Source organism: Streptomyces sp. NPDC001889, assembly GCF_053594535.1.
In genome coordinates this window covers 54,899-100,320 of record NZ_JBSFER010000025.1, presented here as the reverse complement: position 1 = coordinate 100,320, position 45,422 = coordinate 54,899, and the positions used below count along the sequence as shown (strand labels likewise).

The window sequence follows — 45,422 nt, the reverse complement described above, 5'->3', positions numbered from 1 at the left end:
GCCTCGTCGGGAGGCCTGGGCACACCCGGTCCCGTCGGGAGGCCTGGGCACATCCAGCCTCGTCGGGAGGCCTGGGCACACCCGGTCCCGTCGGGAGGCCTGGGCACATCCAGCCTCGTCGGGAGGCCTGGGCACACCCGGTCCCGTCGGGAAGCCTGGGCACACCCGGTCCCGGTGGAAGGAGCCTGGGCACATCCAGCCTCGCCGGGAAGCCTGAGCACACCCAGCCTCGCCGGCGTTTGAGGCGCGGGGGTTCGGGGGCTGGCCCCCGACCGTGGCCCGCAGGATGCGGGGTCCTGTGGCGCGGGGTCCGTCCTCAAACGCCGGACGGGCTTGGTTGGTCGGTTTGTGCGGGGTCCTGTGGCACAGGGTCCGTCCTCAAACGCCGGACGGGCTGAAATGGCTCGGGCCTCCTGTGGCACAGGGTCCGTCCTCAAACGCCGGACGGGCTGAAAGGCTCGGGCCTCCTGTGGCGCGGGGGCCGTCCTCAAGCTTCCCCGGAGCTGCCTCTGGGAGGTGCCCCCGGACGGGCTGAGGGTGCTCGGGCCGCCCGGGGTGCGCGGGGCGGAGGGGGGCGGGCTTCGCGGAGGGCGTACCCCCGGTCGCGGCGGGGGCGCCGGACACTTACAGTTCTCATCACAGCCCCCGCCCCAGGGCCACCCCCCGAGGCGGTGTCTCCCCGCAACCCGACCGGCTCGCCCGCCCTGACCTCCGGCGCGTCGTGGGATGCCGGGCCCCGGCCGCCGATCTAGGGTGGCGGACCATGGCCCCGGCGGCTCCACGGAGTCCCCGCCTGGTGAACGGAGCGTCACCACGATGTGGTAGTGGCGCTTTTCGTGTGACTCAGGAGGGTGCCGGATTGGCGTTCCCGCCGTTGGTGGGGGCAGGATGCGTAACCGGGCGAGAGGGTCTGATGCAGACCCTGGTCCGGGGACTGTCAGAGGGCCCTGGCAGCATCGGCTTCGATCTCACGCCTCACAGGCAAGTAGAAACACGGGAGTAAGAACATGAACCGCAGTGAGCTGGTGGCCGCGCTGGCCGACCGCGCCGAGGTGACTCGCAAGGACGCCGACGCCGTGCTGGCCGCCCTCGCCGAGACCGTCGGCGAGATTGTCGCCAAGGGCGACGAGAAGGTCACCATCCCCGGCTTCCTGACCTTCGAGCGCACCCACCGTGCGGCTCGTACCGCGCGTAACCCGCAGACCGGTGACCCGATCCAGATTCCGGCCGGTTACAGCGTGAAGGTTTCGGCGGGCTCGAAGCTGAAGGAAGCGGCCAAGGGCAAGTAAGCCTTCCGGCTTACCCGCACGACCGCTGAACACGACAAGGGCGGCCACCCTGCCAGGGTGGCCGCCCTTGCTGCGTCCCGTGCTCCGGGGCGGGCCCGGGAGCCCTGCCCGGCCCTCCCGGCCGCCCCAGGGCCCCCGGGAGCCCCCAGGGGCCCCACAGGGCCCTGTGGGCTAGACCAGCGCCCCGCCGGGCAGTTCCACCTTCGCGCCCAGCTCCACGAGCTTCTCCATGAAGTTCTCGTAGCCCCGGTTGATCAGGTCGATCCCGTGCACGCGCGACGTGCCCTGCGCCGCCAGCGCCGCGATCAGATACGAGAAGCCGCCGCGCAGGTCGGGGATGACCAGATCCGCGCCCTGGAGCTTCGTCGGCCCCGACACCACCGCCGAGTGGAGGAAGTTCCGCTGCCCGAAGCGGCAGTCCGAACCGCCCAGGCACTCGCGGTAGAGCTGAATGTGCGCACCCATCTGGTTGAGTGCCGAGGTGAAGCCGAGCCGGGACTCGTAGACCGTCTCGTGGACGATGGAGAGCCCCGCCGCCTGGGTGAGCGCCACGACCAGCGGCTGCTGCCAGTCGGTCTGGAAACCGGGGTGCACGTCCGTCTCCAGGGCGATCGCGTTGAGCGAGCCCCCGGGGTGCCAGAAGCGGATGCCCTCGTCGTCGATCTCGAAGGCACCGCCGACCCGGCGGTAGGTGTTCAGGAAGGTCATCATCGAGCGCTGCTGGGCGCCCCGCACATAGATGTTGCCCTCGGTCGCCAGCGCCGCCGAGGCCCAGGACGCGGCCTCCAGACGGTCCGGCAGCGCCCGGTGGGTGTAGCCGCCGAGCCGGTCGACACCGGTGATCCGGATCGTCCGGTCGGTGTCCACGGAGATGATGGCGCCCATCTTCTGGAGCACACAGATGAGATCCTCGATCTCGGGCTCCACCGCCGCGTTCGACAGCTCGGTGACGCCCTCCGCGAGCACCGCCGTCAGCAGCACCTGCTCCGTGGAGCCGACCGAGGGGTACGGCAGCTGGATCTTGCAGCCGCGCAGCCGCTGCGGGGCCTCCAGATACTGGCCGTCGTCCCGCTTCTCTATCCGCGCGCCGAACTTGCGCAGCACGTCGAAGTGGAAGTCGATCGGCCGGCCGCCGATGTCACAGCCGCCCAGACCGGGGATGAAGGCGTGGCCGAGCCGGTGCAGCAGCGGGCCGCAGAAGAGGATCGGGATGCGCGAGGACCCCGCGTGGGCGTCGATGTCGGCGACATTGGCGCTCTCGACATGCGTCGGGTCGAGCACCAGTTCGCCGGGCTCCTCGCCCGGACGGACGGTCACCCCGTGCAGCTGGAGCAGCCCGCGCACCACCCGTACGTCCCTGATGTCGGGCACGTTGCGCATTCTGCTCGGCTCGCTGCCGAGGAGAGCGGCGACCATCGCCTTCGGCACCAGGTTCTTGGCGCCTCGGACGCGGATCTCGCCCTCCAGCGGGGTCCCGCCGTGGACAAGCAGTACATCGTCTGTGCCGGTCATGAATCTCGCGTTCCGGAGGGGGTCCCCCTCGGTGGAGCAGGGGGACGTCGGGCAGAGGGTCAGAGAAAAGGGTAAGGGGCCACAGTCCCTGTGCCGTAAGGGCGGGGAGGCTGTGTGACGTCATGAGTTCGCTACAGCACGCTCGGTTGGGGGCGGGATGCGGAGTGTAATGTTCCGGATGTTCCCGGGCCGGTCCCCGCGCCCCCGGTGAGCTGCGCGGCGGCGCGGTCCTCAGGTCGGGCCCCGAGAACGGCGAAGATGCGGGATCATGTCTCGCATGACCGAGGTGTCCTCGCTCACAGGGCGGCTGCTCGTCGCCACTCCGGCCCTCGCGGACCCGAATTTCGACCGCGCGGTCGTGCTGTTGCTCGACCACGACGACGAGGGCTCCCTCGGCGTGGTCCTCAACCGGCCCACCCCGGTGGACGTCGGCGACATCCTGCTGCCCTGGGCCCCGCTCGCCGGCGAGCCCGGAGTGGTCTTCCAGGGCGGCCCGGTCTCCCTCGACTCCGCGCTCGGCGTCGCCGTCATCCCCGGCGACGAGGGCCCGCTCGGCTGGCGCCGGGTGTACGGGGCGATCGGCCTGGTCGATCTGGAGACCCCGCCCGAACTGCTCGGCGCGGCCCTCGGGTCGCTGCGCATCTTCGCCGGGTACGCGGGCTGGGGCCCGGGCCAGTTGGAGAGCGAACTGGAGGACGGCGCGTGGTACGTCGTGGAGTCCGAGCCGGGCGACGTCTCCTCGCCCCGGCCCGAGACGCTCTGGCGCGCGGTGCTGCGCCGCCAGCGCAGCGAACTGGCGATGTTCGCCACCTATCCGGACGATCCCTCGCTCAACTGACCGCGCGGACCCGGGTGCGGCCCGGGGGCGTCCGGCACGGGTACCCTTGGAGCTCATGAGCACTCTTGAGCCCGATCGCGGGACTGGGACGGGAACCCTCGTAGAGCCGACGCCGCAGGTGTCGCACGGCGATGGCGATCACGAGCGCTTCGCCCATTACGTCCAGAAGGACAAGATCATGGCGAGCGCCCTCGACGGCACTCCCGTGGTCGCGCTGTGCGGGAAGGTCTGGGTGCCGGGGCGCGACCCCAAGAAGTACCCGGTCTGTCCCATGTGCAAGGAGATCTACGAGTCCATGGGCCCCGGCGGGGACAAGGACAAGGGCGGCAAGGACAAGAAGTAGCGCCGACCGGGGCGGCGTCCGCGAGGGCGGCGCCCGCCGGCCCGCCGCGCGGGCAGGCCCCGGCATCACGGTGATACGGCCCCGGGGGCACGCGAGAAGCGTGCCCCCGGGGCCGTTTCCGTGTCCGCCCGCTCACCGGTTGTTCCCCTTCCCCCGCCCCGGGGCGCTTCGCGTTGCACAGGATGCGTCCGCCGGTCACAGAGTGGTTGAGACCTCTTGTCCCTTTGTGTGACCCGCTCTAGCCTCCTCGTGTTGTGCAGCACGAAACGTACGTTGCAGATGCTGCAACGCTCACCGTAGGGGACCGCTCATGAAGCTCAGCTCCCGTCTCGCCGCCCCCACCGCGGCTCTGGTGCTCGCGGGTCTCACCGCCACCGCCTGCGCCCCCCAGACCTCCGACAACAGCTCATCGAAGGACGAGAAGTCCGGGACCCTGCGCGTCTGGCTCTTCCAGGAGGTCAACAACGACCCCAAGAAGAAGGTCGTGGACGGTGCCGTCGCGGCGTTCACCAAGGAGAACAAGGACACCAAGGTCGAGGTCGAGTACATACCCGTCGAGACCCGCGCCCAGCGCATCAAGGCCGCCTTCAACGACCCGAAGAGCGCCCCCGATGTGATCGAGTACGGCAACACCGACACCGCCGGGTACGTCAAGGACGGCGGACTCGCCGACATCAGCGAGGAGTTCAAGGCCTGGGACGAGGCCAAGGACAGCGACCCGACCGCCACCCAGTCGGTCACCGTCAACGACAAGGTCTACGGCGCCCCCCTCTTCGTCGGTGTGCGGGCGCTGTACTACCGCACCGACGTCTTCAAGGAGCTGGGCATCCAGCCGCCGAAGACCCAGGAAGAGCTGATCTCCACCGCGAAGAAGATCCGCAAGGAGAAGCCGGACCTGTACGGCATGGCCGTCGGCGGCGCGTACACCTACGGCGCGATGCCGTTCATCTGGGCCAACGGCGGCGAGCTGGCCGAGGGCAGCGGCGGCTCCTACAAGTCGGCCATCGACAGCGACGCCTCCCAGAAGGGCATCAAGGCGTACACCTCCCTCTTCGGTGACGACAACTGTCCGGCGGCCAAGTGTGCGGCCATGACCGGCAACGCGGTCGTCACCGCCTTCGCCTCCGGCAAGGCCGCCATGGCGATCGGCGGCGACTTCAGCCACCAGGCCGTCGAGGCGGGCTCGGTCAAGGGCAAGTACGCCGTGGTGCCGCTGCCCGGCGCGAAGGAGGGCGAGATCGCGCCGGCCTTCGCGGGCGGCAACAACATCGGGGTGCTCAAGAGCAGCTCGCACCGCACCCTCGCCGTCGATCTGATGAAGGAGCTGGCCGGCAAGGAGTCCCAGCGCAAGTTCTTCGACGCCATGGGCTTCCTGCCGACCTACACCGATGTGCGCGGCGAGGTCGCGAAGGCCGAGCCCTTCGTCGAGCCGTTCGTGAAGACGCTCGGCGCGGGCGCCAAGTTCGTCCCCGCGTCCTCCGGGTGGGGCCAGATCGACGCCTCCCTCGTTCTGCCGACGATGTTCCAGGAGATCATCAGCGGCAAGAAGGACGTGGCCGCCGCCTCGGGCGACGCCGCCAAGAAGATGGACACCGCGTTCAACGACGCGGGCTGACCGATATGACGCACCACGCCACAGCAGCCGGCCCGGCCGCGGTCTCCCCGAAGACCGCGCCGGCCCCGGCCGAACGGAAACCCCCGAGGATCAGGCGCCACGGCCGCAAGGGCAGCGGCTGGACCCCCTGGCTCTATCTGCTGCCCGCGCTCGTCGTCCTGGCCGCGCTGCTGGTCTACCCGATCTACCAGCTCGGTCTGATCTCCTTCCTCGAATACACCCAGGCCCAGGTCAGCGGTGGCGAGCCCACCACCTTCAAGGGTTTCGGCAACTACCGGGAACTCTTCGCCGACAGCCAGTTCTGGCAGGTCCTGCTCTCCACGGTGCTCTTCGCCGCCGCCTGTGTGGTCACCACCCTGGCCGTGGGATGCGCGCTCGCCGTGCTGCTCACCCGCGTCCGCGCACTGCCCCGGCTCGTCCTGATGATGGCCGCGCTCGGCGCCTGGGCCACCCCCGCGATCACCGGCTCCACCGTCTGGGTCTTCCTCTTCGACCCGGACTACGGCCCGGTCAACCGCGTGCTCGGCCTCGGCGACTTCTCCTGGACCTATGAGCGCTACAGCGCCTTCGCGCTGGTGCTCTTCGAGGTCGTCTGGTGCTCGTTCCCGTTCGTCATGGTGACCGTGTACGCGGGCATCAAGGCCATCCCCACCGAAGTGCTGGAGGCGGCCTCGCTGGACGGCGCCTCCCAGTGGCGGATCTGGCGCTCGATCACGGCGCCGATGCTCCGGCCCATTCTGGTTGTCGTCACCATTCAGTCCATCATCTGGGACTTCAAGGTCTTCACGCAGATCTATGTGATGACCAATGGCGGCGGTATCGCGGGCCAGAATCTCGTGCTCAATGTGTACGCGTACCAGAAAGCCTTCGCGTCCTCGCAGTACAGCCTGGGCTCGGCGATCGGCGTCGTCATGCTGCTGATTCTGCTGGTCGTCACCCTTGTCTATCTGCGCCTTCTGCGACGCCAGGGAGAAGAACTGTGAGCCGTACGAGCATGCTCCGCATCCGCCGTCCCTGGCGGCTCGCCGCCGAGGCGTTCGCGCTCGTCGTCGCGGTGGTCGTGGCCTTCCCGCTGTACTGGATGGTGCTCTCCGCCTTCAAACCGGCGGGCGAGATCCAGTCGACCGACGCGCTCCCCTGGACGCTCAATCCGTCGCTGGACTCCTTCCGCCGCGTCTTCGAGCAGCAGGAATTCGGACGCTATTTCCTCAACAGCCTCTTCGTCGCGACCGTCGTGGTCATCGCCTCCGCGCTGATCGCCTTCCTCGCCGCGACGGCGGTCACCCGCTTCAAGTTCAAATTCCGCACCACCCTGCTGATCATGTTCCTGGTGGCGCAGATGGTGCCGATCGAGGCGCTGACCATCCCGCTGTTCTTCCTGATGCGCGACGCGGGCCAGCTCAATACCCTCTGGTCGCTGATCCTGCCGCACATCGCCTTCTCCCTCCCGTTCGCGATCTGGATGCTCCGGGGCTTTGTGAAGGCGGTGCCCGAGGCGCTGGAGGAGGCCGCCTACATCGACGGCGCCAGCCGCACCCGATTCCTCTGGCAGATCCTCTTCCCGCTGGTCTTCCCGGGCCTGGTCGCCACCAGTGTCTTCTCGTTCATCTCGACCTGGAACGATTTCCTCTTCGCCAAGTCCTTCATCATCAGCGACACCTCGCAGTCGACCCTGCCCATGGCGCTGCTGGTCTTCTTCAAACCCGACGAGAACGACTGGGGCGGCATCATGGCGGGCTCCACCATCATGACCGTGCCCGTGCTGATCTTCTTCGTCCTCGTCCAGCGGAGGCTGGTCTCCGGTCTCGGCGGCGCCGTGAAGGACTGATGGACCCCCGGTGTGAAGGACCGGCAACGCCGTGTGGAGCGGCGGCAAGGGCCTGGCCACAGGCACAGAAAGCGATCAAGGATGGACGTCATGACGCTTGAGAACATTCCCGTGGATCTGATTCCGGCTCCCCGCGCCGCCGAAGTCACCGCCGGCGGCAGCTTCACCCCCGACGCCCGCACCACCCTGTTCGCGGGACCGGGCACGGGCACCACCGAGCGCTGGCTGCGCTCGGTGGTGGGACCCGCGCTCGGGCTGCCGCTGCCGCCGGGGGAGACCGAGAACGCGGAGAACTCCCTCACCCTCCTCGTCGACCCCAGCCTGGAGGCCGAGGCCTACCGGCTCCAGGTCGTGCAGAACCGGGGCGTCGAGATCCGCGGCGGCAGCGCCGCCGGGGTGTTCTGGGGCGCGCAGACCCTGCGTCAGCTGCTGGGCCCCGCGGCCTTCCGCCGGGCGGCCGTGGACCCCGAGGCGCTGCACAGCGTCGCCCCCCAGATCATCGAGGACCGGCCCCGTTTCTCCTGGCGCGGAATGATGCTCGACGTGGCGCGCCACTTCACCCACAAGACCGACATCCTGCGCTATCTCGATCTGCTGGCCGCCCATAAACTCAATGTCTTCCACTTCCACCTCACCGACGACCAGGGCTGGCGCGTCGAGATCAAGCGCCACCCCCGGCTGACCGAGGTCGGAGCCTGGCGCTCGCGCACGAAATGGGGCCACCGGTTCTCCGAACTCTGGGACGAGCGGCCCTACGGCGGCTACTACACCCAGGACGACATCCGGGAAATCGTCGCCTACGCGGCCGAGCGGCATATCACCGTCGTCCCCGAGATCGATGTGCCGGGCCACTCGCAGGCGGCGATCGCCGCCTACCCGGAACTCGGCAACACCGATGTCATCGACACCTCAGCCCTCTCCCCCTGGGACACCTGGGGCATCAATCCCAATGTCCTCGCGCCCACCGAGAACACCCTGCGGTTCTACGAGGGCGTCCTGGAGGAGATTCTGGAACTCTTCCCCGCCGATATCTCGCCCTTCATCCACATCGGCGGCGACGAGTGCCCCAAGGACCAGTGGAAGGCGTCCGCCACCGCCCAGGCCCGCATCGCCGAGCTGGGCGTCGGGGACGAGGACGGCCTCCAGGCCTGGCTGATCCGCCACTTCGACAGCTGGCTGACCGCCCGGGGCCGCCGGCTCATCGGCTGGGACGAGATCCTGGAGGGCGGCATCGCGCCCGGCGCCACCGTCTCCTCCTGGCGCGGCTACGCCGGCGGGATCGCGGCGGCCGAGGCGGGCCACGACGTCGTGATGTGCCCCGAGCAGCAGGTGTATCTGGACTTCCGTCAGGACGGCGGCCCCGACGAGCCGATGCCGATCGGCTGGGTCCGCACCCTGGAGGACGTCTACCGGTTCGAGCCGGTGCCGCCGAGCCTCGGCCCCGAGGCCCGCGCGCACATCATCGGCACCCAGGCCAATGTCTGGACCGAGGTGATGCAGGAGCGCGCCCGCATCGACTACCAGGTCTTCCCGCGCCTCGCCGCCTTCGCCGAGGTCGCCTGGTCCGAGCTGCCCGCCCCCGAGGAGCGCGACTACGCGGCGTTCGAGCGGCGGATGGGCAGCCACTACCGGCGGCTCGACGCCCTCGGTGTCGACTACCGGCCGCCCGGCGGCCCGTTGCCGTGGCAGAAGCGCCCCGGGGTGACCGGGTTCCCGCGCGAGGGGACGCCCCCGAACGTGTGAGTCGGCGCCAACCCCGGTGTCCGCCGCCCCGGACTCTGGGACCGTTGAACGGCCATGAGGAACAAGTCGTACAACAGCGTTGAAGACCGGCAATCCGTATGTGGTGCCGAAGATATGACAAAAGTGGACGCCGCTGTCGGAAGGGCGCATCCCTCGCGGATGCGTCCTTCGCGGACCCTCTCGCCGGTCGGCCCGGAAGATGTGCCAGAGTTGCCACGTCCGGCCTGTGAGCACGTACGGTACGGCAACACGGGCGGGAACGCCGGACACCGGGAAGGGGCAGCTGGGTGACCACACACGCACCGCAGACAACGCGGTCGGTGACGCTGCCGACCACACTCGACGAGGCCGTCGCGGCGCTGACCGCCATGCCCGCGGCCGTGCCGGTCGCCGGGGGAACGGACCTCATGGCGGCCGTCAACCGGGGCCAGCTCAGGCCCGCCGGACTGGTGGGCCTCGGCCGGATCAGCGAGATCCGCGGCTGGCGCTACCAGGACGGCCACGCCCTCCTCGGCGCCGGGCTCACCCACGCCCGGATGGGCCGTCCCGACTTCGCCGCCCTCATGCCCGCGCTCGCGGCGTCCGCGCGCGCCGCCGGACCCCCGCAGATCCGCAACGCGGGCACCCTCGGCGGCAATATCGCCACCGCCGCCCCGACCGGCGACAGCCTGCCCGTGCTCGCCGCGCTGGAGGCGGAGCTGGTCATCGCCGGCCCCGGCGGCGTCCGCCGCGAACTGCCCGTCTCCCATCTGCTGACGGGCCGCGAGCTGCTCGCGCCGGCCGAACTCATCGGCTATGTGCGGGTACCGCTGCTGCACGCCCCCCAGGTCTTCCTGAAGGCGACAGGACGCACCGGACCCGGCCGCGCCACCGCGTCCGTCGCCGTCGTCCTCGACCCCGTGCGGCGCGGGGTGCGCTGCGCGGTGGGCGCCATCGCGCCCATGCCGCTGCGGCCCATGGACGCCGAGCGCTGGATCGCCTCGCTCATCGACTGGGACGGCCGGCGCGGGCTCGCGGCCGAAGCGCTCACCGCCTTCGGGGAGTACGTCGCCACCGCGTGCATCCCCGACCCGCCACCGCCGGCCGACGGCGAGGAGCAGGCCGTCCACCCGCCCGCCGTACTGCATCTGCGGCGCACCGTCGCCGCGCTGGCCCGACGTGCACTGGGGAGGGCGCTGTCATGAGCAACAGCAGCGACAACAGCGGCAACAGCGGCAACAACGCCCACGGCGACAGCGGGGCGCACCCGCACCAGCACGCCCAGCGGCAGGGGCACCCCGCCGAGCACGGCGGCTGGCAGCCGACGCCCCACGGCGAGTACGACTACGAGGCCACGGCCTTCGTGCACATCCCGCCGGAGGACATGCCGGGCGCCTCCCCGCTGGAGGCCCCCGGGCACGGCTATGTGCCGCCGATGATCCTGCCGCTCACCCCGGCGGCCGACCCGCAGGTCCCGGAGGCCTGGCAGGACCACCGGTCCCACCAGGCCGCCGAGGACCACGGTCACCAGGTCTGGCCGGAGCCGGGCGGCCACCCCGCGCCGTACGCCGCCGACCCCGGGCAGCGCGGTCCCGGGGGCCCGGAGGTCCACGGCGAGGGGCATCCCGGCGCCGATCCGCACGCCACCGGGCAGTGGGCGTTCCAGGACGCCCCGCACTCCGCGCCGGGCGCGGACGTCACCGGGCAGTGGACCATTCCCGTCGCCCGCGGGGATCTCCCCGAGGAGACGGGGGAGTTCACCGCCTCCATGCTCCACTCCCAGTGGAACTCGGCGCCCGCGACCCTGCCCGGCGGCGCCACCGCGCCCTGGGCCGCCGAGCCCCCCTCCACCCTCCCGGGCGGCGCTCCCGCGCCCTGGGCCACCGGCCCCGAGGACCGGGCGTTCCCGCCCGCGCCCCCGGCACCCGGGGAGGGCCGGGCCGCCGGGCCGGACGCCCACGCCCCCGGCCGGCCGGACGCCCACGCCCCCGGCGGGCCCGGCCCCCGGGACACCGAACCGCCCCGGGAGCAGGCCGCCGCCGCGCCCACGGCCCACGCGCCCGCCACCCACGCGCCCGAGGCCCCCGCCCCGGCGGCGCCGGACGCACGGGAACCGGCCCCGGACACCACCGCGACCGGCACCCACGCCCCCGCCGGGCCCGCCGCCCCCCCGGCCGGGGAACACCCCGCCGACCACGGGAGCGGTGCGCCGACCGCCGTCCCCCCGGCACCCGAAGACCTCCCGGAGCCCCACCCGGCGGGGCTCCTCGCCGCCGGGGAACCGGACCAGGCCGCCCCGGCCGACCCGGCGACCGCCCCGGGGCCGTCCGGCACTGCGGTCTCCGAGGACCACGCCTTCGGCGCCGACCCCGAGGCCCAGGCCGGCCCGGCCCCGGCCGACGGGTCCGTCCCGCCGTCCGCCACTCCGGCGGCCGGGGGCCACGGCTTCGCCGCCGACCCCCCCGGGACAGGTGCGCCCCGGGCCCACGGCTCCCCGGTGACCGGCGAGGAGACCGCCGGAGAGCCGCCGGCTCCCGAGGCCGCGGGAACGGAACGGGCCGAAGCGACCGAAGGAGCCGAGGGGGCCCCGCGGTCTCCCGGGGCACTCGCGCCCGACACCCCCGGCCCCGGCGCCCCGGAACCCCGTGAGGACCCGGTCGCGGACGCGGCTCCCGCGCCGGACACCGACGTGGCCGGCGCGCCCGGCACCGGCGAGCCGCCCTCCGCCGCCCCGGCCACGGAGCCGGAAGGGGCCGCCCCCGCGCCCCCTCCCGTCCCCGATTCCGCCGCGGCCCTCGCCGCCGCCGCGCAGGAGCACCCGCCCACCTCCTACGTCCTGCGGGTCAACGGCACCGACCGCCCCGTCACCGACGCCTGGATCGGCGAGTCCCTGCTCTACGTCCTGCGCGAGCGCCTCGGCCTCGCCGGCGCCAAGGACGGCTGCTCCCAGGGCGAGTGCGGCGCCTGCAACGTCCAGGTGGACGGCCGGCTGGTCGCCTCCTGTCTGGTGCCCGCGGCGACCGCCGCCGGCTGCGAGGTCCGTACGGTCGAGGGGCTCGCCACCGACGGCGAACCCTCCGACGTCCAGCGGGCCCTGGCCGCCTGCGGCGCCGTCCAGTGCGGCTTCTGCATCCCCGGCATGGCCATGACCGTCCATGACCTGCTGGAGGGCAACCACCGCCCCACCGAACTGGAGACCCGCCAGGCCCTCTGCGGCAACCTCTGCCGCTGCTCGGGCTACCGCGGAGTCCTCGACGCCGTACGGGAGGTGGTGGCGGGCCGGGAGGCCTCCGCCGCCGCCGCCGCGGAGGCGGGCGAGGCCGCGCAGGCCGCCCACCCGGCGGCGGATGCCCGCATTCCGCACCAGGCGCCCCCCGGCGCCGGTAGTGTGCAGCCCCACCCGCATGACGGAGGCATGGCGTGACCAACGACGCGGCCCCCTTCCCCCGGCCGGAGCAGCCCGCCCACGGCCTCGGGACCTCGCTCCTCCCGGCCGACGCCCGGGCGAAGACCGAGGGCACCTTCCCGTACGCCTCCGACCTCTGGGCCGAGGGCCTGCTGTGGGCGGCGATCCTGCGCTCGCCGCACCCCCACGCCCGGATCACCGGCATCGACACCTCGGCGGCCCTGGAGATGCCCGGGGTCCGCGCGGTCGTCACCCATGAGGACATCCCCGGGGACACCTCGTACGGGCGACGCATCGCCGACCGGCCCGTCTTCGCCTCCGAACTGGTGCGCCACCACGGCGAGGCCATCGCCGCCGTCGCCGCCGACCACCCCGACACCGCCCGGCTCGCCGCCGCCGCCATCGCCGTCGAGTACGAGGTGCTGGAGCCGGTCACCGACCCGGAGAAGGCGTTCGCCGCCGAGCCTCTGCACCCCGATGGCAATCTGATCCGGCACATCCCGCTGCGCTACGGCGACCCGGACATCGCCGGGGAGATCGTCGTCGAGGGCCTCTACCGCATCGGCCGCCAGGACCCCGCGCCGATCGGCGCCGAGGCCGGTCTCGCCGTACCGCGCCCGGACGGCGGGGTCGAGCTGTACGTCGCCTCCACCGACCCGCACACCGACCGCGATCTCGCGGCCAACTGCTTCGGCCTGGAGCCGGACCGGGTGAAGATCGTGGTCACCGGTGTCCCCGGCGCGACCGGCGACCGCGAGGACCCCGGCTTCCAGCTCCCGCTGGGGCTGCTGGCGCTGCGCACCGGCTGCCCGGTCAAGCTGACCGCCACCCGCGAGGAGTCCTTCCTCGGCCACGCCCACCGCCACCCGACGCTGCTGCGCTACCGCCACCACGCCGACGCGGACGGCCGGCTGGTGAAGGTGGAGGCACAACTCCTGCTGGACGCGGGCGCCTACGCCGACTCGTCCTCCGAGTCCCTCGCGGCGGCCGTCGCCTTCGCCTGCGGCCCCTATGTCGTCCCGCACGCCTTCATCGAGGGCTGGGCGGTCCGCACCAACAACCCCCCGTCGGGCCATGTGCGCGGCGAGGGCGCGATGCAGGTGTGCGCCGCCTACGAGGCCCAGATGGACAAGCTCTCCGTCAAGCTCGGACTCGACCCCACCGAGCTGCGGCTCCGCAATGTGCTCGCGACCGGTGACATCCTCCCCACCGGCCAGACCGTGACCTGCCCGGCCCCGGTCGCCGAACTGCTCCAGGCCGTACGGGACTTCCCGCTGCCGCCGCTGCCCAAGGACACGCCCGAGGACGACTGGCTCCTCCCCGGCGGCCCGGAGGGCGCGGGCGAGCCGGGCGCGGTGCGCCGGGGCGTGGGGTACGCCCTGGGCATGGTGCACATGCTCGGCGCCGAGGGCACCGACGAGGTCTCCACCGCCACCGTCAAGATCCACGACGGTATCGCCACCGTCATCTGCGCGGCCGTCGAGACCGGCCAGGGCTTCACCACCCTCGCCCGCCAGATCGTCCAGGAGACCCTGGGCGTCGACGAGGTCCATGTCGCCGCCGTCGACACCGACCAGCCCCCCGCGGGCCCCGCCGCCCACGGCCGGCACACCTGGGTCTCGGGCGGCGCGGTCGAACGGGCCGCGAAGATGGTCCGTACGCAACTGCTCCAGCCGCTGGCCCACCAGTTCGGCATGTCGACCGAGCTGCTCCAGATCGCCGACGGCAAGATCACCTCGTATGACGGCGTCCTCTCCACCACGGTGATGGAGGCGATGGAGGGCAAGGAGCTGTGGGCCACGGCCCAGTGCCGTCCGCACCCCACCGAGCCGCTCGACGAGACCGGCCAGGGCGACGCCTTCGTCGGCATGGCCTTCTGCGCGGTGCGCGCGGTGGTCGATGTGGACATCGAGCTGGGCTCGGTCCGGGTGGTCGAGATGGCGGTCGCCCAGGACGTGGGCCGGGTGCTCAACCCGGCGCAGCTCGCCAGCCGGATCGAGGCGGGGATCACCCTCGGGGTCGGCACGGCCCTCACCGAGAACCTGCGCTCGGCCCGGGGGGTGATCCGCCACCCCGACCTCACCGGATACGCCCTGCCGACCTCGCTCGACGCGCCCGACATCCGCATTGTGAAGCTGGTGGAGGAGCGGGACGTGGTGGCGCCGTTCGGCGCGAAGGCGGCGAGCGCGGCCCCCGTGGTCACCTCCCCGGCGGCGGTGGCGGCGGCCGTCCGCGCCGCCACGGGCCGCCCGGTCAACCGCCTTCCGATCCGCCCCCAGGCCGCCGTCGCCCACGGCTAGGGAGTTTCTTTCGGGTCGGGTCGGGCCGGATCGGTGAGCGGGGTCCGGTGCGGTGGATCGCGAGCCCGGCACGATCCGAAAGAGACGACCCAGGGCTTCGGGAGGCCGCCGGCGAGGGCGGTGCGCGCTCGCCTGGAGGGCGGCCCGCCCGCCCGCCGTGTACACCGGCACCGCACCGAGCGGGAAGACATCGGACGAGGCCCGCCCGGCGGCCCAGGGCCTGTTCGGGCGCGCCGGAACCGGGGGGCGCCGGGGTCCGGCCGGTGGGGGTGAGGGTGAGTCGGCTCGGGCGGCGGCCATCGCCGTGTTCGCCGCCCCCGGGCTGCTCACGGCCGCCCGCGCCACGGGCGGCGGCGGGTCGGGCCCCGCCTCCCGTACGGGAAGGAGCCAGGGCCCGGAGAGGTGCCGGGCCGCGTCCGCCCGCCTCGGCGGCGAACCGCCCGGGGCCGGCGCCGCCGGAGGGGTCGCGAGCGGGACCGTGCGGGCGCCGTCGCCGCCGCGCGGGCGGGAGATCCGGGGCCGTCCGGGGCGAGCCGCCAATGATCTCGTACACCCCGATCCGGCCCTGTGCCGGTGTGTGCTCCCGCCCCGGTGTGTGCCGCGGTGGTGCCATCCCCGTGTCCCCGTGTCCCCGTGTCCCCGTGTCCCGTGTGGTTCCTGAGTGCCCTGAGCCGTCTGGGGCAGGGATGGCGGGGCCGAGGGGTCCGGGGATAGCGTCGGATCATGAGCGAGCAGTTGAACTCGGCCGTCGTCCTCATCACCGGGATCATGGCCTCCGGCAAGTCCACGGTCGCCCAGGCACTGGCGGAGCGGCTCCCCAGGGCGGCGCATGTCCGGGGTGATGTCTTCCGCCGTATGACGGTCTCCGGCCGGGTCGAGATGGGCTCACCCGACGAGGCCGAGGCCCTCGCCCAACTCCGCCTCCGCCACCGCCTCTCCGCCCGCACGGCCGACACCTACGCGGAGTCCGGCTGGACGGCGGTGGTGCAGGACATCGTGATCGGCGCCGACCTCCCCGCCTGTCTCACCCTCATCCACACCCGGCCCCTGTACGTGGTGGTTCTGGCCCCCACCCCCGCCGCGGTCACGGCCCGCGAGTCCGCCCGCCCCAAAACGGGCTACGGCCCGCCCTGGACGGTCGAGGCCCTGGACACGGCCCTCCGCCGCGACACCCCGCGCCTGGGCCTCTGGCTGGACACGAGCGACCAGACGCCTCAGGAGACGGTGGACGCGATTCTGGGGGACCTGGGAGGAGCCCGCGTCTGAGCGGGGCGGGGCGGGCGCGGGAGAGCCGCGCCTGCTGTGTCTTTCCGGGGGTGCCCCCGGGACCTCCGGTCGGAGGCCCCGGTACGGGTGTCGATGAGAGGCCGTGATCGGAATCGAACCGACCTAACTCGCTTTGCAGGCGAGTCCCTCAACCACTCGGGCACACGGCCGTGTGCTGGAACTGATCCGACCGTAGGCCGCCGCGGGCGGTGGGCTCAAGCGATCTCCGCATCCCGCAATACGACTGCCACACGGCGTTCACAGACGTACGACCAAGGGACCACCTCCGGTAGCGACCTGCGACAGGGTTCACATTCGGCCATGCCCCTTACTCTTGGGCCATGACCGCCCTGGAACCCCGTGACGCCGAGGTCACGCCGCCGACAGCTGTGAACACCGCCGAGCCCGACGCCGCACGCGGCGAGGAACGGGCTCAGGACAGCGGGATTCTCGGGCGGACCCACCGGGCGCTCAGTATCGGGATCATCGCCGTCGTGCTGCTGATCGCCTTCGAGGCGACCGCGGTCGGCACCGCGATGCCCGTCGCCGCGCGGGAGCTGAACGGGATCGGGCTGTACGCCTTCGCCTTCTCCTCCTACTTCACCACCAGCCTCTTCGCCATGGTCCTCTCCGGGCAGTGGGCCGACCGCGACGGGCCGCTCCGGCCGCTCGCCGCCGGGATCTCGGCGTTCGCGGTCGGGCTGCTGCTCTCCGGGACCGCCGGCACCATGTGGCTCTTCATCCTCGGACGGGCCGTGCAGGGGCTCGGCGGCGGGCTGGTGATCGTCGCGCTGTACGTGGTCATCGGCCGCGCCTACCCGGAGCGGCTCCGGCCCGCCATCCTCGCCGCCTTCGCCGCGAGCTGGGTGATCCCCTCGGTCGTCGGACCGCTCGCCTCCGGGACCGTCACCGAGCAGCTCGGCTGGCGCTGGGTCTTCGTCGGCATCCCCGTCCTCGTCGTCTTCCCGCTCGCCCTCGCCCTGCCCGCGATACGGCGGACGGCCTCCGGTCCCGCCGACAAGGCCGCGCCCCGCCCGCCCTTCGACGCCCGCAGGATCAGGCTCGCCCTCGGTATCTCGCTGGGGGTGGGGCTGCTCCAGTACGCGGCCCAGGACCTGGAGTGGATCTCCCTCCTCCCGGCCGCGCTCGGCGCGGCGCTGATGGTGCCCGCCGTGCTCGGGCTGCTGCCCAAGGGCACCTACCGCGCGGCACGCGGGCTGCCCTCCGTCGTCCTGCTGCGCGGTGTCGCCGCCGGGTCCTTCATCGCCGCCGAGTCCTTCGTACCGCTGATGCTGGTCACCCAGCGGGGGCTGTCGCCCACGATGGCCGGGCTCTCGCTCGCGGTCGGCGGGGCGACCTGGGCCCTCGGTTCGTTCCTCCAGTCCCGGCCCCGCATGGAGCCGCACCGGCAGCGGCTGATGGTCGGCGGGATGATCCTGGTGGCCGCCGCGATAGCCACCGCGCCGAGCGTGCTGATCCCGTCGGTGCCGGTGTGGATCGTGGGGGTCGCCTGGGGGGTTGGCTGTTTCGGCATGGGCATGGTGATCGCTTCGACCAGTGTGCTGCTGCTGAAGCTCTCCGCGCCTGAGGAGGCCGGGGCGAACTCGGCCTCCCTCCAGATCTCGGACGGCCTCTCCAATGTGATGCTGCTCGCTGCGGGAGGGGCGGCGTTCGCCGCGCTCGGCGGGGGGTCGGTGGCGGGGCATGCCGTCACGGCGGCGGGGGAGTCGCAGCCGGTGGCCTTCGCGGTGGTGTTCCTTCCGATGGCGGTGGTGGCGCTGGCGGGGGCCTGGGTGGCGACGCGCCTCCGCGTACGCCCCGACCCCGCGTAGCCCGCCCCCGGACGCACCCGAGCCCCGGGCCCCTGCCCGCCCCCGGGTCCCCACCGCGCCCTGCCCCACCACTGGCGCCTGAGCCGCGCCGCCTCTGCTTCTCTGGTGTGTTCGGGCGCCCGGCCTCGCTGTGGGCGCCCCCCTCGGATGCAGCCCCGGGGGAGTTCGAGTGGCACCACCCGGCCTCTCCGCGCTTGAGGCCGCTCCGCCTCGGCCTCTCCTGTGTTCGAGCAGCACCACTCCAGCCGCTTCGGTGATTGGGCCGCACCATCCCCACCCCTCCGGCGAGCTGAGGCACGAAATCCAGCCCCGCCGGCGTTTGGGCCGGGCCACCTTCACCGCTCCGGTGAGCTGAGGCACGAAATCCAGCCTCGCCGGCGTTTGGGTCGGGCCACCTTCACCGCTCCGGTGAGCTGAGGCACGAAATCCAGCCTCGCCGGCGTCTGAGGCGCGGGGGTTCGGGGGCTGGCCCCCGACCCGGGCCCGCAGGATGCGGGCACCTGTGGCACAGGGTCCGTCCTCAAGCGCCGGACGGGCTGGGTTTGCCGGACGGGCCGGGGTGCTCGGGCTTCGGGGGGTGACCCGGGTGGGGTGTGTGAAGCGGGTCTCACCGGTCGCCCCGCGCGCCTCGGCCGGGGCCGGCACCCCGGTAGGGTGGCCCGGTTGTCATACCCGTCGTGACTGGACCAGCGCCGAACCGGAGACCGTGACTACTACCGCCTCCCACTCCCACCACCTGTCCCCCGCCTTCCCCGGCCGCGCCCCCTGGGGCACCGCCGGCAAGCTGCGCGCCTGGCAGCAGGGCGCCATGGACAGATACCTCCAGGAGCAGCCCCGCGACTTCCTCGCCGTCGCCACCCCCGGCGCCGGCAAGACCACCTTCGCGCTCACCCTCGCCTCCTGGCTGCTGCACCACCATGTCGTCCAGCAGGTGACCGTCGTCGCCCCGACCGAGCATCTGAAGAAGCAGTGGGCCGCGGCGGCCGCGCGGGTCGGGATCAAGCTCGACCCCGACTACAGCGCCGGGCCGCTCAGCAAGGAGTACCACGGCGTCGCCATCACCTACGCCGGTGTCGGCGTACGCCCCATGCTCCACCGCAACCGCTGCGAGCAGCGCAAGACCCTCGTCATCCTCGACGAGATCCACCACGCCGGCGACTCCAAGTCCTGGGGCGAGGCCTGCCTCGAAGCCTTCGACCCGGCCACCCGCCGGCTCGCGCTCACCGGCACCCCCTTCCGCTCGGACACCAACCCGATCCCCTTCGTCACGTACGAGGAGGGCAACGACGGCATCCGCCGGTCCGCCGCCGACTACACCTACGGATACGGCAACGCCCTGGGCGACGGAGTCGTCCGGCCCGTGATCTTCCTCAGCTACAGCGGCAACATGCGCTGGCGCACCAAGGCCGGCGACGAGGTCGCCGCCCGCCTCGGCGAGCCGATGACCAAGGACGCCGTCTCCCAGGCCTGGCGCACCGCGCTCGACCCGCGCGGCGACTGGATGCCCAATGTGCTGCGCGCCGCCGACCAGCGGCTGAGCGAGGTCCGCAAGTCCATCCCGGACGCCGGTGGGCTGGTCATCGCCGCCGACCAGGACGCGGCCCGCTCGTACGCCAAACTCATCCGCGAGATCACCGGGGTGAAAGCCACTGTCGTCCTCTCCGACGACACCGGCGCCTCCAAGCGCATCGACGAGTTCAGCGAGAGCGGCGACCGCTGGATGGTCGCCGTCCGGATGGTGTCCGAGGGCGTCGACGTCCCCCGCCTCGCCGTCGGCGTCTACGCCACCACCATCTCCACCCCGCTCTTCTTCGCCCAGGCCGTCGGCCGTTTCGTCCGCTCGCGCCGGCGCGGTGAGACCGCGTCCGTCTTTCTGCCCACCATCCCCATGCTCCTCGGCTTCGCCAACGAGATGGAGGTCGAGCGCGACCACGTCCTCGACCGGCCGAAGAAGGACGGCGACGACGAGGACCCGTACGCCGAGTCCGAGAAGGAGATGGACGAGGCCAACCGCGAGCAGGACGAGGACACGGGCGAGCAGGACACCCTGCCCTTCGAGGCCCTGGAGTCGGACGCCGTCTTCGACCGGGTCATGTACAACGGCGCCGAGTTCGGCATGCAGGCGCACCCCGGCAGCGAGGAGGAGCAGGACTACCTCGGCATCCCCGGGCTCCTCGAACCCGACCAGGTGCAGATGCTGCTCCAGAAGCGGCAGGCGCGGCAGATCGCCCACAGCCGCAAGAAGCCCGACTCCGAGGCCGATCTGCTGGAGCTGCCCGCCGAGCGCAGGCCCGTCATCTCGCACAAGGAACTCCTGGAACTGCGCAAGCAGTTGAACACCATGGTGGGCGCCTATGTCCATCAGAGCGGCAAGCCGCACGGCGTCGTCCACACCGAGCTGCGGCGGGTCTGCGGCGGGCCGCCGAGCGCGGAGGCGACCGCCGGGCAGATCCGGGAGCGCATCAAGAAGGTGCAGGAGTGGGCCACCCGGATGCGGTGAGTCCGGCTGCCGGGAAGGCTCAGGGCAGGCCCGGGGCAGGCCCGGGGCAGGCCCGGGGCAGGCCCGGGGGAGTGGCGCCGGAGCCGGTCCATCACGTGCTGACGCCCGGATTCTGGACGAGGTCTTCCGCTGAGCGGACCGGATCGATACTGTCCCGGGCAATGCAAGCGCCCCGTGGCAGCGCCGCCGCGGAGCCCAGTCGGTGTGCCTTGGCCTGCCGGCGGGCCTCTGGGGCGCGGCGCCAACGGGACCGGTGCCGCGACACAACGCCATGAGAGTCCGCCGTCACACACTCCGAAGGAGAGGGCGTCGTGACCGCGGAGACATCCCAGACGCTCGACCGAGGACTGCGCGTCCTCAAACTGCTCGCCGACACCGATCACGGGCTGACCGTCACCGAGTTGTCCAACAAGCTCGGTGTCAACCGGACTGTCGTCTACCGGCTGCTCGCCACCCTGGAGCAGCACGCCCTCGTCCGCCGAGACCTCGGCGGGCGTGCCCGCGTGGGGCTCGGGGTGCTGCGGCTGGGCCGCCAGGTGCACCCGCTGGTGCGGGAGGCGGCGATGCCCGCGCTGCGGGCGCTCGCCGAGGACATCGGGGCGACCGCGCATCTCACCCTGGTGGACGGGGCGGAGGCGCTGGCGGTCGCCGTGGTCGAGCCGACCTGGACCGACTATCACGTGGCGTACCGGGCGGGCTTCCGGCACCCCCTCGACCGGGGGGCGGCGGGCCGGGCGATTCTGGCCGCCCGGCAGCGGGACGCGGACGAGCCCGGGTACACCCTGACCCACGGGGAGCTGGAGGCGGGGGCGAGCGGGGCTGCGGCGGCGCTGGTGGGGGTGACGGGGATAGAGGGGAGTGTGGGGGTGGTGATGCTCGCGGACGCTGTTCCCGAGCGGGTCGGGCGCCGTGTGATGGACGCGGCCCGCGAGGTCGCCGACGCCCTCCGCTGACCCCGGGGCCGTCCTCCGTCCCGTGCGGGCCCGTGTGCCCCGGGGTCCGTCCTCAATCGCCGGACGGGCTGAGATTCCCGCCCGTCGGGGCCCCGGGCCGTCTCGGCCTCCACGGTGTTCGGGGCGTACCCACCCGGTCTTCCCGGTGGCCTGAGTGATCCCCGCCCTCGTCGGCGCCCCGGGCCGTCTCGGCCTCCTTGGCGTTGTTTGAGGCGTACCCACCCCGCTTTCCCGGTGGTCTGAGTGATCCCCGCCGTGTCGGACAGCCGGGCCATCTGAGCCCCGCCGGCGTTTGAGGCGCGGGGGTTCGGGGGCGGGCCCCCGACGAGGGGCCGCGCGCGGCGGGTAGCTCGGGCACCCCCGGGCCCCGGGCACCCCCCGGCCCCAGGCGCTCCCGGCCCCGGGGCACCCCCGGGCACCCCGGCCGCGGGGCACGGGGGCGGGGGCGGCCCGATAGATTGGGGGCGTGGCCTTCCGTCTTCCGCGCACCCGCGCCCTCGCCCTCACCCTCAGCGCCCTCCCCATCGCCGCCCTCCTCGCCGTCGCCGCCCTCGCCCCCCTCCCGTACGTCATCGCCGGGCCCGGGGACACCGCGGATGTCCTCGGCGAGCACAAGGGCGCCCCGGTCATCTCCATCACCGGCGCGCCCGTCCGCCCGACCCAGGGCGCGCTGCGGATGACCACGATCCTCGCCACCGGCCCGGACACCGAGGTCGATCTCGCCCGGGTCGCCGACAGCTGGCAGCGCACGGACCGCTCCGTCCTGCCCCGCGACTCCGTCTACCCCTCCGGCAAGTCCAGCCAGGAGGTCTCCGAGCGCAATCTCGCGGACATGGCGGAGTCCCAGCACGAGGCGACCCGGGCGGCGCTCTCGTACCTCGGTGAGGACCCGAAGAAGGTGAAGGTCACCCTCCGGCTGGCCGATGTGGGCGGACCCAGCGCCGGGCTGCTCTTCTCTCTCGGCATCGTCGACAAGCTCGACGGCAACGGCTCCGGCGGCGATCTCACCGGCGGCCGGAACATCGCCGGTACGGGAACGATCAGCGCCGACGGCACGGTCGGCCCGGTCGCCGGCGTGGCGCTGAAGACCCAGGCCGCCAAGCGCGACGGCGCCACGGTCTTCCTGGTGCCGAAGGGGGAGTGCGAGTCCGCGCGGGCCGGGGCCGATGACGGGCTCCGGCTGATCCCCGTGGCCACCCTGAAGGGCGCGGTGGAGTCCCTCCGCGCCCTGGACGAGGGAGCCCGGGTCCCCTCCTGCTGACCCGGCCCCCGCCGGGGGCTACTCGTCCGCCGCCGCCTGCTCCACCAGCGGGATGATCCGCAGCCGCACCGGGTTCTCCATCACGATCGCCGTCGAGGCCCGCATGATCCCCTCGAAGCCCACCACCCGGTCGATCACCCGCTGGAGATCCGCGTTGGAGCGGGCCACCAGCCGGCAGAGCATGTCCCCGTGCCCGGTCGTCGTGTGCAGCTCCAGCACCTCGGGGACGTTCGCCAGATGCGCCCGCACATCCGCCCCCTGCCCCTGCTTGATCTCCAGGGTCGCGAAGGCCGTGACCGGATAGCCGAGCGCCGCCGGATCGACATCGGGGCCGAAGCCCCTGATCACCCCGTGCGCCCGGAGCCGGTCGAGGCGCGCCTGCACCGTCCCCCGCGCCACCCCGAGCCGCCGGGACGCCTCCAGCACCCCGATCCGGGGCTCGCGCGCCAGCAGCACGATCAAGCGGCCGTCCAGATGATCGATCGCCATCAGCTCTCCCGAGTGGTCATCCTGTACAGAAAGCATCACCATGGTGGGGCAGGGTTGTGCGGATTGCTCAGTGAAATGACGAACTGTTGCGCACCTTGTGGATCGAGCGCACGCTGCGGCTATGACTGAGACCATGGATCACCACCTGACCACCGCGCGCGAGGCCGACCCCTTCCCGGTGAAGGGAATGGACGCGGTCGTCTTCGCCGTCGGCAATGCCCGCCAGGCCGCGCACTACTACTCCACGGCCTTCGGCATGAAACTCGTCGCCTACTCCGGACCGGAGAACGGCAGCCGGGAGACCGCGAGTTACGTACTGGAGAGCGGTGCCGCCCGCTTCGTCCTCACCTCGGTCATCAAACAGTCCACCGACTGGGGCCACTTCCTCGCCGGCCATGTCGCCGAACACGGCGACGGGGTGATCGACCTCGCGATCGAGGTCCCCGACGCCCGTGCCGCGTACGCCTATGCCACCGCGCACGGAGCGCGCGGCGTCACCGAGCCGTACGAACTCAAGGACGAGCACGGCACGGTGGTGCTCGCCGCCATCGCCACCTACGGGAAGACCCGGCACACCCTGGTCGACCGCTCCGGCTACGACGGCCCCTACCTCCCCGGGTTCACCGCCGCCGAGCCCATGGTCGCGCCGCCCGCCAAGCGGACCTTCCAGGCCATCGACCACTGCGTCGGCAATGTCGAACTCGGCCGGATGAACGAGTGGGTGGCCTTCTACAACAACGTCATGGGCTTCACCAACATGAAGGAGTTCGTGGGCGACGACATCGCCACCGAGTACTCCGCCCTGATGTCGAAGGTCGTCGCCGACGGCACCCTCAAGGTCAAGTTCCCGATCAACGAGCCCGCCATCGCGAAGAAGAAGTCCCAGATCGACGAGTATCTGGAGTTCTACGGCGGCGCCGGGGTCCAGCACATCGCCCTCGCGACCAACGACATCGTCTCGACCGTGCGCGCCATGCGCGCCGCCGGTGTGACCTTCCTGGACACCCCGGACTCGTACTACGACACCCTCGGCGAGTGGGCCGGCGAGACCCGGGTCCCGGTCGAGACGCTGCGCGAGCTGAAGATCCTCGTCGACCGCGACGAGGACGGCTATCTGCTCCAGATCTTCACCAAGCCGGTGCAGGACCGGCCGACGGTCTTCTTCGAGATGATCGAACGCCATGGCTCGATGGGCTTCGGCAAGGGCAACTTCAAGGCCCTCTTCGAGGCGATCGAGCGCGAGCAGGAGAAGCGCGGCAACCTCTGACGCACCGCTGGACGCCCCCGCCGGGCAGCCCCCGCCCCTGCCCGGCGCACGGCCCGCCACCGCCCTCCGCCTACGATGCGGCTCGTGTGCGCACAAGTGATGATCGCCGAGGACGACGAGAAGCAGGCCGAGCTGGTCCGCCGCTATCTCGAACGGGAGGGCCACGCCGTCACGCTCGTGCGCGACGGCCGCTCCGCCATCGAGGCCGTCCGGCACCGCCCACCCGATCTGCTCGTCCTCGATGTGATGATGCCCAAGGTCGACGGCCTGGACGTGCTGCGCATCCTGCGCGCAGAGGCGTACGAACTCCCGGTGCTGATGCTCACCGCCCGCACCACCGAGGACGATCTGCTGCTCGGGCTCGACCTGGGCGCCGACGACTACATGACCAAGCCCTACAGCCCCCGTGAGCTGATGGCCCGGGTCCGCACCCTGCTCCGGCGCGCCCGCAGGGCGGCCCCCGGGCCGGAGGAGCCGCCGGGGGAGCCGGTGCTCGCGGTCGGCTCCCTCGTCGTGGACCCGCAGCGGCACGAGGTCACCGTCGACGGCGTCCGGATCGACTGCACCCCGGGGGAGTTCCGCATCCTCGCCGCGATGGTGGCCGAACCGGGCCGGGTCTTCACCCGGCAGCAGCTCCTGGAGGAGCTGCACGGCTTCGCCCGCTACATAGGCGACCGGACCGTGGACGTCCACATCATGAATCTGCGCAAGAAGATCGAGCCCGCGCCCCGGCGTCCGGAGCGGCTGCTCACGGTCTTCGGCGTGGGCTACAAGCTGGCGGCACCCGAGAGGCAGCCGCGCCATGCCCGGCCGTGAGCCCGGCCCCCCTGGCGGGCCCCGTCGTGAGCCCCGTCGCCGGTCCCGTCGTGGGCCCGGGCAGGAGCGCGGCCGGGGGAGCCCCCGGCGGCTGCCGCTGCGCAGAAGCCTCCTGGGCCGGCTGCTCGCCGTCTCCGCGCTGGTCGCCGCCTGCTCGGTCGCCGCCACCGCCTGGCTCGCCGTCCAGACCACCACCGGCGCCATCCGCCAGGAACAGGGCCAGAACCTCACCGACGGCGCCCGGATCTACGACGCCCTGCGCGGCCACGCGGCCACCAGCGCACGCTGGGACGGCGTCCAGAAGACCGTGCGCGACCTGGCCCGGAAGTACGACCGCCGGATAGCACTCACCACCCGGGACCGCAGGACCATCGCGGACTCCGCGGGCCAGGGCGCCGGGAGCGGCTCCGGCTCAGGCTCAGGCTCAAGTTCCGGTTCCGGTTCTGGTTCCGGTTCCGGTTCCGGGGCGCCCGCCCCCGCGCTGCCCGCGCAGGCGTCCGCCGTGGTCGACCCGCTCAACCCGCACACCGCCCTCGCCCCCGCCGCCGTACCGAACGGCGCCGACCCCGCCGACCGGATCGACCCGCGCGCCGTGGGCCCCTTCCGGCTCCCCGCCGCCGAGCGCGCCACCCTGCGGAAGACCGCCCGGGGGACCGTGACCTGTCTGCGCGACTACGCGCTGGCCGCCGACATCGTCGAGACCCCGAGCGGCCGGCCGCACATCCGGATCGTCGGCCACAACGGCGGCGATGTCCCCGCCGGCACCCGCTGCGGCGAGAACACCCTCGCCGAGCCCACCCGTACCGAGGCCAGGGCCCTCACCGCGCTCAACAAGCTCTCCGACGACTGTCTGAAGCTGAAGGGACGGAAGGGGGTACGGCTGAACCTGGACCTCTCCTGGAAGGGCGGGCCCCCGGCACCGGAGAAGATGCCGGAGCCCGTCGTGGACGGCGGCGGCAGCGCCGTGCGCCCGCTCCCGGCCCCGCCGCCCTCCGACGGCATGCTGGTGCTGCCCCGCTCGAAGCCCGGCGACAGCGCCGCCGACCGGGACATCGCCTCCTGCGTCGAGACCGCCCGCCGCGAGCAGCTCACCTCCCATGTCTCCCCGCCCGCGCTGCTCTTCATCGGTGACTCCGACGGGCCCACCGTCCCCGGTTTCGACCTCTCCCCGGAGAACACCGCCCGGATCGTCGGCGTCGCCGCCCTCGTCCTCGCGCTGACCTTCGGCGCGACCCTGCTGGCCGCCTCCCGGCTCGTCCGGCCGCTGCGCGCCCTCACCGGCGCCGCCCAGCGGATGAAGGACGGGGAACGCTCCGAGCCGGTACCGGTCACCACCGACAACGAGATCGGAAGGCTGGCCGCCGCCTTCAACGACATGACCGCGCACCGTGCCCGGATGGAGGCCCAGCGGCGGGCGATGGTCAGCGATGTGGCGCATGAGCTGCGCACCCCGCTGAGCAATATCCGCGGCTGGCTGGAGGGCGCGCAGGACGGCATCGCCGAGCCCGACGAGGCCTTTGTCTCCTCGCTGCTGGAGGAGGCGGTGCAGCTCCAGCACATCATCGACGACCTCCAGGACCTGGCGGAGGCCGACGCGGGCGCCCTGCGGCTGCACCCCGAACCGGTCGGGATCGCCGAACTGGTCTGCCAGGTCGCCGCCGCCCACCAGGGCCGCGCCGACACCGCGGGCGTCACCCTGCGCACCGTCGCGGACGAGGACCTGCCGGTGCTGCGCGCGGACCCGGTCCGGCTGCGGCAGGCGGTGGGGAACCTGGTCTCCAACGCGGTACGGCACACTCCGCCCGGCGGGTCGGTCACCCTGCGGGCGCACCGCTGCGGCGAGGGCCGGCTCGCGGTGGCCGTCGCCGACACCGGGGAGGGGATCGCGGCGGACGATCTGCCGTATGTCTTCGACCGCTTCTGGCGGGCCGAGAAGTCCCGCAACCGTCGGACCGGCGGGAGCGGGCTCGGTCTGGCGATCGTCCGCAAGCTGGTGGAGGGGCACGGGGGTTCGGTGGACGTGGAGAGCAGGGCGGGCCACGGGGCGGTGTTCACGCTCCGGCTGCCGGTGGCCGGTCCGCCGGAGGAGGGCGAGCGGCGGGGGGCGGGCGACGGGGCTGATACGCCCACCACAACGATCTGACAGGTTCTTCACAACTTCAGGCCAGCCTGGCGTACGGGCCGGTCCGTGATCGCGACGCGGTCCCGGCACCACCACGTCCCAGCCGGTTTTCCGAATGGAGCCACCTTGAAGACTCGTCGTCTCTCCCTGCGCGCCCTCGCCGTCGCCACCGCGGCCGTCGGAGCGGCGCTCCTCCCGGCGGGTGCGGCGTTCGCCGACTCGTCGCCCACGGCCGTGCCCGCCGTCGAGAAGCCGGTCGACAAGTCCACCGCGCGGCCCGCCGAGAACCCCGCCGAGTTCCCGGTCAGGGAACTCGGCGACCAGAAGGGCAAGCCGTCCGGCCCGATGGTCCGTGTCCCGGTCGGCGGGGTCGCCGCCGGCGACAAGCCCGTGGTGGCGAAGGAGCGGAAGCCCGCGGCCGCGCCCATGGCGGTCAAGCCCGGCAAGGCCGACAAGGGCGACAAGGCCGCCCCGGTTGTCGTCGCCCCGCGCGGGGGAGTCGCCGCCGGTGAGCAGACCGCCGCGAGCACGAGCACGAGCACGAACGGGAGTGGGAACGGGACCGCGGCGCTCGCCGGAACGGCGGTCGCCTTCGCGCTGGTGGCGGGCGCGGGGACCTTCGTCGTCCGCCGCCGCGCCACCCTCGGCTGACGCCGGTCCACCACCCTTCCGCAGTGGCACCGCGCGCGCGGTGCCACTGCGGCCCCGTCCGCCTCCTGGAGTCCTGATGACCACCCAGCGCCCCGTCGGGGCCCTCGCGCTCGTCCTCGTCGCCCTCACCGCCGTGACGGCCTGCTCCTCCGGCGCCTCGGAGACCGGCGCGGCCGGGGACACCGCCCCGAGCACCCGGGCCCCCGCCTCCGCCCCCGCTTCTGCCTCCGCTTCTTCCTCCGCGCCGGCTCCCGCGCGGCCCGCGCCTCCCGTCCAGGTCTCCATCCCCTCCATCGGTGTGCGGAGCACGCTGATGTCCCTCGGCCTCAACAAGGACGGCACGGTCGAGGTCCCGCCCCCGGAGAAGGGCATGACGGCCGGCTGGTACACCGGGGCGCCCGTCCCCGGGGAGCGGGGGGCGTCCGTGATCATCGGTCACAACAACACCCGTTTCGGGAAGGCGGTCTTCCACGACCTGAGGAAGGTCGGCAAGGGGGCGGAGATCGCGGTGCGGAACGCGGCGGGGGAGACGGCGAGGTTTACGGTGACGCGGACGGAGACGGTCGCGAAGAAGGCGTTTCCGACGGAGCGGGTCTATGCGCAGCCGAACACCCGCGACCTCCGCCTCATCACGTGCGATGGCGCTGTCGACGCCGAGGGGCACCCCCTCGACAACCTGATCGTCTACGCGACGGCCCAGACCTGACGTCCCGCCCCGCACGCGCCTCCATCGCCGGTGGGGCTGGGTGGGTGCGCCTCAATCGCCGGCGGGGCCGGGTGCGCCCCCTCTCACCTTCCGCCCCCCACCTCCCATCGGCGGCCCCCCTGCCGGTGGGTCGCCCAGTCTGGTCAGGGCGCTTCGGGCCTCCGGTGCCAGGCGGGGTGAGAAGTGGGGGTTGATCCGGAGCGCCTGGCCGATGCTGCGGCGCGCCGGGCCGTACAGGGCGAGCGCCCGTTCGATCTCTCCCCGGTGGTAGGAGAAGAGCGGAATCCTCGGCCCCTCCTTCGTCGCCCGCTTCGCGTACGGCAGCGCCGCCTTCCCCCGGCCCGCCCGGAACAGCGCCCACCCCAGCGCGTCCGCCGTCTCCATGCTGTGACGCCCGCGCTCCCACTCCGCCGTCAGCCGCCGCACCGCCTCCTCCGGGTCCCCGTGGTCCGCCTCGTACCGGCCGAGCAGCAGCTCCTGGTTGACCCCGCTCGCCGCCGCGCGCTCCGCCTCCGCCAGGGCCCGCCCGTACAGCTCCCCGGCCTCCCCGGTGAGCCCGAGCGACTCGTACAGCTCGCCCGCCTCCAGCGCGATCTCGGGCAGCGGCAGCCCCTCCAGCGCCGCCCGGTAGTCGCGGAAGGCGTCCTCCGTGCGGCCGAGTGCCGCCAGTGCCCGGGCCCGGGCGGCCCGTGCGCGGTGTTCGCCCGGGTCCAGTTCGAGCGCCAGGCCGTAGCTCCGGAGCGCCTCCTCCGGATCGCCGCGCTCCCAGGCGAAGTCCCCGAGGCGGCACAGGGCGGCGGCCCGCTCGGTGACCGTGGCCGCGCCGGAGACCGCGTCGTGCGCGTTGGCCGCCGCGTCCTCGCGCCACCCCCGGTCGCGGTAGACCTGCGCGGCGAGCCCCCGCGCCTGCGCCCCCGAGTACAGGGCCGTCAGCTTCTCCAGGGACGTACCGACCGCGTTGTAGTCGCCGAGCCCGCCGTACGCCTCGACCAGCGCCCGGTGCACCGTCCACCGCCGGGGCCGCTGCTGCTGCGCCCGCAGGGCGTGGTCGCGGGCGGTGGTCCAGTCCTGGCGGGCGGCGGCGAGGGCGGCGAGGCCGAGCAGCGCCTCGGTGTTGCCCCGGTCCGCGGGGAGCACCTCCAGCGAGCGCCGCAGCGCGCCCTCCGCCCGGGGGAGCGAGGCCCAGTCGGCGAACCGCGCCCCGCGCTCCGCGTACGCCGTCCCCAGAACGGCCCAGGACTCCTCGTCGCCGGGGTTGGCGCGCAGCCACCGCTCGCGCTCCGCGATCAGCGCGTTCAGCTCCGGCAGCGCCGCCGGAGCGCCCGCCACCGCCGCCGTCCGCGCCCGCGCGGCGGGCCCGGGCGCCGGGCGGGCCCCCGAGGCCCCGGGGTCGGGGGGCGCGAGCGCCAGCACCCCGGCGACCAGCGTCGCGGCGACGAGCGTCCCGACAGCGGCGTTCTTCATATGTTCACTGCGCATACCGCTCACTGTGCGTCAGCGGGCAGCTCATCCGAAGAACGCGCCCCGCGGCACGGAGCGGAACGCGGACGGGTTCACACCGATGGCCCCGGGTGCGACGCTGGGATCATGGACGATCTCCTCGCGCGGCTGCGTGCCGCCCTGCCGGCCGAAGCCCTGATCACCGATCCGGACGTGATGGTCTCGTACGGACGGGACATGGCGAGCTTCTGCGCCGCGGGCGCCCCCGCTGCCGTGGTGCTGCCGCGTACGGTCGAACAGGTCCAGGAGGTCATGCGCACGGCGACGGAGCTGCGCGTCCCCGTCGTCCCGCAGGGCGCTCGCACGGGACTCTCCGGCGCGGCCAACGCCTCCGACGGCTGCATTGTGCTGTCGCTGACCCGGATGGACCGGATTCTGGAGATCAGCCCGGTGGACCGGATCGCCGTGGTCGAACCCGGGGTGGTCAACGCCGTGCTCGCGCGCGCGGTCGGCGAGGTGGGCCTCCACTACCCGCCGGACCCGTCGAGCTGGGAGACGTGCACCATCGGCGGGAACATCGGCACCGCGTCGGGCGGCCTGTGCTGTGTGAAGTACGGGGTGACGGCGGAGTACGTCCTCGGCCTGGAGGTCGTCCTCGCCGACGGCCGGCTGCTGTCCACCGGCCGCCGCACCGCGAAGGGGGTCGCGGGCTACGACCTGACCCGGCTGTTCGTCGGCTCCGAGGGCACGCTCGGCATCGTGGTCAAGGCGGTCCTGGGACTGCGCCCGAAGCCGCCCGCGCGGTTGGTGCTCGGCGCGGAGTTCGCCTCGCCCGCCGCGGCCTGCGAGGCGGTCTGCGCGATCATGGAGAGCGGTCACACCCCGTCGCTGCTGGAGCTGATGGACCGTACGACGGTCCGCGCGGTCAACGCGATGACCCGGATGGGACTGCCCGAGTCGACCGGGGCGCTGCTGCTCGCCGCGTTCGACACCCCGGACCCGGCGGCCGATCTGGCGGCGGTCGGCGAGCTGTGCCGGGCGGCGGGCGCCACCGAGGTCGTACCGGCGGACACGCCCGCCGAGTCCGAACTGCTGCTCCAGGCCCGCAGGTCGGCACTCCCCGCGCTGGAGACGATCAAGTCGGCGACGATGATCGACGATGTGTGCGTGCCGCGCTCCCGGCTGGGCGCGATGATCGAGGGTACGGAGGCCATCGCCGCGCGCCACGGTCTGACGATCGGCGTCTGCGCGCACGCGGGTGACGGGAACACCCATCCGGTGGTCTGTTTCGACCACCAGGACCCGGACGAGTCGCGCCGGGCGCGCGAGTCCTTCGACGAGATCATGGCGCTCGGGCTCGAACTGGGCGGAACGATCACCGGTGAGCACGGTGTCGGGGTGCTGAAGAAGGAGTGGCTGGCGAGGGAGCTGGGCCCGGTGGGACTGGAGTTGCAGCGGGGCGTCAAGCGGACCTTCGATCCGCTGGGGATTCTGAACCCGGGCAAGCTCTTCTGAGCCCCCAACCGGGCCGTCCGCAGGGTGATTTATCGCCAACCAGCTTGATTTCGCTGGTCCCGGGGACCGGCCCGGCGCCGGACCCCGGTCCTAAGGCGAATGCCCGATGGTCCGGCACGGCCCCTCCGCCTACCGTGAGATCACCGCAGCAGTGGAGATCCTCGAAGGAGAAGCCATGCCGGCACGACTCGACCACACCATTGTGCAGAGCAGCGACCGCCTCGCGGGGGCCCGCTTTCTCAGCGAGCTCATCGGAGGGGACGAGCCGAAGGAGTTCGGACCGTTCATGATGGTCCCGCTGGAGGGCGGGGTGACGCTGGACTATCTGACGACGGAGGGCTCGATAGTCGCCCAGCACCTGGCCTTTCTGGTCCCGGAGGAGGAGTTCGACGTCATCCTGGGCCGTATCGAGGACCGGGGACTGCCCTACTGGGCGGACCCGATGCACAACGAGCCCCAGGTGATCAACCATCACCACGGGGGCCGGGGCGTCTACATCGACGACCCGGACGGCCACTCGCTGGAGTTCCTCACGCATACCTACGTCACGGACTAGGCGCCGTCACCGTCCGGTGATTCGTCGACGGGCCGGGGGGCCTTCTCGCCGTGCGCGGGGAAGCGTCCGCCGGCCCAGAGCCGGTTGGCCCGCCGGGGCGAGAGCAGATCGGCCAGTTCGTGGTCGAGGTCGAGCCGCCCGCCCTCGGTGCCCGGCGGCACCACCCGCAGCGTCCGCTCCAGCCAGGCCGACACCACCGCCGCCGACACCTCCAGGAGCGCGTCCCCGTCGGGCGAGCTGAGCGCCATCAGCACCACGCTCCGCCCGTCCACCTTGGTGGGCCAGATCCGCACATCGCCGTGCCCGCACGGCCGGAACACCCCCTCCACGAGCAGCTCCCGGGCGAAGGTCCAGGTGACGGGGTGCTCGGAGCCGATGTGGAAGGTGATGTGCACGGCGTACGGGTCGGCGGTGCGGTAGGTCAGCCGCGCGGGCACCGGGATGCTGCGCTCGGGCGACAGGACCAGATTCAGTTCGAGTTCGCGTTCGACCACGGAGTGCATGAGGGCTCTCTTTCGCTGTACGGACCGGGCCATTCGCGGGCCCTTGCAAGGTGAGAGCGGGCTCGTGCTCAGCTATGACGCGGCTTTCCCGAAAAACTTTCCGTAATCGTCGGTCGCCCTGGGTAGCTGTTCCGGCGGGCCCCGGGACCTTCCGTGCGGAGCGGACCGGGCCCGCGCGCGCCGGCACCGCACCCCGCCGCGCGGGCCGTCCCTCACCCATGCCCCCGGTGGCCCGGTCCTCCGCCCGGCGACGCCCGGCACCCGCACCTCGCTCAGCGACGCGGCCCGACCGAATCCGGCCTCACCGGTGTTCGAGGCGCTCGGGGCTTCGGGGGCCTGTGGCACGGGGGCCGGTCCCCCGCTTCCCGGGGACGGGCTTCCCCGCGCCGGGTGCATGCGCGGAACCTCCCCGGATAGTGGTCGTTACAGCTGGACGGGCCCAGGTGCCCACAAGCGTCTGATATTTGTGGAGCCTTGAACTGAGGCTCTTGAGGAGATACGGGACCACGGTATGAGCGCCCCAACCCCGGCCGGCGGCGACGACAGTCCTCTGCCCGGCTACTACCCGGACCCCTCCATCCCCGGCTACGTCCGGTACTGGAACGGCGCGGCCTGGGTGCCCGGTACGAGCCGGCCCGCGCCCAAGGCGGGCGAGGTGATGCCCGAGACGCCCGGCCGGGCGCCCGGCGGGCCCGGGCGGGTGCGCGAGGCCGCGTCCGCGCCGGCCCACGTGGAGGAGACCGGGCCGGTCTTCCTCGACGAGGAGCCGCCGGACGAACCGGCCCGGTCGGAGCCGGCGGCGGCCTGGCAGGCGGACACCTCCCGGCAGGGCGGGTTCGGCGGCGAGCGCGACCACCGGGTCTCCTGGGGCGGCGGCGGGCCGGACCCCCGCGCTCAGGCCGCCGAGCCCCCGGCACCCTCCGCGGACCCGCGGCTGCCCGGGGCGCGGCAGCCCGCCGAGAAGCCGCCGGCCGACAGCACCATGACCATCCGCCCCCAGCGGGACCGCTCCCCGGAGCAGCCCGGCCCGGCGCGCGGCGCCGAAGGGCCCGGCGCCGGGCCCAGGACACCCGGTGTCCAGCCCCAGCCCCAGCCGCTGCCCCCGGTCCCGTACCGTCCGCAGCCCTCCGTACAGCCGCAGCCCCAGCCCCAGCCCCAGCCCCAGCCCCAGCCGCAGCCGCAGGCCCAGCCCCAGGCTCACCCGCAGCCCCAGGCTCAACCCCGGGCTCAGCCCCAGCCGCAGGCCCAGGCCCCCGGACACGTTCCCGCCCCCGCTCCCGGGCCCGGCGGCGGGTCCGCGTCCTGGGCGCAGCAGGTGCATCAGCTCGCCCAGCCCGGGGAGCCGGAGCAGCCACCGGTCGTCCCCTGGAAGCCGCCGACGGCCGACCCCTTTCTCCGGATGGCCCAGGCACAGGCCGCCGCCCGCCCCGCCGGGCTCGGCAAGCGGTTCGCCGCCCGGCTGATCGACAGCCTGGTCCTCGGCACACTCGTGGGCGCGGTCGCCGTGCCCATGACCGTCCGGGCCATCGACCACATCGACGCCAAGATCGAGGCGGCCCGGCAGACGGGACAGACCGTCACCGTCTGGCTCGTCGACGCCACCACCGCCGTCCATCTCGGCACCGTCCTCGCCGCCCTGCTGATCCTCGGCGCTCTGTACGAGGCGCTGCCGACCGCCAGGTGGGGCCGCACGCTCGGCAAGAGGGTGTGCGGGCTCAAGGTCGTCGACATCGAGTCGCACGAGCCCCCGGGGTTCGGCGCGGCCCTGCGCCGCTGGCTGGTCTACGGGGTGCTGGGGCTGCTCGCCGTCGGGGTGGTCAATGTGGTCTGGGGGCTCTTCGACCGGCCGTGGCGGCAGTGCTGGCACGACAAGGCGGCGCACACCTTCGTCACCGCGGCCTGACCGCTCCCGCCACCCGGCCGGAGCGCCGGTTCCCCCGAACGGAGCGCGAGCTTTTGCGGGGGTGCCGGGCTCGGGATGCACTGCCCTCATGAGCAATGATCAGCCACCGCCACCCGGCCCGGGCGGCCCCGAGGACGATCCCTTCTTCAAGAAGCCGCAGGGCCCCACCCCGCCCGGCGGCCAGGGACCCCCTCCGGGAGGCCCGGCGGGTCCGCCGGGTCCGGGCGGCCCCGGCGGGCAGGACGGCGGCCAGGGCTGGCAGGCGGGCCCGGCCGGCCCCAGCGGCCCGGGCGGACCGGGCGGCCCCGCGGGTCCGGCGGGACCCGGCGGGCAGGGCGGCCCGTACGGCAGCGGCGGCGGCGGGATGCCCCCGTACGACCCCAACGCCTATGGCGGCGGTCCCTACGGCGGCGCCCCCGACCCGCTGGCCGGCATGCCCCCGCTCGCCGATTTCGGCCGGCGTCTCGCCGCCCGGATCATCGACGCGCTGATCGTCTTCATCCCGCTCTTCCTGATCTCGCTGCTCTTCGGCGGCTGGGGCAGCGGCAGCGACGGCGACAGCTGGGACGACATCGCCAACGATGTGAACACCGGCCGTCAGTGGGTGTGGTCGCTGATCTCCATGGTGGTGTACGTCGCCTACGACACCCTGATGGTGAAGAAGAACGGCCAGACCATCGGCAAGCGGCTGCTGAAACTCCGGGTGGCGATGCTCAACGACGGCAGCACCCCCGACACGCGCTCGGCGCTGCTGCGCGCCGCGGTGCTCTGGGTGCCGGCGCTGCTCTGCTGCTTCTGCGTCTGGTGGCTCGTCATCATCATCACGATCATCGCCGACAAGCCGTACCGCCAGGGGCTCCACGACAAGGCGGGCCGGACCGTCGTGGTCACCGTCCCGGAACCGGTGACGGACCAGCGCACGGGCAGGGTCTGAACGGAGCACGGGCAGGGTCTGAAACGGCGCCCGGGGAGTGGGTCTAGCGGCGCGCCGCGCGCTCCCCGGCGCCGGCGTGCGCCGGCGGCGCGTGCACCCGGGCCACGGGCGCGCGGGCCGGGGCGGTGGGCGCCTCCCCACGCGCCGTGCGCGCCGCCCGTGCCATCGGCAGAACCACCGCCACCAGCAGCCCGAGGGCCATCGAGACAAGGCCGATCGCGGCCACCCCGAGAGCCGCCGTGGTGCGGGTGAACAGCAAGAGGGCCAGTGCGGAGAGGACGACAGTGGCCGAACCGTAGGCGAGCTGTGCGGCAGTCGGACGCGGCATGGCGGTATCCGTCCTGGCAGATCGGGGATGTCGGGCGACGTCGGGGCGGGCCTCTTCAGCGCGGTCCGCGCGGCTCACGGCGGTGCGTGAGCGCACGGAACTCTCTTCGACTGTACGGCGCGGAGTGCTCCTGGGGAACCAGGGGTAAGCGTGACCTCACTCGTGGTGCCGGTGCATAGGGGGCGCACGGAGTCATACGCCCATCGAACTGGCGTATTTCATGCGCCCTTTGTCCGAACCTCTCCCCGTCCCCTCGGCCGCCGGGGCCGTCCGGATACCGGAACATGGCTTCTGCATAGTGCAGTTGGAATGTCTGCGTCAAGGGTTGTCTTTTCTTCTCCGGCTGCGGTCGAATGCCGTCACTTGTGACGCGCGCGAACCTCGCCCGGACGACCCCACTGCGGTCCGCCGCGAGGCCGCAGGGGAGGACTCCGACACATGACCACGAAGAGACGGACGACCAGAGCGTCCGCCGTGATCGTCGCGCTCGCCGCGACCACCGCGGCGGTCTCGGCGTTCAGTACCGCCCGGGCCGGGGATCAGGCGTCCCCCGCCCCGGTGAGCAGCGCCGTCGACCGCCAGGACCCGGCGCCCGGGGGCAAGGACCACGTCGACCACGACCTCGACGGCCCCTTCAGCAAGCAGCAGGCGCAGCAGCGCGAGTCGGCGCTGGAGAAGGTCATATCCGGGGACGCGACCGTGCAGCGGCGCGGCGGGTCCAATGTGGTCAGGCTCGACAAGGGCAAGTACGTCGAGCTGGGCCGGGAGAAGACCGACAAGATCTTCACCATCCTGCTGGAGTTCGGCACCAAGGTCGACGACACCACGACGCACGACCCGGACGGGCCGGAGGGACCCCAGCCGCCGATCAAGAAGTACGGCGGTACGCCCGGCCCCGCCCACAACGAGATCGCCGAGCCGGACCGCGCGGTCAACAACTCCACGGACTGGCGCGCGGACTACAACCGCGAGCACTTCGAGGACCTCTACTTCGGCACCGGCAAGGACGCGGCCGGCCGGCAGAAGCAGTCCGTGAAGACCTACTTCGAGAAGGCGTCATCGGGGCGCTACTCGGTCGAGGGCGCGGTCTCCGACTGGGTGAAGGTCGAGTACAACGAGGCCCGTTACGGCTCCAACTACTGCGGCGAGAGCAACTGCGTCAACACCTGGGACGCGGTCCGCGACGGTGTCAACGCCTGGGTCAGGGACCAGAAGGCGCAGGGCCGCACGGACGCCCAGATCAAGGCCGACCTGGCCCAGTACGACCTCTGGGACCGCTACGACTTCGACAACGACGGCGACTTCAACGAGTCCGACGGCTATATCGACCACTTCCAGTTCGTCCACGCCGGTGAGGACGAGTCGGCGGGCGGCGGAGCCCAGGGCACGGACGCCATCTGGGCGCACCGCTGGTACGCGTACGGCACCGACGCGGGCCGCACCGGCCCGGGCGGGAACAAGGCCGGCGGTACCCAGATCGGTGACACCGGCATCTGGGTCGGCGACTACACCGTGCAGCCCGAGAACGGCGGCCTCGGTGTCTTCGCCCATGAGTACGGCCACGACCTGGGCCTTCCGGACCTGTACGACTACTCCGGCCTGGGCGGTGAGAACTCCACCGGCTTCTGGAGCCTGATGTCCTCGGGCTCCTGGCTCGGCACGGGCAGGAACGCCATCGGCGATCTGCCGGGCGACATGACCTCCTGGGACAAGCTCCAGCTGGGGTGGCTCAACTACACCAAGGCGAAGGCCGGGACGGCGTCGACCCACACGCTCGGTGTCTCCGCGTACAACACCAAGCGGCCCCAGGCGCTCGTCGTCGAACTCCCGAAGAAGCCCGGCACCACCCCGGTCGTGAAGCCCGCCGAGGGCTCCAGGCAGTGGTGGAGCGACATGGGCGACAATCTGCGGAACACCCTGACCAGGCCGGTCGACCTCACGGGCAGGTCCACGGCGTCGCTGGAGCTGTCCGGCTGGTGGCAGGCCGAGCGCGGGTACGACTATGTCTACACCGAGGTCTCCACGGACGGCGGGACCAACTGGACCGCCCTCGACGGCACCGCGAACGGCAAGCAGATCACCCGTGACTCGGCCGGCACCCCGGCGCTGACCGGACGCTCCGGCGGGTACCAGCGGCTGGTCTACGGGCTGGACGCCTACGCGGGCAAGAAGGTGGATGTCCGGTTCCACTACCGGACGGACGGCGCCACGGCGGAGAAGGGCTTCGCGGCCGACGCGATCACCCTGCGCGCGGACGGCGCGCCGCTCTTCACCGACAACGCGGAGGGGGACGACGCGGGCTGGACCGCGAAGGGCTTCTCGCGCATCGGTGAGTCCTTCACCAAGGACTACGAGCAGTACTACATCGCCGAGAACCGGCAGTACGTCTCGTACGACAAGACCCTGGAGGTCGGCCCGTACAACTTCGGGTTCACCGCCCCGAGGAACAAGTGGGTCGAGCACTACGCCAACCAGAACGGGCTGCTGATCTGGCTCTGGGACACCTTCCAGCAGGACAACAACACCATGGTCCACCCGGGCCAGGGGCAGATCCTGCCGATCGACGCCAACCCCGAGCCGCTGAAGTGGGCGGACGGCACGGTGATGCGCAACCGCATCCAGTCCTTCGACGCGACCTTCAGCACCCGGCCGTACGACGGGTTCACCCTGCACAGGGCGGGCGTGCCGACGAAGATCAAGGCGAAGCCGGGGCGGGGGGTCTTCGACGACCGCAAGGGCGTCTACTGGACCGCCGAGAACCCGACGGGGAGTGTGCGTGTAACTGACACCAATACTCGGATCGCGATTGTGAAGGAGCCGCGGAGCGGCGAAACGATCACGGTGAGGGTTGGGCCCTCGACGAAGTAATTGGCATAACAGCAGGTCAAAGCATGATCGGCCGTCGCCCTCTAGCGGGCGGCGGCCGATCGTGTTTAGGTGCGAGGTGGTGGACCGTTATTGACACGTCATCTCACGGGGGAGTGGAGCAGTATGCCCGGCGGAGGTTTCAGCAAGCTGCCGAACGGCAGTGTGGTCGTCGCGCTCAGTCTGCCCAGCCCGCTGGGGGACGGGCGGCCGGCGCGGTTTCTGGTGCACGCGGCGAATCGGGCGCGGGCGCTGACGAGGCTGCGGAATCTGGGGTTGCGGGCGGTGTATCTGCGGGGGAACGCGGAGCCGCCGACGCCGGATGAGATCACGGCGGTGCTGCATCATCCGGATGGGTTGTTGTGGCGGGCGAATCCGCAGATCGGGGCGGAGCTGTGGCACCCGATCAGGGCCCTCCTCCGCGAGGCCTCCTTACCCGACTAGCCCGCCTCCCCCGGCCGCCCCGCGAATCCCAGCCCGTCCGGCGCTTGAGGACGGACCCTCGGCCACGGGCGCCCTGAGCGATTCCGGCCGGTCCGGCAAATCCAGCCTGTCCGGCGTTTGAGGACGGACCCTGTGCCACAGGTCCCCGCACGGTGCGGTGCGCACCGCGGCGCGGGGGGCGTCAGGTGAGGGGCTTGCCCGAGATGGTCACGCCCGCCGAGCGCAGCTCCTCCACCACCCGCTCCGCCCGCTCCCCCGACACCGCCGCCGTCAGATCCAGCAGCACCTGCGTGGCGAACCCCTCCCGCACCGCGTCCAGCGCCGTCGCGCGGACGCAGTGGTCCGTGGCGATGCCCACCACATCCACCTCGGTCACCTCGTGGTCCCGCAGCCACCGCGCCAGCGTCACCCCGTTCTCGTCCGTGCCCTCGAACCCGCTGTAGGCGGCCTCGTACTCCCCCTTGTCGAACACCGCGTCGATCGCCCCCGACGCCACCGCCGGTGCGAAGTTCGGGTGGAACCCCACCCCCTCCGTCCCCGCGACGCAGTGGCGCGGCCAGCTGGTCTCGTAGTCCGGGGTGTCGGAGAAGTGGTCGCCGGGGTCGATGTGGTGGTCGCGGGTGGCGATCACATGGCGGTAGCCCGCGGGCACGGTCTGGCCGATCAGGTCGGTGATGGCGGCGGCGACCTCGGCACCTCCCGAGACCGCGAGGCTGCCGCCTTCGCAGAAGTCGTTCTGAACGTCGACGACGATCAAGGCGCGGTGCATGGCGGCTGTCCTTCGTAGAGCGGGGCGACGGGTGCGGGGCCCTTGGTGTGTACCGAGCCTAGAGACTCCCGCCGCCGCACGGGAGGGCCTCCCCGGGCGGCGCGGGGCGCGAGGGCGGCGCACGGGTGAGCCTTACCGCGCACAGCCGCTTCACACATACTCGGTGGGCAGCACCGGCTCCCCCCGGGAGAGCTGAATGGCGGACATCGGCAGCCCCGCCCGTGCCTCGATGTGCCGCTGCCGGGCCGCGTCCAGCGGCTCCCGCCCCACGATCTCCCCGCCCCTGACCAGCTCCACCAGGAGCTGCCGGCCGGCCAGCTCCGGCGGTACGGCCCCGAGGCCCACGATCTCGGCCTCCGCGACCCCGTCCGCGTCCAGCCGCCGGGCGGCCCACTTGCGGCCCCCGAGGGAGGACTTCGCGCCCAGGGACTTCTTCGCCACCGGCTCCAGCGGCGCCCCGGGCTCGCCCGAGCGGGCCCGGGCGACCAGCTTGTAGACCATCGAGCAGGTGGGGTGCCCGCTGCCGGTCACCAGCTGGGTGCCCACCCCGTACGCGTCCACCGGAGCGGCGGCCAGCGAGGCGATGGCGTACTCGTCCAGATCGGAGGTGACGGTGATCCTGGTGTCGCGCGCGCCCAGCTCGTCGAGCTGCTGCCGCACCCGGTGGGCGACGAGGAGGAGATCGCCCGAGTCGATCCGTACGGCGCCGAGCCCCGGGCCCGCGATCTCCACGGCGGTACGGACGGCCTCGGCCACGTCGTAGGTGTCCACCAGCAGGGTGGTGGAGCGGCCGAGGGAGTCCACCTGGGCCCGGAAGGCGTCGCGCTCGCTGTCGTGCAGCAGGGTGAAGGCGTGGGCGCTGGTGCCGACGGTCGGGATCGAGTAGCGGAACCCGGCCGCGAGGTCGGAGGTGGAGTCGAAGCCGCCGACGTAGGCGGCGCGGGCCGAGGCGACCGCGGCCAGCTCATGGGTGCGCCGGGCGCCCATCTCGATCAGCCGGCGCCCGCCCGCCGCGGCGGACATCCGGGAGGCCGCCGCGGCGATCGCCGAGTCGTGGTTGAGGATGGAGAGGATCACGGTCTCCAGCAGCACGCACTCCGCGAAGGTGCCCTCGACCCGCAGCAGCGGGGAGCCGGGGAAGTAGACCTCGCCCTCCGGGTACCCCTGGATGTCCCCGCGGAAGCGGTAGGAGGCGAGCCACTCCAGCGTCGGCTCGTCCACGATCCCCCGCTCGCGCAGGAACCCCAGCACGCCGGCGTCGAAGCGGAAGTTCTCCACCGCGTCGAGTACCCGCCCGGTGCCCGCGACGACCCCGTACCGCCGCCCCTCGGGCAGCCGCCGGGTGAAGACCTCGAAGACGGAACGGCGCCCGGCGGTGCCGGCGCGCAGGGCCGCCTGGACCATCGTGAACTCGTACTGGTCGGTGAAGAGGGCGGTGGACGGGACGTCCACCGGCAGTCCCAGGTCAGCGGTGTTCACGGCACTCAGCCTCGCACTTTCGCGTCGGGTGCCCGGAGAACCCGGGCGATCCAGCCATGGCCAGGATGCTACCCCACATTTCGTCAGAGTGACGAGATGGGGTGACCGTTTATGCGCGGGGGCTCCCCGAGTGGCAGCATGGATCAGGTGAGTGTTGCTCCCACAGAGATCGAACGTCCCGAATCGGCCGAGGAGACCTTCGCCGTTCCCGAGCCCGACGTGCCGTGGGTGACGCTCGTCCACAACGATCCCGTGAATCTGATGAGCTATGTGACCTACGTCTTCCAGGCGTATTTCGGTTACTCCAAGGACAAGGCGCGCAAACTGATGCTCGACGTCCACCACAAGGGACGGGCCGTGGTCTCCAGCGGCAGCCGCGAGGAGATGGAGCGCGACGTGCAGGCGATGCACGGCTACGGGCTGTGGGCGACCCTGTCGCAGGACCGCACCTGATGCCGGGACACTTCGAGCCGGTCCCCGGCGGCGGCGCGGCCATCGCGCTCGACGAGGTCGAGATCTCCATCCTGCGCTCGCTCGCCGTCCAGCTCCTCGAACTGATCGGACCGGGCGAGACGCCCGCGGAGGGCGAGGATCCGCTCGCCGCCCTCTTCGCCGAGGGGCCCAGCGAGGCGCCCTCCGACCCCGCGCTCGCCCGCCTCTTCCCGGACGCGTACTCCGGCCCCGGCACGGAGAGGCCCGACGAGGAGCAGCGGGCCGCGTCCTCCGAGTTCCGGCGCTTCACCGAGAACGACCTCCGGGCCCACAAGCGCGACGACGCGGTGGCGGTGGTGCGCGGCCTCGACGGCCTCACGGTGGACGGCGAGGGCGGCGCGGTGCTGCGGCTGACCGCCGACGACAGCGCCCACTGGCTCCGGGCGCTCAACGACCTCCGGCTGACCATCGGCACCCGGCTGGAGGTCGGCGACGAGGACGAGGCCGACACGCTCTACCGGCTGCCGGACACCGATCCGCGCAAGCCGATGGTGATGGCCTATCTCTGGCTCGGGGTGCTCCAGGAGACCCTGGTCGAGACCCTCATGCCCTGAACGGCCCCCGACGGACCCCCGACGGACCCCCGAGCGGGCCCTGAACGGCCCCCGAGCGGCCCCTGGGTGGCCCGCCCCCTTCCCTCCGCCCCGCCCGGTCCGCCGGGTGGGGCTTCCGATGGGTCTCCGGTGGGCTTTCCCGCCCTTTCGGACCTGTATGGACATCCTGTGGGGCTCGTGTGGAGGGCTCCGGCGGACGCTCAGCGGACGCTCAAATCCGGATAACGATCACGTCACCACGCTTGGACGCTCTGTCGTGCCGTGCGTTATTTGTCCGCTTATCTTTGTGGTGCACGCCACACTATTGCCCGATGATCTCCGTGGTCACCGTGATAAATCTTCACGACCGCCAGGGGCGCCACCCATGCCCCTGGGGGCGCTTGAGCCGGCGGATCGCCGGTGGCACTCCATCCGTATCCGGGGGGATCAGGACCTGATCCGCATCCGCGCGCCAGCCGCAGCGGGCGCGGGTCCGCATGGAGAAAGGGCGCACCACCATGACCTCAGTGCAGGTCGGCAAGGATGACGGGCACGACGGCAAGGGTGTCGCGGGGCCCGTCGACACGACCACCGGCACCGCCGGAGGTCCGCCGGAGGACCAGGGTTACCACCGGGCGCTCAACGCCCGGCAGATCCAGATGATCGCGATCGGCGGAGCGATCGGCACCGGTCTCTTCCTCGGCGCGGGCAAGGGCATCTCCAAGGCCGGACCCAGCCTCATCCTGGCCTACGCCATCGCGGGCGTGGTCATCTTCTTCATCATGCGCGCCCTCGGCGAGCTGCTCATGTACCGCCCGGTCGCCGGCTCGTTCTCCGAGTACGCGCGGGAGTTCATCGGCCCCTTCGCCGGCTTCGTCACCGGCTGGACCTACTGGCTCTTCTGGGTCGTCACCGGGATGACCGAGGTCACCGCTGCCGCCAGCTATATGACGTACTGGTTCGACGTCCCCCAGTGGATCTCCGCGCTGGCCTTCACGATCATCCTCTACGGCGCGAACCTGATCTCCGTGAAGCTCTTCGGCGAGCTGGAGTTCTGGTTCTCGATGGTCAAGGTCACCGCGATCATCGGCATGATCCTCATCTGTCTCGGCATCCTCACCCTCGGCTTCTCCGACGCCGGCGACACCGCCTCCGTCAGCCTGCTCTGGGACGACGGCGGCTTCTTCCCCAAGGGCATCGGCGGCACGCTGATGACCCTCCAGATCGTGATGTTCGCCTTCCTCGCGGTCGAGCTGGTCGGTGTCACGGCCGGTGAGTCCAAGGACCCCGAGAAGAACCTCCCGAAGGCCATCAACACCGTGCCCGTGCGGATCGCCGTCTTCTACATCGGCGCGCTGATCATGATTCTGTCGGTGGTCTCCTGGACCAACTTCCAGCCCGGTGTCTCGCCCTTCGTCGCCGCCTTCGACGAGATGGGCCTCCAGACCGGCGCGGCCATCGTGAACTTCGTCGTCCTCACCGCCGCGCTGTCCTCCTGCAACTCGGGCATGTACTCCACCGGCCGGATGCTGCGCGACCTCGCGCTCAACAGCCAGGGCCCGAAGTTCTTCACCAGGCTCACCAGGAACGGCATCCCGCTGCTCGGCACCACCTTCTCGGCCGGCCTGATGCTGATCGGTGTCTGGATCAACTACCAGTGGCCCGGTGAGGCCTTCAACAAGATCGTCTCCTTCGCCACCATCTCCGGCATGTGGGCCTGGGTGATGATCCTCGTCAGCCAGATCCGCTACCGCGCCAAGGCCGACCGGGGCGAGCTTCCCCAGTCCACCTTCAAGGCCCCCGGCGCGCCGTACACCAGCTGGTTCGCGCTCCTGTTCATCGGCATGGTGGTCGTGCTGATGGGCATCGACAAGGACGCCAGGATCTCGCTGTACTGCGCGCCCGTCTGGGCCCTGATCCTCGGCGTGTCGTATCTGGTGCTGAAGAAGCGCAACCCGCGGGGAGCGGCGTTCGTGAAGCGCTGACCCGCGACACGCCCCGGCACCCGCGGCGGGCGGGCGCGTACCGGACTCCGGTACGCGCCCGCCCGCCGCCGTTCGTCTGTTTATCCTGATCGGCATGCTGACCCTCACACAGGATCTCTTCGACCGGATCGTGGCGCACGCCCGCGCCGACCACCCCGACGAGGCATGCGGCATGGTCGCGGGCCCTGAGGGCAGCGGCCGTCCCGAGCGCTTCATCCCCATGCTCAACGCCGCCCGCTCTCCCACGTTCTACGAGTTCGACTCGGCGGACCTGCTCAGGCTCTACCGCGAGCTGGACGACAACGACGAAGAGCCGGTCATCATCTACCACTCGCACACCGCGACCGAGGCCTACCCCTCCCGCACGGACATCACCTACGCCAACGAGCCCGGCGCGCACTACGTCCTGGTCTCCACGGCCGACACCGACGCCGCGGGACCCTTCCAGTTCCGCTCCTTCCGCATCGTCGACGGAGAGGTCACCGAAGAGGACATCAAGGTGGTGGATGCATACTGATCCCTGGCCGGAGCTCCACTCCGGCCGTGACTGAAAAGGGGCGGTGGGACCCAGGAAGCCGGTGCGAGTCCGGCGCGGTCCCGCCACTGTGACCAGGCCACGGCCTGGCAGCCAGGAACTGACCCGCCGCCCTTCTCCCATCACCCAGGGGACGTGGAAATCCCCGGAGGAGGCCGTACCCCGTCATGTCCAGGCGCCGTTCCGCACCCCTGACCGCCCTGCTCACCGCCGCCCTGCTGCTGCCGCTCGCCGCCTGCGGCGCGGGCGGCGATTCCCCGGCCGCCGGCGACGGCGAGGAGAAGGCGGCCCGGCCGGGCTCCTCCTTCCCGTACACCGTCGACAACTGCGGGGTGCGGACCACCTTCGAGCAGGCGCCCCGCCGGGTCGTCACCATGAACCAGCACGTCACCGAGATCATGCTGGAACTCGGCCTGGAGAAGTCG

The 45,422-nt window shown here is 72.3% G+C and carries 38 protein-coding genes, 1 tRNA gene and 1 riboswitch (1 of these 40 cut by a window edge); of the genes, 31 read left to right on the top strand and 8 right to left on the bottom strand.

Features of this window, described 5'->3' with window-relative positions; genetic code table 11:
• Positions 1 to 1,007: 1,007 nt before the first annotated feature.
• Positions 1,008 to 1,289 carry an HU family DNA-binding protein gene (locus ACWCRA_RS27635; RefSeq protein ID WP_003954777.1) on the top strand — a complete coding sequence of 94 codons (282 nt, stop codon included), beginning with the start codon at positions 1,008 to 1,010 and terminating at the stop codon, positions 1,287 to 1,289.
• A gap of 171 nt (positions 1,290 to 1,460) precedes the next feature.
• Here the strand turns inward: ACWCRA_RS27635 and murA are convergent, their stop codons facing one another.
• Positions 1,461 to 2,801 carry a UDP-N-acetylglucosamine 1-carboxyvinyltransferase gene (gene murA, locus ACWCRA_RS27630; RefSeq protein ID WP_351550850.1) on the bottom strand — a complete coding sequence of 447 codons (1,341 nt, stop codon included), beginning with the start codon at positions 2,799 to 2,801 and terminating at the stop codon, positions 1,461 to 1,463.
• 277 nt (positions 2,802 to 3,078) lie between these two features.
• Between murA and ACWCRA_RS27625 the strand changes: the two genes are divergently transcribed.
• From ACWCRA_RS27625 to ACWCRA_RS27580, 10 genes are all read left to right on the top strand, one after another.
• Positions 3,079 to 3,639, top strand: a complete 561-nt coding sequence (locus ACWCRA_RS27625; protein WP_351550847.1) for a YqgE/AlgH family protein — start codon at positions 3,079 to 3,081, stop codon at positions 3,637 to 3,639.
• 55 nt (positions 3,640 to 3,694) lie between these two features.
• Positions 3,695 to 3,982, top strand: coding sequence for a DUF3039 domain-containing protein (locus tag ACWCRA_RS27620; protein ID WP_351550844.1), 288 nt, complete (start codon positions 3,695 to 3,697; stop codon positions 3,980 to 3,982).
• Between the two features lie 310 nt (positions 3,983 to 4,292).
• Positions 4,293 to 5,597 (top strand): extracellular solute-binding protein, encoded by a 1,305-nt coding sequence (locus ACWCRA_RS27615; RefSeq protein ID WP_351550841.1) that lies wholly within the window; start codon positions 4,293 to 4,295, stop codon positions 5,595 to 5,597.
• Between the two features lie 5 nt (positions 5,598 to 5,602).
• On the top strand, positions 5,603 to 6,580 hold the full coding sequence (locus ACWCRA_RS27610) for a carbohydrate ABC transporter permease (protein WP_351550838.1): 978 nt from the start codon (positions 5,603 to 5,605) through the stop codon (positions 6,578 to 6,580).
• Between the two features lie 11 nt (positions 6,581 to 6,591).
• The gene (locus tag ACWCRA_RS27605) at positions 6,592 to 7,425 is read left to right on the top strand and encodes a carbohydrate ABC transporter permease (protein WP_451068892.1); all 834 of its coding nucleotides are present in this window, start codon (positions 6,592 to 6,594) and stop codon (positions 7,423 to 7,425) included.
• Between the two features lie 90 nt (positions 7,426 to 7,515).
• On the top strand, positions 7,516 to 9,168 hold the full coding sequence (locus ACWCRA_RS27600) for a beta-N-acetylhexosaminidase (RefSeq protein ID WP_351550832.1): 1,653 nt from the start codon (positions 7,516 to 7,518) through the stop codon (positions 9,166 to 9,168).
• A 287-nt stretch (positions 9,169 to 9,455) separates the two neighbouring features.
• Complete coding sequence (locus tag ACWCRA_RS27595; RefSeq protein WP_351550829.1) at positions 9,456 to 10,352, top strand: FAD binding domain-containing protein; 897 nt, start codon at positions 9,456 to 9,458, stop codon at positions 10,350 to 10,352.
• Entirely contained in the window at positions 10,349 to 12,571 is a 2,223-nt protein-coding gene (locus ACWCRA_RS27590) for a 2Fe-2S iron-sulfur cluster-binding protein (protein ID WP_451068869.1), read from the top strand. Before ACWCRA_RS27595 ends, ACWCRA_RS27590 begins: the two co-directional genes overlap by 4 nt.
• Positions 12,568 to 14,853, top strand: coding sequence for a xanthine dehydrogenase family protein molybdopterin-binding subunit (locus tag ACWCRA_RS27585; protein ID WP_351550823.1), 2,286 nt, complete (start codon positions 12,568 to 12,570; stop codon positions 14,851 to 14,853). Before ACWCRA_RS27590 ends, ACWCRA_RS27585 begins: the two co-directional genes overlap by 4 nt.
• A 723-nt stretch (positions 14,854 to 15,576) precedes the next feature.
• Positions 15,577 to 16,119: an AAA family ATPase gene (locus ACWCRA_RS27580; protein ID WP_351550821.1), complete on the top strand. Its 543-nt coding sequence runs from the start codon at positions 15,577 to 15,579 to the stop codon at positions 16,117 to 16,119.
• Positions 16,120 to 16,217: 98 nt separating this feature from the next.
• Here the strand turns inward: ACWCRA_RS27580 and ACWCRA_RS27575 are convergent.
• Positions 16,218 to 16,289, bottom strand: a tRNA-Cys gene (locus ACWCRA_RS27575).
• A 171-nt stretch (positions 16,290 to 16,460) separates the two neighbouring features.
• Between ACWCRA_RS27575 and ACWCRA_RS27570 the strand changes: the two genes are divergently transcribed.
• The 4 genes from ACWCRA_RS27570 (at position 16,461) to ACWCRA_RS27555 (ending at position 22,665) form a co-directional block, all read left to right on the top strand.
• Positions 16,461 to 17,951, top strand: coding sequence for an MFS transporter (locus tag ACWCRA_RS27570; protein ID WP_451068868.1), 1,491 nt, complete (start codon positions 16,461 to 16,463; stop codon positions 17,949 to 17,951).
• Between the two features lie 706 nt (positions 17,952 to 18,657).
• Positions 18,658 to 20,451, top strand: a complete 1,794-nt coding sequence (locus tag ACWCRA_RS27565) for a DEAD/DEAH box helicase (protein ID WP_351550815.1) — start codon at positions 18,658 to 18,660, stop codon at positions 20,449 to 20,451.
• Between the two features lie 311 nt (positions 20,452 to 20,762).
• Positions 20,763 to 21,404 carry an IclR family transcriptional regulator gene (locus ACWCRA_RS27560; protein ID WP_351550812.1) on the top strand — a complete coding sequence of 214 codons (642 nt, stop codon included), beginning with the start codon at positions 20,763 to 20,765 and terminating at the stop codon, positions 21,402 to 21,404.
• Between the two features lie 466 nt (positions 21,405 to 21,870).
• Positions 21,871 to 22,665, top strand: coding sequence for a hypothetical protein (locus ACWCRA_RS27555; protein WP_351550809.1), 795 nt, complete (start codon positions 21,871 to 21,873; stop codon positions 22,663 to 22,665).
• Positions 22,666 to 22,683: 18 nt separating this feature from the next.
• Here the strand turns inward: ACWCRA_RS27555 and ACWCRA_RS27550 are convergent, their stop codons facing one another.
• Entirely contained in the window at positions 22,684 to 23,154 is a 471-nt protein-coding gene (locus ACWCRA_RS27550; RefSeq protein ID WP_351550951.1) for an Lrp/AsnC family transcriptional regulator, read from the bottom strand.
• Positions 23,155 to 23,287: 133 nt separating this feature from the next.
• On the opposite strand from ACWCRA_RS27550, the gene hppD reads away from it, so the two are divergent.
• The 5 genes from hppD to ACWCRA_RS27525 all read left to right on the top strand — a co-directional run bounded on the left by hppD (position 23,288) and on the right by ACWCRA_RS27525 (position 28,716).
• The gene (gene hppD, locus ACWCRA_RS27545; RefSeq protein WP_451068891.1) at positions 23,288 to 24,421 is read left to right on the top strand and encodes a 4-hydroxyphenylpyruvate dioxygenase; all 1,134 of its coding nucleotides are present in this window, start codon (positions 23,288 to 23,290) and stop codon (positions 24,419 to 24,421) included.
• A gap of 84 nt (positions 24,422 to 24,505) precedes the next feature.
• Positions 24,506 to 25,237, top strand: coding sequence for a response regulator transcription factor (locus ACWCRA_RS27540; protein ID WP_351550803.1), 732 nt, complete (start codon positions 24,506 to 24,508; stop codon positions 25,235 to 25,237).
• Entirely contained in the window at positions 25,224 to 27,380 is a 2,157-nt protein-coding gene (locus ACWCRA_RS27535) for a sensor histidine kinase (protein ID WP_451068867.1), read from the top strand. Before ACWCRA_RS27540 ends, ACWCRA_RS27535 begins: the two co-directional genes overlap by 14 nt.
• 105 nt (positions 27,381 to 27,485) lie before the next feature.
• Positions 27,486 to 28,010 carry a hypothetical protein gene (locus tag ACWCRA_RS27530; protein ID WP_351550797.1) on the top strand — a complete coding sequence of 175 codons (525 nt, stop codon included), beginning with the start codon at positions 27,486 to 27,488 and terminating at the stop codon, positions 28,008 to 28,010.
• 76 nt (positions 28,011 to 28,086) lie between these two features.
• Positions 28,087 to 28,716: a class F sortase gene (locus tag ACWCRA_RS27525; RefSeq protein WP_351550794.1), complete on the top strand. Its 630-nt coding sequence runs from the start codon at positions 28,087 to 28,089 to the stop codon at positions 28,714 to 28,716.
• A gap of 51 nt (positions 28,717 to 28,767) precedes the next feature.
• Here ACWCRA_RS27525 and ACWCRA_RS27520 read toward each other — a convergent pair whose 3' ends face one another.
• Positions 28,768 to 30,195 carry a tetratricopeptide repeat protein gene (locus tag ACWCRA_RS27520; RefSeq protein ID WP_351550791.1) on the bottom strand — a complete coding sequence of 476 codons (1,428 nt, stop codon included), beginning with the start codon at positions 30,193 to 30,195 and terminating at the stop codon, positions 28,768 to 28,770.
• Positions 30,196 to 30,303: 108 nt separating this feature from the next.
• Between ACWCRA_RS27520 and ACWCRA_RS27515 the strand changes: the two genes are divergently transcribed.
• Together ACWCRA_RS27515 and ACWCRA_RS27510 are read left to right on the top strand one after the other, a co-directional pair.
• Entirely contained in the window at positions 30,304 to 31,671 is a 1,368-nt protein-coding gene (locus ACWCRA_RS27515) for an FAD-binding oxidoreductase (RefSeq protein WP_351550788.1), read from the top strand.
• Positions 31,672 to 31,846: 175 nt separating this feature from the next.
• Positions 31,847 to 32,227, top strand: a complete 381-nt coding sequence (locus tag ACWCRA_RS27510) for a VOC family protein (RefSeq protein ID WP_351550785.1) — start codon at positions 31,847 to 31,849, stop codon at positions 32,225 to 32,227.
• Here ACWCRA_RS27510 and ACWCRA_RS27505 read toward each other — a convergent pair.
• Complete coding sequence (locus ACWCRA_RS27505; protein WP_351550782.1) at positions 32,224 to 32,730, bottom strand: SsgA family sporulation/cell division regulator; 507 nt, start codon at positions 32,728 to 32,730, stop codon at positions 32,224 to 32,226. The two genes, ACWCRA_RS27510 and ACWCRA_RS27505, sit on opposite strands and share 4 nt — an antisense overlap.
• A gap of 511 nt (positions 32,731 to 33,241) precedes the next feature.
• Here ACWCRA_RS27505 and ACWCRA_RS27500 point away from each other — a divergent pair.
• Positions 33,242 to 34,633, top strand: a complete 1,392-nt coding sequence (locus tag ACWCRA_RS27500; RefSeq protein WP_451068866.1) for an RDD family protein — start codon at positions 33,242 to 33,244, stop codon at positions 34,631 to 34,633.
• Positions 34,634 to 34,721: 88 nt separating this feature from the next.
• The gene (locus ACWCRA_RS27495; protein ID WP_451068865.1) at positions 34,722 to 35,567 is read left to right on the top strand and encodes an RDD family protein; all 846 of its coding nucleotides are present in this window, start codon (positions 34,722 to 34,724) and stop codon (positions 35,565 to 35,567) included.
• Between the two features lie 43 nt (positions 35,568 to 35,610).
• Here ACWCRA_RS27495 and ACWCRA_RS27490 read toward each other — a convergent pair whose 3' ends face one another.
• Positions 35,611 to 35,895, bottom strand: a complete 285-nt coding sequence (locus ACWCRA_RS27490) for a hypothetical protein (RefSeq protein ID WP_451068864.1) — start codon at positions 35,893 to 35,895, stop codon at positions 35,611 to 35,613.
• 438 nt (positions 35,896 to 36,333) lie between these two features.
• Between ACWCRA_RS27490 and ACWCRA_RS27485 the strand changes: the two genes are divergently transcribed.
• Both ACWCRA_RS27485 and ACWCRA_RS27480 read left to right on the top strand, forming a co-directional pair.
• Positions 36,334 to 38,763, top strand: a complete 2,430-nt coding sequence (locus ACWCRA_RS27485) for an immune inhibitor A domain-containing protein (RefSeq protein WP_351559781.1) — start codon at positions 36,334 to 36,336, stop codon at positions 38,761 to 38,763.
• A 123-nt stretch (positions 38,764 to 38,886) separates the two neighbouring features.
• Positions 38,887 to 39,204: a hypothetical protein gene (locus tag ACWCRA_RS27480; RefSeq protein ID WP_351559780.1), complete on the top strand. Its 318-nt coding sequence runs from the start codon at positions 38,887 to 38,889 to the stop codon at positions 39,202 to 39,204.
• Between the two features lie 181 nt (positions 39,205 to 39,385).
• On the opposite strand, the gene ACWCRA_RS27475 is transcribed toward ACWCRA_RS27480, so the two are convergent.
• Together ACWCRA_RS27475 and ACWCRA_RS27470 are read right to left on the bottom strand one after the other, a co-directional pair.
• Entirely contained in the window at positions 39,386 to 39,973 is a 588-nt protein-coding gene (locus ACWCRA_RS27475) for an isochorismatase family protein (protein WP_351559828.1), read from the bottom strand.
• 150 nt (positions 39,974 to 40,123) lie between these two features.
• A complete protein-coding gene (locus ACWCRA_RS27470; RefSeq protein ID WP_451068863.1) occupies positions 40,124 to 41,452 on the bottom strand; it encodes a nicotinate phosphoribosyltransferase in 1,329 nt (442 codons plus the stop codon).
• A gap of 138 nt (positions 41,453 to 41,590) precedes the next feature.
• Between ACWCRA_RS27470 and clpS the strand changes: the two genes are divergently transcribed.
• The 5 genes from clpS to ACWCRA_RS27445 all read left to right on the top strand — a co-directional run.
• On the top strand, positions 41,591 to 41,905 hold the full coding sequence (gene clpS, locus ACWCRA_RS27465; protein ID WP_351559824.1) for an ATP-dependent Clp protease adapter ClpS: 315 nt from the start codon (positions 41,591 to 41,593) through the stop codon (positions 41,903 to 41,905).
• Complete coding sequence (locus ACWCRA_RS27460) at positions 41,905 to 42,498, top strand: DUF2017 domain-containing protein (RefSeq protein ID WP_351559822.1); 594 nt, start codon at positions 41,905 to 41,907, stop codon at positions 42,496 to 42,498. Before clpS ends, ACWCRA_RS27460 begins: the two co-directional genes overlap by 1 nt.
• A 497-nt stretch (positions 42,499 to 42,995) precedes the next feature.
• Positions 42,996 to 44,462: an amino acid permease gene (locus tag ACWCRA_RS27455; RefSeq protein WP_351559820.1), complete on the top strand. Its 1,467-nt coding sequence runs from the start codon at positions 42,996 to 42,998 to the stop codon at positions 44,460 to 44,462.
• A gap of 94 nt (positions 44,463 to 44,556) precedes the next feature.
• Positions 44,557 to 44,979 (top strand): M67 family metallopeptidase, encoded by a 423-nt coding sequence (locus tag ACWCRA_RS27450; protein ID WP_351559247.1) that lies wholly within the window; start codon positions 44,557 to 44,559, stop codon positions 44,977 to 44,979.
• Positions 44,980 to 45,007: 28 nt separating this feature from the next.
• A riboswitch (cobalamin riboswitch) is annotated at positions 45,008 to 45,120 on the top strand.
• A gap of 44 nt (positions 45,121 to 45,164) precedes the next feature.
• On the top strand, positions 45,165 to 45,422 hold the start of the coding sequence (locus ACWCRA_RS27445) for an ABC transporter substrate-binding protein (protein ID WP_451068862.1). 738 nt of this gene lie beyond the right edge of the window; only the first 258 of its 996 coding nucleotides appear in the window; its start codon is at positions 45,165 to 45,167; its stop codon lies off the right edge, out of view.

Coding starts and splice junctions, on each gene's coding strand:
- ACWCRA_RS27615 (WP_351550841.1), top strand. CDS start 4,293: ATGAAGCTCAGCTCCCGTCTCGCCGCCCCCACCGCGGCTCTGGTGCTC.
- ACWCRA_RS27590 (WP_451068869.1), top strand. CDS start 10,349: ATGAGCAACAGCAGCGACAACAGCGGCAACAGCGGCAACAACGCCCAC.
- ACWCRA_RS27550 (WP_351550951.1), bottom strand. CDS start 23,154: ATGGCGATCGATCATCTGGACGGCCGCTTGATCGTGCTGCTGGCGCGC.
- ACWCRA_RS27450 (WP_351559247.1), top strand. CDS start 44,557: ATGCTGACCCTCACACAGGATCTCTTCGACCGGATCGTGGCGCACGCC.
- murA (WP_351550850.1), bottom strand. CDS start 2,801: ATGACCGGCACAGACGATGTACTGCTTGTCCACGGCGGGACCCCGCTG.
- ACWCRA_RS27490 (WP_451068864.1), bottom strand. CDS start 35,895: ATGCCGCGTCCGACTGCCGCACAGCTCGCCTACGGTTCGGCCACTGTC.
- ACWCRA_RS27525 (WP_351550794.1), top strand. CDS start 28,087: ATGACCACCCAGCGCCCCGTCGGGGCCCTCGCGCTCGTCCTCGTCGCC.
- ACWCRA_RS27535 (WP_451068867.1), top strand. CDS start 25,224: ATGCCCGGCCGTGAGCCCGGCCCCCCTGGCGGGCCCCGTCGTGAGCCC.
- ACWCRA_RS27515 (WP_351550788.1), top strand. CDS start 30,304: ATGGACGATCTCCTCGCGCGGCTGCGTGCCGCCCTGCCGGCCGAAGCC.
- ACWCRA_RS27495 (WP_451068865.1), top strand. CDS start 34,722: ATGAGCAATGATCAGCCACCGCCACCCGGCCCGGGCGGCCCCGAGGAC.
- ACWCRA_RS27460 (WP_351559822.1), top strand. CDS start 41,905: ATGCCGGGACACTTCGAGCCGGTCCCCGGCGGCGGCGCGGCCATCGCG.
- ACWCRA_RS27570 (WP_451068868.1), top strand. CDS start 16,461: ATGACCGCCCTGGAACCCCGTGACGCCGAGGTCACGCCGCCGACAGCT.
- ACWCRA_RS27580 (WP_351550821.1), top strand. CDS start 15,577: ATGAGCGAGCAGTTGAACTCGGCCGTCGTCCTCATCACCGGGATCATG.
- ACWCRA_RS27520 (WP_351550791.1), bottom strand. CDS start 30,195: ATGCGCAGTGAACATATGAAGAACGCCGCTGTCGGGACGCTCGTCGCC.
- ACWCRA_RS27500 (WP_451068866.1), top strand. CDS start 33,242: ATGAGCGCCCCAACCCCGGCCGGCGGCGACGACAGTCCTCTGCCCGGC.
- ACWCRA_RS27485 (WP_351559781.1), top strand. CDS start 36,334: ATGACCACGAAGAGACGGACGACCAGAGCGTCCGCCGTGATCGTCGCG.
- ACWCRA_RS27475 (WP_351559828.1), bottom strand. CDS start 39,973: ATGCACCGCGCCTTGATCGTCGTCGACGTTCAGAACGACTTCTGCGAA.
- ACWCRA_RS27455 (WP_351559820.1), top strand. CDS start 42,996: ATGACCTCAGTGCAGGTCGGCAAGGATGACGGGCACGACGGCAAGGGT.
- clpS (WP_351559824.1), top strand. CDS start 41,591: ATGGATCAGGTGAGTGTTGCTCCCACAGAGATCGAACGTCCCGAATCG.
- ACWCRA_RS27625 (WP_351550847.1), top strand. CDS start 3,079: ATGACCGAGGTGTCCTCGCTCACAGGGCGGCTGCTCGTCGCCACTCCG.
- ACWCRA_RS27480 (WP_351559780.1), top strand. CDS start 38,887: ATGCCCGGCGGAGGTTTCAGCAAGCTGCCGAACGGCAGTGTGGTCGTC.
- ACWCRA_RS27505 (WP_351550782.1), bottom strand. CDS start 32,730: ATGCACTCCGTGGTCGAACGCGAACTCGAACTGAATCTGGTCCTGTCG.
- ACWCRA_RS27600 (WP_351550832.1), top strand. CDS start 7,516: ATGACGCTTGAGAACATTCCCGTGGATCTGATTCCGGCTCCCCGCGCC.
- ACWCRA_RS27620 (WP_351550844.1), top strand. CDS start 3,695: ATGAGCACTCTTGAGCCCGATCGCGGGACTGGGACGGGAACCCTCGTA.
- ACWCRA_RS27510 (WP_351550785.1), top strand. CDS start 31,847: ATGCCGGCACGACTCGACCACACCATTGTGCAGAGCAGCGACCGCCTC.
- ACWCRA_RS27605 (WP_451068892.1), top strand. CDS start 6,592: ATGCTCCGCATCCGCCGTCCCTGGCGGCTCGCCGCCGAGGCGTTCGCG.
- ACWCRA_RS27635 (WP_003954777.1), top strand. CDS start 1,008: ATGAACCGCAGTGAGCTGGTGGCCGCGCTGGCCGACCGCGCCGAGGTG.
- hppD (WP_451068891.1), top strand. CDS start 23,288: ATGGATCACCACCTGACCACCGCGCGCGAGGCCGACCCCTTCCCGGTG.
- ACWCRA_RS27610 (WP_351550838.1), top strand. CDS start 5,603: ATGACGCACCACGCCACAGCAGCCGGCCCGGCCGCGGTCTCCCCGAAG.